Origin of the sequence: Duganella radicis, assembly GCF_009720825.1 — a bacterium.
Taxonomy (GTDB): Bacteria; Pseudomonadota; Gammaproteobacteria; order Burkholderiales; family Burkholderiaceae_D; genus Rugamonas; species Rugamonas radicis.
Genome location: NZ_WNKY01000019.1, coordinates 56,317 through 109,810, shown reverse-complemented (window position 1 = coordinate 109,810; position 53,494 = coordinate 56,317). Strand labels below are relative to the sequence as shown.

Genomic DNA, 53,494 nt, shown 5'->3' with positions numbered 1-53,494 from the left:
GGCGCCGGGGCCGGTGCTGGCGCCGGCGCGGCGGCGGCCGGCTTGGCCGGCGCGGAATCGGCCTTGCCGGCGATGGCGTCGTTGAGCAGCTGCTCCAGGTCGCCCGGCAGGGCTGGCAGGCTGCCTGGCTCGGCGCCGTCGTTCAGTTCGGCCAGCTGGTCGGCCACGAAGCCCGAGGCCTGCAAGGCCGCCTCGATCGACAGCGGCGTCACCGGCGCGGCGCCGGTGCGCAGGGCGTCGAACAGGTTTTCGGTCAGGTGGCAGGCCGCCACCAGCGCAGGCAGGCCCATGAAACCAGCGCCGCCCTTGATGGTGTGGAAGGAACGAAACACCGCATTCAGCGTCTCTTTATTGTCCGGGTCACGTTCGAGGCGCAGCAAGTGCTCTTCCACGTTGACCGCCAGATCCATCGCCTCAACGACGAAATCCTTCAGCATATCGTCCATTAGAACCCCAGATCGGCAAGCAGGTCGTCAACACTGTCCTGGCTCAGGGCCACGGTCGGCGCCGATGGGCCCGACATCAGGGACACTTCTTTCTGTGCGATTTTTTCCTTGACGCCAGGCGGCGCGTTGTCTTTCAGCAGCTGCGCCAGCTCCTGCTCCACGGTCTTGGTGATGTGCACCACTTTCTTGATCAGCTGACCGGTGATGTCCTGGAAGTCCTGCGCCATCATGATGTCCAGCAGGCGGGCTTTCTCGGCCTCGGTGGCGGCCGACACGGCCACGGCGAACTTCTGCGAGTCGCCGGCCAGTTGCTTGAACTGCTCCAGGCTCAGCTTGCCGGCGAACAGATCGGCCCAGCGGTTTTCCATGTCCTTCGATTGCTTGGACAGCACGTCCTGTTCCGGCATGCCCTCGTCCAGCGTGTTGAGCACCTTGTTGGCGGCCTGCTCGGTGAGCGAGGCGACGTATTCGAGGCGGTCCTGGGCGTCGCTGATCTGGGTGGCGGCCTCGGTCAGCGCCTTGTCGTAGCCCAGTTCGCGCAGCGAATCGTGCAGCAGGCGCACGATGCCGCCGAGGCGTTCAAACATCACATCCTTGGCGGCGTCGCCGTCCGCGCTCTCGGCGGCGGCGGGGGCGGCGGCGGGCGCGGGTTCGGCGGCGGCGACCACATCCGGCGGTCGGGCGGCGGCGACTTCTTCAAACAGACTTTCCAGATCATCTTCCGCGGCAGCGGCCGGCGCAGGTGCGGGTGCTGGAGCGGGCGCTGCGGATTTGCTCTGAGCAGACACTTCTTCAAATAATGCGTCGAAATCGTCAGCGGCGTTAGTCATAATCCCTGCTTCTCCATATTTGGTAAATTTGCTGCCCTAAACTAGCTGTATTTGGAGATACTAACATCGGATAGAACAACGGAGTAAGCCGCGTGACACAAAAGTAGTGCTTTAGTGCAAAAAAAAGCTGTTAGAAGCATAAAAGCCCACACCGTGCTGTACAGGATAAATCACTTTTCTTTGATAAAGATCAAGTCTTTCCATAGTATCAATAATGTAAATCGCGACTACAATGAAGCTGTGAGCTGATTCAGAAAGGAGGTCCATCATGTACCGCAAAATCCTGATCACCACCGACGGCTCGGCCGTCTCCAGCAAGACCGCCTGCGCCGGCGTGCAGTTCGCCGAGCAGCTGGGCGCCGAGGTGCTGGTGCTGTTCGTGGCGCCCGAGTACCAGTACCCGATCTACGTGGAGATCATCCCGCCCAGCTACCCGAGCGAGGACGAATACCGCGCCGCCATGCGGCGCGCCGGCCACGAGCACACCCAGGACGTGGCCGACTCCTGCGCCAAACGCGGCGTGCGCTGCGAAGCCCTGACCGCCTTCCACGAGAGCGCGGCCACCAAGATCGTCGACGTGGCGCAACAACAGGGCTGCGACCTGATCTTCATGGGCTCGCACGGGCGCAGCGGCTGGGGCCAGCTGCTGCTGGGCAGCGTCACCAACAAGGTGTTGCAGCACTCCAAAATCCCGGTGCTGGTGCACCGCCTGATCAAGGAACCCGGTAGCAAATAGCCCGGCTTTTGTAGTAAGATCATAAGGTTAATTCAATCGCAACAACATTTACCATTAATCACTTATCCTTATGATTCGTATTGTTATTGCGGATGATCACACCATCATGCGCGAAGGCCTCAAGCGCATCCTCGACGGCGCGCCGGACATTGACATCGTGGGCGAGGCCATCGATGGCTTCGAGGTGCTGGGCCACGTGCGCCAAGGCGGGTTCGACCTGCTGCTGCTGGACCTCTCCATGCCCGGCCGCAGCGGGGTCGACCTGATCCGCCAGATCAAGGCCGAGGCGCCCAAGCTGGCCATCCTGATCCTCACCATGCACGAGGAGGAGCAGTACGCGGTGCGCGCCATCCGCGCCGGCGCCCAGGGCTATCTGACCAAGGAAAGCGCCGGCACCCAGCTGGTGGGGGCGATCCGCAAGGTCGCCTCCGGCCGTCCCTATATTTCCACCGAGGTGGCCGAGCAGCTGGCGCTCAACATCATGATGCCGCACGAATCGCTGCTGCATAAACAGCTGTCGGACCGCGAGTTCGAGGTGTTCTCGCTGCTGGTGGCCGGCCGCTCCATCACCGAGATCGCCAACAGCCTGCACCTGAGCGTGAAAACCGTCAGCACCCACAAGACCCGCATCATGCAAAAGATGGGCATGAGCTCGCTGTCGGAGATGGTGCAGTACGCCGTGGCGCATCGCCTGCTGTCGCCGTTCAAGACCTGACAGGCAAGCTCGGGCGTAGGAGGACTCCTACATTTGTTGGTGTGACTCCTACGTCCACATTCAGCCGTTGCTGATATCTATCTCCCCCTGTGTTGGCATACTGAAACCATACCGCACAGCACCTAGACCACAGGAGAGATAACCATGCTGTCTACGCAAACGTCTGAAATTCGTCCGGCCACGACGACACTGCAAGCGTCGTCGATGGAAGCCGGCCGCCAGCGTCAGGGGCGGCTCTGGTCGAACCTCAAGGAGGTCTGCGATCTGCTGCATATTCCTGCGGCCAGTTCGTTCGCCAACGAGGAATTGCTGTTCCAGCACGTGCAATTCAAGACCGGCCAGCGCATCCACACCATCGGCCAGCCCTTCGACACCCTCTACATCGTCAATTCGGGCTTTTTGAAAACCGTGCTGATCGACGAATACGGCAACGAGCAAGTGCTGAGCTTCCCGATGAAGGGCGATATGCTGGGCGTGGACGGCATCCACACCCGCCACTACTCCTCGGAGGCGGTGGCGCTGTCGGATTGCGACCTGATCCTGCTGCCCTTCAAGAAGCTGACCGCGCTGGGGCGCGTGCACCTGGAACTGGAAAGCATGATGTACGGCGTGATGAGCCGCGAACTGGTGCGCGAGCAAGCCATGATCGGCATGCTGGGCGCGCTGAGCGCCGAGGCCCGCGTGGCGCGCTTTCTGGTGGCGCTGTCCGACCGCTTCGCGCAAATGGGCTATTCCAGCAAGCTGTTCAACCTGCGCATGACGCGCCATGAAATCGGCAGCTACCTGGGGCTGACGCTGGAAACCGTGAGCCGCACGCTGTCGGCCTTCAACGAGATCGGCATGATCAGCGTCGACCAGCGCACCATCGGCATCAAGGATGTGGAAGCCCTGAAAACCTTGCGCCGGCTGCCGCCTTCGCGGACGCGCGGCAGACCCGCCTCTCGCAGCAAGAGCGGCGCCACCGTACCGTCGGGCCAGTTGCTGGCGGCTTTGTAGCACTTGTAGCGTCTCAGTATTACCTCCCGTATTACCCAGCCTTGGGCCCGGTTTCCGACCGGGCCGTTTTTTTAATGAATTTATAACTGAAAAAGGCTTGCATTCCGTCCCGGCTTCCACAATAATGAATGCAAATACGAATCATTCTTATTTATGGAGAACCAGACGATGATTACGACCACCCCCGCCATGCCGCCAGCCATCGCCGCCCACCCCATCGCCACGCAGACCGCGCCAGCCGCCAAGCCGGTCAAGCGCATCAGCAGCGCCAGCCTGATGGACGGCGGCCGCGAGTTGGAAATCGAACACGGCGGCCGCGTATATCGCCTGCGCATCACACAACTCAATAAACTGATTCTCACCGCTTAACCGTGCGTTAAAGGCGCGCCGCCGCGCGCCTGCTCTCCCCTCCGAGTAGCCAGCCCTGCCGCCAGCCACACTCTCCATCCACACCAGGAGCGTCTGATGGCCATCGAACATAGCAACCCGATCTTCCTCGCCCCATCGCATGGCGGCCACAATCCCGAACTGATGTTGTCCGCCGTGCTGCATCTGATGTCGCACTACACGGCCGGCAGCGAAGCGGCCGGCGGCTGCGTCAAGCTGGCCTCGGTGATCGAGCGTCACCTGAAAGCGCTGGCCGGCCTGCCCGATCTGGGACCGGTGCTGAGCGCGACCTGCCAGCAGCTTTCCGAGCAGTGGGCCAGCGAGGTGGAACGCAATCTGCACGAGCAGGAAAAAACCAACTTCCTGTCCCGCATCATGGCGCGTGCGCGTACCGCGCCGTCGGTGGCATAAGGGGCTGAGCGACATGTGCGAGAAACACGACCCGCTGGCGGCCATCATCGCCGCCGCCATGCCGCAAGTGGCCGGTCCGGCAGGCGCGACGCGCGCGCCCGAGCAGACGGAGCGGCAGCAAGTCATCAAGCCCGTCATCAACAACGTCATGCACGTGCTGGCGAAAGAACCGGAAGCGCAGGCCTCGCGCCGCCGCCGGTTGTGGGAGCTGGGCCACGCCTGCCACTGTCCGCTGGTGGGGGTCGGCTTTCCGCTGGGCGTGCTGCGCAAACTGGTCGACAAAGCCACCAATGGCACCGTGGTGGCCGACGATTACGAGGTGCACGTCGGCGCCGTCACCGAATGCGCGACGCGCAACCGCCTGTCGGAAGCGCTGCAAAAAGAACTGGAGCGTCGCTACGCCGGCGTGCTGCTGCGCTTTCGCAACGCCAAGAGTACCGGGCAAGTGGCCGCACTGTGGCGCGCCGCCGTCAACAACGGCGACGTGGCCGGCGCCTTCTGGGCCGGGCTGACGCATCCACGCTGCACGCCGGAGCTGGAAGAACAAATGTGCCGCGACCTGCACATGGTGCAGCACCAGGCCGGCGCCTGCGTGCGCGCCGACATCCACAAATTCCACGCCACGCTGGAGGAAAACAAGCGCCTGCTGCACGACCTGAACAAGGCGCAGCAGCGCGCCAACGCCCTGATGGCCGAGAAAAGCGCCGAGTCCGAAAAACACGCCGCCCAGCTGATGCAACTGCGCGCGCAGGTGGTCGGCAAGGACAGCATGATCGACTCGCTGAAGATCGAGCTGGAACAGCTGCGCGAATCGATCCCGGGCCTGGAATCGCGCGCCAGGCTGGCCGAACGTCTGGGCCAGATGGAAGAGCGCGAACGCGCCATGCGCAACCAGATCAACGAACTGAAGCTGGAACTGGCGCGCGCCGCCGAACAGCCGGCGGCGCCCGTGCAGGAAACCGCGCGCCAGGTGGTGGAACACGTGATGAAAATGCCGCTGCGCCTGAACGAGCGCTCCGTGCTATGCGTGGGCGGGCGCAACGGCAACGTCGCCAGCTATCGCGAACTGATCGAACGTGAAGGGGCGCAATTCGCGCACCATGATGGCGGGCTGGAGGACAACGCCAACCGTCTCGAAGCAAGCCTGGCGGCGGCGGACCTGGTGATCTGCCAGACCGGCTGCATCAGCCACAGCGCGTACTGGCGGGTAAAAGACTACTGCAAGCGCAACGGCAAACGCTGCGTCTTCATCGACAACCCCAGCATCTCCAGCCTCGCCCGCGGCCTGGAACAAGCCAGCGCCGAATAACCCATAACCGGGGTCAGTTCTTGCATTACGACACGGGCTCAGCCCTGCCCCGACCAAGGCTGAGCTCGTGTCGTAATGCAAGAACTGACCCCGGGTTTAGTAGACGTCGCGGCGGTAGCGGCCGGTGGCGGCGAGGTCGTCGAGGACTTCGCGGCCCAAGACCGATGCCAGCGCCGCATCGACGCCGCCCGCCATCCCTTCCAGGCTGCCGCAGATGTAGATCGCCGCGCCTTGGGCTATCCACTCGCGCACGGCTGCCGCTTGCTCGGCCAGGCGATCTTGCACGTAGCGGCGCTCGGCCTGGTCGCGCGAGAAGACCATGTCCAGTTTTTCCAGCATGCCATCGCGCTGCCAGCCGTCCAGCTCGGCGCGGTAGTGGTAGTCGTGGGCCGCGTTGCGCTCGCCGAACAGCAGCCAGTTGCGGCCCTGCCCCGCCAGTGCCCGCGCTTTCAGATGGCCGCGCAAGCCGGCGATGCCGCTGCCGTTGCCGATCAAGATCAGCGGACGGTCGGCGTTCCCCTCCAGCCGGAAGCGCTTGTGCTGGCGCAGACGCAGCTGCACGCCGGCGCCCAGCGCGGCCTGCTGCGTCAGCCAGCCCGATGCCGCGCCATGGCTGCCATCGTCATGGGTATGCAGACGCACCAGCAGATGCACGCGCCCATCGGCCGGGATCGAGGCAATCGAATACTCGCGCGCACGCGATGGATCGGCCGGCGCGGCAATCTGCACCAGATCGCCCGACTGCCACTCCGGCAACACGCCGCCCACGGGCTCCAGCTCGAGGTGATAAATCGGTTCGCCCGCGCTGCCCACATTCAGCTGCACACGCTCGCTCAAGCGCCATTCCTCAAACGATGGCGCGCTCCAGTCCGGGGCGTCGCTGGTGCCGGCCAGATGGCTCAGTTGCTGGCGCCATTGCGCTATCGCCTGGTCCGAACTGCGATTCACTTCCACCCGCGCGAACAGGCTCTGCGCCCCTTGCGCTTGCAGCCACTGATCCAGCGCGCGGCCGAAGCCGCAGAACTGCGCATACGCGCTGTCGCCCAGCGCCAGCACCGCGTAATGCAGCCGCGGCAGCGGCAGCGATGTCGCCATCAGGCGGCCGGCAAACGCCGCCGCCGCATCCGGCGCATCGCCCTCGCCGTAAGTGCTGACTAAAAACAGGATGCGCTCGGCATCCTGCAAATCCCGCGCGCCCAGCTCGGACAATTCCGCCAGCCGCGCCGGAATGCCGGCCAGCTTCAAGGTGGCGACGGTCTGCCGCGCCAGTTCCTCGGCGTTGCCGGTCTGGCTGGCATACGCGACGATCCAGCCCGGCGACGCCGCCGCTTCCGCCTTGGCGCGCTCGGCCGCCAGACGCTTGCGGCGCACGCGCAGGTAAGGCGCCAGGCACACCAGCGCGTAAGCCGCGCCCATGCCTGCCACCAGCATCCATCGGGTGGGGTCGTCGGTCCAGATCATTCGTCGAGCATGTTGCGTAAGTGGGTACTCAGGTATTCGGTGAAGCTGCCGTCCGCCTCGCGCACGACGAAACGCGCGGCCAGCCCTTGCTGCTCGGCCAGTTGCAGGCCGTCGCGGCTGCCCAGCACGGTCAGCGCGGTCGACCAGGCATCGGCCGCCATGCACTGCGGGTGCACCACGGTCACCGAGGCCAGGTCGTTGGCGATCGGCATGCCGCTGCGCGGGTCGATGGTGTGCGAGTAGCGCTTGCCGTTCAGCTCAAAATAGCGGCGGTAGTCGCCCGAGGTGGCGACGGACAGGCCGTGCAAGGCCAGCACCAGCTCGTCCATCCCGGCGTCGGTGACCTGCTCCAGCATCACCCACCATGGCTGCCGGTCCGGCTTGAGTCCAGTGCCGCGCAGCTCGCCGCCCACTTCCACCAGATGATGCGCGAAACCCTGCGTCTTCAGGTAGTAGGACAGCCGGTCCACGCTGTAGCCCTTGGCCACCGCCGACAAATCCAGCTGCACGCCGCCCGGCTGCAAGGCGCGCCGGCCATGGCGCTCCAGCCGCAGCGGCCGCGCCGCCAACTGGGCGCGCGCCACCACGATTTCGTCCGGCGACGGCGCTATAAAATCCGGCTGGTCAAAACGCCCGTAAGGCCCGAAGCCCCACAGGTTGACCAGCGAGCCGGCACACGGATCGTAGGCGCCGCTGGAGGCGCGCGCCACCTCCATGGCGTAGGAAAGCACATCGAAGAAGGCCGGCGGCAGCACCTGCCAGCTATCCGGCGCCGCGCGGTTGAAGCGGCCCAGATCGGACTCGGCTTCCCAGTGGCTCATCTCGGCCACGATGGCATCGAGCTGCTGTTGCAGGCCGTTTTGCAGATGATCGCAAGCGGCATCCGGCGCGGCCACCAGCCGCACCGACCAGCTGGTGCCCATGCTGCGGCCAGCGTAGTCGCGGATCACGCCGCCCGCTGGCGCCGGGTCGTCCGAGATATCGTGAGGCAGGAGTACCCGGCGCATGCCAGCCTTATTCCGGCAGGATTTCCAGCACCGCCGCGTAGGTCGCGCGGCGTGGCGGCATCTGTGGCGGCTGGCCCGGCACCTGCGGCGCGGCGGCCGGCCAGCTGCTGCTGACCATGTAGGCGCCGGCGGCCGGCAGCACGAAAGTCAGCTCGCCGTTGGCGTCGGTGGTCTTGCGGATTTCGCCCAGCGTGCCGCGATACTTCACGCCGCCCGGAATCAGGCTCACGCCCTGGTTGGCGGCTGGCTTGCCGTCCAGCAGGAAGCGGAAGGTGGCTTTCTCGCCCGCGCGCAGTTCGGTCGGATGGGTGACCGGCACCAGTTCCAGGCCTTTGCCGGTGGTCTTCAGCACTTCCTTGCTGGCGTCGCCGTTGGTGACGAAGGTCTCCAGGCGGCTATCGGTGCGCGACAGCTTCACCTCGGTCGCATCGGCCGGCACATCCTTGGCCAGCGATTCCTCGGTGCCGCGGAAGCGCTTGACGTTGCCTTCCTTGTCCTTGTAGCTGCCGAACACGCTTTGCGACACCAGCGCGATCTTGTAGGTGCCGGTCTTCACCAGCTTCAGATCGAAGGTGTTGCGCAGCTTGCCGTTGCCGACGTTCTCCGGCGTCAGCCTGGCGCCGTCCGGGCCGGTGATGTCGATGCCGTCCAGCTTGAGCGGCTGGTGGTCGATATCGAACAGGCCTTCGGAAATGGCGGCGTCCACGGTCACCCAGGCGTTGCCGTCACGGCCGGCTTCCACTTGGCTCGACGATGGCAAGATCCATGGCTTGTGCGCGTGGGCACTGAGCGACACCAGCGACATGCCGGCCAGCGCCAGCGCGATCAACGATTTTTGCAGTTTCATGTCCCGGCCCCTGGCTTATGGTTTGACTTGTACAACAACGGCGCCCAGTTCTTCCTTGCCCTGGCCGGTGGCGTTGGCGGCCGACTTCGGCGGCCACGCCAGCGGCACCTTCACCACTTCGCGGCCGCCGGCTTCGCGCGCCGCTTCCACCAGCACGGTGTACTGGCCGGCCGGCAGCTTGTCCAGCGCGCCTTTCGGCGCGTTCAGGGTCAGCTCGCCCGGCGCTTTGGTTGCGCCCGACACGCCATCCATCGGCATGGTCAGCTCGCGGCCGCTCTTGCGCCACCATTGACGCATGTCCTTCAGCCACTTGGTGCCGGCATTGTCCTTTTTCTTGGTGTCGTACAGCACGGCGATGTTGGCCACCACTTTCTGGTCGGCGTTCTCCACCCATGCGGCGATATAAGGACGATGGTATTCAGCCACGTTCAGCTGCGGCACGTCGAGTTTGAGGGCCAGATCGGCGGCCATGGCCGAAGCGCTGGCCAGTGGCAGACTGAGCGCGATGGAGTAGCGTAATTTCATGGAGGTCCTGTCGTGAGATTAGTGAATAAACAGCAGTGCAATAACTACGGGAATCAGCACACCCAGGCCCACCATCGGCCAGGTGAAGGGCCGGTTGGCCGCGTGGAATTTCAGGATCAGCAGGCCGGTGATGCAGAACACCAGGCAGGCCACGGCAAAGATGTCGATGAACCAGTTCCACGCCGCGCCGGTGTTGCGGCCTTTGTGGACGTCGTTCAGCCAGGAGATCCAGCCGCGGTCGGTATTCTCGAATTCGGTGGCGCCGTCTTCCAGGCCGATGCGCACCCAGGCATCACCGCCGGCCTTGGGCATGGGCAGGTAGACTTCATCGGCCGACCATTCGGCCGCGCGCCCGCCCGGCTGGATCTTGAAGGTGTCGGCCAGCCACGCCTCGGCCTTGGCCGGCAGCGGTTCCTTGGCGCCGTCATGCCGCTCGGCGTAGGCGCGCAGTTCGGCCACCAGCGGCGCGGGCGCCTGCGCCTGCTGGCGCACGATGGTGGGCCTGGCCTCGATCTGCGAGGCGTGGTTCAGGGTGATGCCGGTAATCGCGAACAGGAACATTCCCACCAGACACATGGCCGAGCTGATCCAGTGCCACTGGTGCAATTGCTTCAGCCAGACGGCGCGGCTGGCATTGCGGGCGGAGCTGGCGCTTGGTACGCTCACGGAGTTTCCTTGGCTTAAAAACATAAATGATAATGATTATCATTTGATGAGTCAATCCAACTTGTGTATCTGTTATGTAAAGCAGGCGAAAAAAAACCGCAGGCACGCCGCCTGCGGTTTCAGGTTCAACCAACCCGGTCAGGACTTGGAGCGGCCCGAGCCGGAGCCCGAGCCGGAGCCCGAACCACGGCCGCCACGGCTTTCGCCTGCGTCGCTATCGTCCTCATCCTCTTCATCCTCGTTGGCGCTGCCTTTGTTGCCGGCGCTGCTGCGCGAGCTGCTGCCCGACGAGGCGCTCTGGCTGCTGCGCCCCGGATCGTTCTTGTGGCTCATGGCGCCGGCGCGGCGTGCCTCTTCCGAGGTGAACTCGTGCGCCGTGCCTTTCTCGTGCGCGGCACGGCCGCCTTCAGCGGCGATTTCGCGCTGCTGCTCCGGGTCCATGGAAGCGAAGCCGCGTTTGCTGGTGTCGCCGCTTTGCTTGCTGCCGGATTTGCCTTCCTGTTTGCTGCCCTTGTCATTGGTTGCCATGATGGTCTCCTGAAGTGTTGAAAGGAGCAGTCATGCTAGTTCACGGCCCATGCACACGATGTAGGACACGCCCAGCATACGATGTAGGAAGATTCCGCTGGCACTATCAGGGGACTTCCAGCACCGTCTCGCCGCTGGTGACGAACACGCGTTCGCCCGGCTCGGGCCGCACCGGATGGCCGCCGGTGAAGGCGCCGAACGAGGGCAGCACCAGCCGCTGCGGCGACATCAGGAAGCATGGCAGCAGCAAGGAGTCCCAGCCGGCGCGCAGGCGGTACACCGGATGCACGTGGCCCGCCAGCACACAGGCTGAGGTCAGCACGTCGGGATGATGGCAGAAGGCGAACGGCCCCAGCGAATAAGGCTCGTCCACCATGCCGATCCGCAGCCGCGCGGGCGGATCGCCGGCATGGGCGTCGTGGTTGCCGCGCACCAGCGTCAGGCGCAGCTCGGCATGCCGCTCGCGCCATGCCTGCATGGCGGCCAGCGTGGCCGGCGCGTGGGCCGCCTTCGCGTGCAGGAAGTCGCCAAGGAACAGGATATGGCACACGGCATGCTCCGCCAGCAAGCCATCCAGCGCCAGCAGGTTGGCGCTGGTGGTGCCGGCCGGGACCGGTACGCCCAGCGCGCGGAACGAGGCGGCCTTGCCGAAGTGGATATCGGCCACCACCAGCATCTGCTCGCGCGGCCAGTAGACGGCTTTCTGCGGCAGCAGCAGGAGTTCCTCGCCAGCGAGCGTCAGTTTCATGGTCCGGCCGCCTTTTCCAGTTCGCGCACCAGGCGGGCCACGCGGTCCGACAGTTTTTCGGTGCTGAGTTTTTCGCGGAAACGCTCCACCATCAACGCAAAGCCGAATGGCGTGGCGCGCTTGATCGCGTGGAAGGCCACGCGGCGCGCCTGCAATTCCAGCAGCGTGGCGCGCAGGCGGCCCAGTTCCAGCTCTTGTTCCAACACTTCGCGCTGTGCCTGCGTCAGCAGCAGGTTGCCAGCGTCGTGCTTGCTGAATACGGCAAAGAACAACGAGGAGGAAGCCTGTAACTGACGCGCACTTTTGCCCTGTCCCGGATAGCCCTGGAATACCAGCCCGGCGATGCGGGCGATTTCACGGAAGCGCCGCTGCGACATCTCGCTGGCGTTCAGGCTGGCCAGCACGTCTTCCAGCAGATGATCGGTGCTGAACAAGTCCACCTCGGCGCCGTGCGCCTTGTTCAACAGGCCGGTCCAGTCCAGCTCCTGCGCGCACAGTAGTTCCAGGCCGTAATCGTTGATGGCGATGGAAAACGTCACCGGCGTCATGCGTCCCACGCGGTAGGCCAGCAGCGCCGCCAGCCCGACGTGCACCGAGCGGCCGGCAAAGGGAAACATGAACAGATGCCGCCCTTCCCTGCTGTGCATGGTTTCAATGACGGTGACGTCATCGGTCGGCAGCGACGACCAGCGCTGCTGTATTTCCAGCAGCGGCTTGAGCGCCTGCATTTCCGGACCGTCGTAGCGGCCGCGCTCGGCCAGCCGCAACTGCGCCAGCGCCGCATGCGCCAGTTCCGACGACATCGGCATGCGCCCGCCCTGCCAGCGCGGCACCGCCCCGCGCGCACCGGTGGCGCGGCGCACGTAGGCCGTCATCTCGTGCAGCCGCACGAATTCCAGGATGCGGCCGGCAAACAGGAAATGATCGCCCTTGCGCAGCCGCGCGATGAACGATTCCTCCACGCTGCCCAGCCGCCCGCCGCTGACGTACTTCACTTGCAAGGACGAATCGGAGACGATGGTGCCGATGCCCATGCGGTGCCGCCGCCCCAGTGCCGCATCCGGCACGCGGTAGACGCCCGCCTCGTCCGGCAGCACGCGCCGGTACTCGGGATAGGCCACCAGCGTTTGCCCGCCGCGCGCGACGAAATCCAGCGCCCATTGCCATTCGTCGCCGCTGAGGTGGCGGTAGGACCAGGCGCCGCGCACCTCCGCCAGCATCTCGTCCGAGCGGAAGCCGCCGCCCAGCGCCATCGTCACCAGATGCTGCACCAGCACATCCAGCGGCTTGTCCGGCACCGGCCGCGCCTCGATGTCGCGCGCGGCCACGGCTTGAATGGCGCCGGCCGCTTCCAGCAACTCCAGGCTTTGCGTCGGCACCAGCGTCAGGCGCGACACGCGGCCCGGCGCGTGGCCGCTGCGGCCGGCCCGTTGCAGCAGCCGCGCGATGCCTTTGGCGCTGCCGATTTGCAGCACACGCTCGACCGGCAGGAAGTCGACGCCAAGATCGAGGCTGGAGGTGCACACCACCGCTTTCAGCTGGCCCAGCTTGAGGCCCTGCTCCACCCATTCGCGCACTTCCTTGTCCAGCGAACCGTGATGCAGCGCGATCAACCCGGCCCAATCCGGCCGCGCATCCAGCAGATGCTGATACCACAGCTCCGCCTGCGAGCGCGTGTTGGTGAACACCAGCGTGGTGTCGTGCCGGTCGATTTCCGCGATCACCGGCAACAGCATCTGCACGCCGAGGTGGCCGCCCCACGGGAACCGCGAAGGATGCTCGGGAATCAGCGTATCGATCATGATCTGCTTGGCGACGTGGCCTTCCACGATCACCCCACCCGGCGCCAGCACATCGCGCGCGCGTTCCAGATTGCCCAGCGTGGCCGACAAGCCCCACACCAGCAGCGCCGGATTCCAGCGCCGCAAGCGCGCCAGCGCCAGCTGGGTCTGCACGCCGCGCTTGTTGCCCATCAGCTCGTGCCATTCGTCGATGATGATCATGGCCAGATGCCGGAAGCGTTCGGCCGCATCGGGATGGCTGAGCAGCAGCGTCAGGCTCTCCGGTGTGGTGATGAGGGCGTCTGGCAGGCGCTTGTTCTGGCGCGCGCGCTGGGCCGAGCTGGTGTCGCCGGTGCGGGCTTCGACTTGCCAGTCGGGCGCGGCTTCCTGCAAGGCGCGCAGGGTGTCGGCGGCCAGCGCGCGCATCGGCGTGATCCACAGCACGCGCAGGCCGGTGGGCGCACGCCCGCCGGCGCCGCGCAGGGCTGCCACGCGCTGCAAGGCGGCGAACCACACGGCGTACGTCTTGCCCGCGCCGGTGGTGGCGTGCAACAGGCCCGAGCGGCCAGCGGCCGCCGCCTCCCACACGGCGCGCTGGAAGGGGAAGACGGTCCAGCCGCGCTCCGCAAACCAGTCGTTGGCTTTCATGGTGCGGCCAGCAGGTTTTTCAGCGAGGCCAGCGTATCCGCTTCCTCGATCGATTTGTCCTCGCGCCGGCGCAGGATGCGCGGAAAGCGCACCGCCACGCCGGACTTGTGGCGCGGCGAGCTGGCGATACCTTCGAAGCCGATCTCAAACACCATGCTGGGCGTGACGCTACGCACCGGGCCGAATTTTTCGATGGTAGTCTTGCGGATGGCCTGGTCGACCTGGGCGATTTCCGCATCGGTCAGCCCGGAATAGGCCTTGGCGAACGGCACCAGCTTGCGTTCCTCGTCCCACACGGCAAAGGTATAGTCGGTGTACAGTGAGGCGCGGCGGCCGTGGCCGGCCTGGGCGTAGATCAGCACCGCGTCCACGCTGTAGGGATCGATCTTCCACTTCCACCATGTGCCCACGCTTTTGGTGCGGCCGACGCCGTAGCGGGCATCGACGGCTTTCAGCATCATGCCTTCCACGCCGCGTTCGCGCGATTCGTTGCGGATCTGCGCCAGTTGTTCCCAGCTGTCGGCCTCGATCAGCGGCGACAGGCGCAGTTGCGGCGCGCCTTGCAGGCTGTTGATCAGTTGTTCCAGCAACATGCGGCGCTCCGCCTGCGGCAAGTCGCGCAGGTCGCGGCCGTCCAGTTCCAGCAGGTCGTAGGCCACCATCACGGCGGGGAATTCGCCCAGCAGGCGGGCCGAGACTTGTTTGCGGCCCATGCGTTTTTGCAGGTCGGCGAACGGCGCGGGCGCGGCGCCGCCGTGCCAGATCAGGATTTCGCCGTCCAGCACCACGCCGTCCGGCAGACGCAGCACGGCCAGTTCGGGGAAGCGTTCGGTGATCAGTTCCTCGCCGCGCGACCATAGCCAGTTTTTGCCTTCGCGCCGGACCAGTTGGGCGCGCATGCCGTCGTATTTCCATTCCGCTTGCCAATGGTCGAGATCGCCCAAGGTGGCGGGGTCGCGTTCCAGCTGGTGGGCCAGGAAGAAGGGATAGGGCTGGCCGCCGCGCTGGGCCTGCTCCTGCGGTATGTGGGCGGCGATCAGTTGCAGGAAGCCGGCGGCGGTCGGACTGATGCTGCCATCGGTCCAGCCCATCAGACGTTGGGCGATCAGCTTGCCGTCGAGGCCGGCGATGGCGCTCAGTGCGCGCGTCACCAGCAGGCGCGAGACGCCGACGCGGAAGCCACCGCCGATCAGTTTGGTGAGCAGGAAGCGTTCGCGGGTGTCGAGCTGGTCCCAGTAGGTGAACAAGGCGGCGCGCACGGCTTCCGGGGCGGCGCCGCGCAAGGGAGCGATGCCGAGTTCGATCCAGTCAGCCAGGCCGATTTCGCTGGGGTGCTGGGGCGGTGGCAGGATGTGGGCGATGGTTTCGGCCAGGTCGCCGACGGCGTTGTAGCATTCGTCGAACAGCCATTCATCGAGATTGGCGTATTCCATCGCGTACTGGCGCAGCAGCTTGGTCGGCACGGCCTGGCGCGGCTTGCCGCCGGCGAGGAAATAGACCGCCCAGGCGGCGTCTTGCGGCGCGGCAGTCGTGAAATAAGTCTGCAACGCCGCCAGCTTGCGCGTCGTGGAGGTAGTCTCATCCAGTTCGGCGTACAGGCGGGCGAAGTCACGCATGGCGATCCTCCTCGCCCTCGTCGGCGGGCGGCGCGGTGGTCGGCGGCGCGGTGCGTGCGGCGGGCGCCATGTGAGGGGCGGCGGGCGGCGTGGCGGGGGGCGGCATGTCGGCGGCTACAAGCGGCGGTGCGGCGTGGGCGGCTGGCGCGGCGGCGGCGCGCTCGGCCGGGGCGTCTTCCGCCTCGTCGTCGCCGTACTCGGTATCGAAGCCGCTGGCTTGCAGGCCTTGCTGTTGCAGCCAGCGCACCAGCACCGCTATCGATCCATGCGTGACGATCACGCGCTGCGCGCCGGTGGCGGCAATCGCGGACAACAAGCCCGGCCAATCCGCATGGTCGGACAGCACAAAGCCCCGATCCACGCCACGCCGCCGGCGCGCGCCCCGCAGCTGCATCCAGCCGCTGGCAAAACCGTCGCTGAAATCGCCAAAACGCTTGATCCACGGCGAACCCGCCGCAGACGGCGGCGCCAGCACGATCGCCCTGCCCGCCTCGCTTTTCGCCACCTCGCCCACCATCACGCTGGGCGGCAACCACACGCCCTCGTCCCGGTACACCTGATTCAGATTCTGCACCGCGCCATGACAAATAATCGGCCCGATCCCCGCATCCAGTCCGCTGAGTATGCGCTGCGCCTTGCCAAAGCTATAGCCCAGCAGCACGCTGCTGCGCCCCTGCGCCGCATTGGCCGCCCACCAGGCATTGATGTCATCGAAGATTTCCTGCTGCGGCTGCCAGCGGTAAATCGGCAAGCCAAAGGTCGACTCGGTGATGAAAGTATCGCAGCGCACCGGCTCGAACGGTGTGCAAGTGCGATCCGGCTCCACCTTGTAATCGCCCGACGCCACCCACACCTCGCCGCGATACTCCATCCGCACCTGCGCCGAGCCCAGCACGTGGCCAGCCGGATGCAGCGACACCGTGACACCGTTGTGCACCACCCGCTCGCCATACGCCAGCCCGGTGATATTGACCGGCCCCAGCCGCGACTTCAACACATTCACGCCAGCCGCAGCCGCCAGATAATGCTGATGGCCGCCCCGCGCGTGATCGCCATGGGCATGCGTGATAACAGCGCGCTCGACCGGCCGCCACGGGTCGATGTAAAACTGGCCGGGGACGCAATACAAGCCTTCCCGGCGGACGATCACCATATCTGCGGACATAAGCGGCTTTCAGTCGAGGATGCCCCATTATGCCGCCGCACAGTGCGATTGTCTGTCAGTCAACGCACCGAGCTACATGGCGTCGATCAGTTCCGCCATGAAGTCAACATTGTCATTTTCCTCATGATCGATGACCACCCGCTCCTCGCCGATCATCAGCAGGGCCTCGATATCGAACGTGCCAGGCGGCAGCGGGACCACCGCCTTAGGTTTTTTCTGACGCGTCTGGCTGGCGGTCTTTTTTCTGGTTGGCATAGTGTCTCCCCCTGGGTTTTCAAAACAGCGTAGCGCGTCCAGGGCACTTGCGCTATCAGATACTGCCTACAAATAGGGTAGGATATAGCCCTGTTTTTTTAACCGCATTCCGATCATGACTTTCACCCTCAGCGACACCACCTACGGCACCGACAGCGCCGATGCCAAAAACGCCATGTACAACGACCTGCGGCCGCAGCTGCAAGGTCTGGTCCATGGCGAAACCGACCTGATCGCCAACACCGCCAATTTCAGCTCGCTGGTGTTCAACAGCATGCCGGGCCTGAACTGGGCCGGCTTTTATTTCCTCAAGGGCGATGAACTCGTGCTGGGCCCGTTCCAGGGCAAGCCGGCCTGCATCCGCATCAAGAAAGGCCGCGGCGTCTGCGGCACCACCGTGGTGGAAGGCAAATCCATCGTCGTGCCGGACGTGCACGCCTTCCCCGGCCACATCGCCTGCGACGTCAATTCGCGTTCGGAGCTGGTGGTGCCGGTGCGCGGCCCGGATGGCGCCATCGTTGGCGTGTTTGACCTCGACAGCCCGCTGCCGAACCGCTTCGACCAGACCGACGCCGAGGGCATCGAATCGCTGGTCAAGGTGCTGGAAGCAACCCTGGCTTAATGCGATTGGGCGCGCGCCAGCAGCAGCTGGCGTTCGCGCTCGTTTTGCGTGAGTTCGGCGGCGCGCCCGAATTCGATGCGCGCCTCGTCGTGGCGGCCCAGCTTGGCGAGCAGATCGCCGCGCACGCTGGGCAGCAAATGGTAGTTCTTCAAGGCCGGCGCCGCCAGCAAGCCATCCACCACTTCCAGCCCCGCCTGCGGCCCGTAGGCCATCGACAACGCCACGGCGCGATTCAATTCCACAATCGGCGATGGCGACAACTGCGCCAGCGCGTCATACAGTGCGGCGATGCGCTGCCAGTCGGTGTCTTCGGCGCGACGCGCGCGCGCGTGGCAGGCAGCGATCGCGGCTTGCAATCCATACGGCCCGAGACCGCGCGTGCTGCCCGGCGGGGTGGACGGCGGCGCAGCGCTCGTCTGCGCGACGTGTGGCGCACCCGGTGCGGCCGCAGACACCGTGGCAGCGCGAGCGGCGGCGGCGGTGGCTGGCGCGGGCGCTAGCGCGGTTTGTTCGGCGCGCGCCAGCGCGGCCAGGCCGCGCCGTATCAGCAGCTGGTCCCAGCGCGTGCGGTCCTGTTCCAGCAGCAGGATGGGTTCGCCCTTCGGCCCGAGGCGGGCGCGGGCGCGCGAGGACTGGATTTCCATCAGCGCCACCAGCCCGTGCACTTCCGGCTCGTCCGGTTGCAGCCCGGCCAGGATGCGGCCCAGCCGCAGCGCCTCCTCGCACAACGCCGGACGCATCCAGTCCGCACCGGCGCTGGCGGAATAACCCTCGTTGTAAATCAGATAGATCACTTGCAGCACCGACGCCAGCCGCTCGCCCAGCTCGTGCGCGCGCGGCGCCTCGAACGGCACCCTGGCTTCGGCCAGCGTGCGCTTGGCGCGCACGATGCGCTGCGCCACCGTTTTCTCGGGGACCAGGAAAGCGCGGGCGATCTCATCCGTACTCAAGCCGCCCAGCATGCGCAGCGTCAGCGCCACGCGGCCATCGGTCGGCAGCACCGGATGGCAGGCCACAAACACCAGCCGCAGCAGATCGTCGCCAATATCGTTTTCCAGCGCATTGGCCACCTCCGCCTCCAGATCGGGCGCGGCGTCCTGCAACTGCTTGTCGATCTCGTAGCTGATGGCCGCTTCTTTCTCGGCATGCATCTGGCGATGGCGCAAGGCATCGAGCGCGCGGTTCTTGGCAACGGCGGTCAGCCAGGCGGCCGGTTGCTCGGGGACGCCGCTCTGTGGCCAGCGCTCCAGCGCCTGCACCAGCGCGTCCTGCGCCAACTCCTCGGCCTGCCCCACGTCGCGCAGCATGCGCGCCAGCACGGCGATGATCCTGGCGGATTCCATCCGCCACACCGCCTCGACGATTTTGTGGACGTCAGCCGCCACGGGCCGCTTTGCTGAACGCGTTGCGCAAGCCCGCCTCCAGCAGTTCCGCGCGCATGCGCGCCTCGGCCGCCACCATCTCCGGCGTGAACTCGGTGTGCGAGACGCGCTCGCACGCCTCGCGCACCTCCAGCGTCAGATCACCCGGCTGCGGATAAGGATAAGCCTTGGCCCAGGCGATGGCGTCTTCCAGCGTGGCCGCTTGCAGCATCCAGTAGCCGGCGATCAGCTCCTTGACCTCGGTGAACGGGCCGTCCACCACGCTGGTTTTCGAATTGGCGTAATGCACGCGCGCCGCGCTGGCCGTGCCCTTCAAGCCTTCGCCGGCCAGCAGCACGCCTTGCCGCACACCGCTTTCATTGGCGGCGTTCATGACATCGATCACTTCCGGCGGCGGCACCGCGTCCGATTCGGTGTCGGCGTCCGAGCGCAGGAAAATCACGTAGCGCGTGAGCTCCTCCTTGCGCTGCGGGATGGTGCCGGCCGCCGTGCCGCGCTCGTCGAAGCCGACGCAGTTGCCGGGGCAGCCGGCGTCGCGGATTTCATACACCGCGCCGCTGTCGAACAAGGGCCACCAGCGCACCTGCTCGATGATGTCCTCGCGCGATTCCGCCTCCAGCAGCACGAAGCCGGCGATCATCTCCTTGGGCGGGAACGGGCCGTGCTGCTCGCTCCATTCGCCGTCGCGGCGCAGCAGCCGCACCGCCTGCGCGCTGGGGCGCAGGAAGGTGCCCGGCTCCAGCGCCGGTGGTTGTATGCCTCGTTCCGTGCTCTGATTGGCGCGGCGCAGTACCATGAATTCCATTACATCGTGCTCCAGACTAGACCTAGCCGATAAGGTATCACAAGCGGGCGCGCAAGGACTCTTCCTGCGCCACCAGCTCCGGAGTGGCCGCCTCGCCGAAATCGCTCATTTCGAACACCTGGCGGATTTCGATCTCGGACGGGCCGTCGAAGGGATTGGGACAACGCTTCATCCACTCGATGGCCTCTTCCTTCGATTTCACCTGGATCAGCCAGAAACCGGCGATCAGCTCCTTGGTCTCGGAAAACGGGCCGTCGATCACCGTACGGCTGGCGCCGTCGTAGCGGATGCGCGCGCCCCTGGAACTCGGATGCAGGCCTTCGCCGGCCAGCAGCACGCCGGCGTTGACCAGTTCCTCGTTGAACTTGCCCATGGCCGTCAGCAATTCCGTGCTCGGCATCTTGCCCGCTTCCGAATCGGCGGTGGCTTTCACGATGATCATGAATCGCATGGGGTTCTCCTTATTGGCAATCGCCGGGCATTTGCTGTTTCATGGCGGCCATCATCTCTTCCGGCGTCATGTCCTTGATGTGGGTGGCGATCGACCAGTGATGGCCGAACGGATCGGTCACCTGGCCGTAGCGGTCGCCCCAGAACATATCGGCCGGCGGCATGCGCACGCTGGCGCCGGCGTCCACCGCCTGCTGGAAGGCCGCGTCCACGTCCGGCGAGTTCAGGTGCAGCGTGACCGGGCTGCCCTTGAGCGCCTTCGGCCCGAAACCGCCATATTGCGGGAAGTCGTCCGCCAGCATGATGGTGGAATCGCCGATCTTGATGGCGGCGTGCATCAGGCGGCCGTTTTCGCCCGGCATGCGCATGATTTCGACCGCGTTGAACGCCTTTTTGTAGAACTCGATGGCGTCGGCCGCGCCTTCGCATACCAGATGCGGGGTGACGGTGTGCAGGGTGTTATCCATGATGGTCTCCTTGGTGGTTGAACAGGTAACTTTATACCTACGACGAAGCGGCACCTCAGAAATCGACACGGTTTTTCAGATTTTTTTAAACAGGAGCGAAAAAGTCGTCAGACCGGCGTGGCTGGCCACCGAGATATTCCCTCCATGCAACTCCATGATGGCGCGAACGATGGACAGGCCGAGCCCGGCGCCGGCCGAACGGGCCTGGTCGGCCCGGTAATAGCGGTCGAAAATATGCGGCAGGTGGGCGCGCTCGATGCCGGGGCCGCTGTTGGCCACGGCGATCTCGACGCCCTCCTCCACCTGCCGGGCCGACAGCGCCACCGTGCCACCGGCCGGCGTATGCGCAAGCGCATTGGCCATCAGGTTGCTGACGGCGCGCTGTAACAGCACCGGGTCGATGCTGGCCCGCAGCGGCTCGGCTTGCACGCTCAGGCGCACGCCCGCGTCATCGGCCAGGAATTCGAAATAATCGTGGATGCGTTGCAGCTCGGCCGGCAGGTCCAGCGGCTCGCGTTGCAGCGCCAGCTGGGCGTTGTCGACCCGGGCCAGGAACAAGGTGTTGTCGATCATGCGCGACAACCGTTCGTATTCCTCCAGGTTGGACGCCAGCAGCGACTGGTATTCCTCCACCGGGCGGGCGCGCGACAGCGCCACCTGGGTCTCCATCATCAGGGTGTTGAGCGGGGTACGCATGTCGTGCGCCAGATCGGCGGCAAAGCCGGACAGCCGCTGCACACCATCCTCCAACCGGTTCAGCATGGCGTTGAAGGCCGAGCCCAGCTCACGCAGCTCGACCGGCGCATCCTGCACCGACAGCCGGCTGTTCATGCGGCTGGTGCTGATGTCATTGGCCTTGGCCACCACCGAACGCAATTGCCGCATGCTGCGGTGGACGATGGCATAGCCCAACAAGGTCGCCAGCAGCGCGCCGCAGCCCAGCGCCAGCAGCAGGTCGCCGGCGTAGACACGCAACACGCGCAGCCGGTCGGAGCGCTCGCGCGCCAGCGTGACCTGCACCGGATCGGCGCCGGCCTGGCCGGCGGCGCGCACCATGCGGCCGATGCCGCTGGCCGGCTGCCAGTCGTGGATGTCGTCCAGCGTCAGCGCACGCTGGGCCGGCACGCTGTCCACCTGCGGCAACGGCCGCGAGGTCACCGAGGTTTGCAGCAGCGGCTTGCCATCGGCGGCGTTCACCCGCAGCATGAAATCGTTATGGCCATACAACGTATCCTTCAACGCATGCGCTTCCTGGCGCACCGCGTCGGCCGACGGCATGCCGGCGATCAGGTGGCGCACCTGATCGGCCTTGACGATCAGCTCGACATCGTCGCGGCTGCTCATCTGCCGTTGCAACGCGTGATACAGGTAGGCGCCGACCGCCACGAAGCTGGCCACGCTCACCGCCGCCAGCAGCAGGGCCACGCGCAGCGTCAGCGACAGCGGACGGCTCACGCCCGCGCCTCAAGCAGATAGCCCATGCCGCGCACGGTCTGCACCAGTTTCACAGGATAGGGATCGTCCACCTTGGCGCGCAGGCGGCGGATCGCCACGTCCACCACATTGGTGTCGGAATCGAAGTTCATGTCCCACACCATGGAGGCGATCTGGGTGCGCGACAGCACCTCGCCCTGGCGCTTGGCCAGCAGGTGCAACAGCGCGAACTCCTTGGCGGTGAGGTCGATGCGGTTGGCACCGCGCGTGACGCGCCGGCGCAACACGTCGATCTCCAGGTCGGCCACGCGGAGGATGTCGGCCTCGCGCACCGGCCCGCGCCGCAGCAGGGTCTTGACGCGCGCCAGCAGCTCGGCGAAGGCGAACGGCTTGACCAGGTAATCGTCAGCGCCCAGCTCCAGTCCTTTCACGCGGTCGGCCACGTCGTCGCGCGCGGTGAGGAACAGCACCGGCGTTTCCTTGCGCTCGCGCAGACGCGCCAGCACGGTCCAGCCGTCCATCTGCGGCAGCATCACGTCCAGCACGATCAGGTCATAGTCGTGTTCCTGCGCCAGCGCCAGGCCATCGACGCCATTGCGCGCCAGGTCCGCCACATAGCCGGATTCGTTCAGGCCCTTGACCAGATAGTCGCCTGCTTTCGGTTCGTCTTCAACAATCAGTATTTTCATGGTGTGTTCATTGTCGGCCTTTCACCGTGCCGCCGGGATTACAAATCTGTCATTTGGGCGTCATCTTCCTGTCAGCGCCCGTTGCTTAGACTGGCCACATCTTCACTCCACAACGAAAGGAAGCACCATGTTCAAAGCACTGCGCATCACCATCATCGCCGCAACCCTGGCCGCCGGCGCCGCCCACGCATCGGTCAACCCCCATCCTGAATTCGGCACGGCCACACCGGCCGCCACCGCCGACCGCCACGTCACCATCAAGGCCGACACCAAGTGGGTCAACGTCAACAACGGCGACACCGTCACCTTCGACGTCGGCGGCAAATCCTTCACCTGGCATTTTGACACGCTGCACAGCGAAGAATCTTTCAGCCTGTCGAAAATCGCCCCGGAAGGCATTGATACCGGCATGATCACGGTGTACGTCGCCAGCAACCCGCTGTACCGGGGCTAATCCGGTGCGGGCCGCCATCGCAGCCTGCCTCGCTGTCCTGCCGCTGATCGCGGCAGGCGCGCACGCGCAGGAACACCACCATCACGGCGGCGCGGACTCCCCGCCCGCCACACCGCCCACCTTCGTCGCCAGCAGCGCCAAGCCATTCAGCGCCCTGATGGACGACGCCATGAACGTGATGGATGCCGGCATGCGCCAGGCGCCCATGAACGGCAATCCCGATCACGACTTCGTCACCATGATGATGCCGCATCACCAGGGCGCCGTCGATATGGCAAAAGCCGTGCTGCTTTCCACCCAGGACCCGGAAATCCGCAATCTGGCGCTTGGCATCATCGCCGAGCAGCAGATCGAGATCAAAGTCATGCAGGCCTGGCTGCAACACCACAAGGAAGCCAAACAATGAAATCCCTCGCCCTCGCCGCCGGCGCGCTGCTGTGCGCCCAGGCTTTCGCCGCCCCTTCGCCGCTGGACCGCGTCTACACGGCGGATCAGAACACCAACACCGTTTCGGTCTTCAGTCCGGCCACCAACACCCTGCTCGGCCAGATCAAGCTCGGTAACGCGCGGCCGGACGTGCTGTCGCCGCTGTATCGCGGCGAGACCAATGTCCATGGCCTGGGTTTCTCGCCCGACCACAAGACACTGATCGTCATTTCCAACGGCTCCAACTCGGTGACCTTTATCGACACCGCCACCAACAAGGTCAAAGGCAAGACCTACATCGGCCGATCGCCGCATGAAGGCTTCTTCACCGCCGACGGCAAGGAGGTCTGGGTGGTGGTGCGCGGCGAGGACTATATTTCCGTGATCGACCCGGTCACGTTCAAGGAAACGCGCCGCATCCAGACCGACCTCGGTCCCGGCATGGTGCAGTTCCACCCGAACGGCAAGCTGGCGTTTGCCGTCTCCAGCTTCACGCCGACGGTGGACATCATCGAGGTCGCCTCGCACACCATCATCAAGCGCATCGACGTGGTCAGTCCGTTCTCGCCCTTCCTGCAATTTACCCCGGACTACAGCGAAATCTGGATGACGCACAAGGATGTCGGCAAGGTCACGCGCATCAGCACCTCCACGCTGGAAGTCACCGGCGTGATCGACACCGGCTTCATCACCAATCACCTGGCGTTCGCCAGGGTGGGCGGCGAGGTGCGCGCCTACGTCACGGTCGGCGGCGAGAACGCGGTCAAGGTGTACAGCACCGGCAAGGAAGCGAAGCTGCTGGCCACCATCGCCACCGGCGCCCTGCCGCATGGCGCCTGGACTTCGGACGACAATACCCGCGTCTACGTCGGACTGGAAAACGGCGACGGCGTACAGGTGATCGACACCGCCACCAACAAGATCGTCGCCACCATGGGCGGCGGCCAGGCGCCGCAGGCACTGGTCTACCTGTCCAACGTGGCGCCGTCGGCTGACGACCGCTCCAACCTGGTGCCGCGCGTGAATCAGGATTCGCGCAACGTGCAGCTCAAGCCGCTCGGCAAGGAAGGAAAAGGCTTCGTGGTACTGCGCAGCCTGGGCGTGGTGGAGGCTATCGAGGCCTTCCTGTACAAACTGAAGCCGGATACGGTGTACGACGTGTACGCGGGCAGCCATGCGGCGCCGGTGGGCAGTTTCCGCACCAACGCGATGGGCATGGCCAATGGCACCATGATCGGCCCCGGGCAGGCGGCGGGCGCGATCACGGTGAAGGAAAGCGGCGGCGCCGCCGTGCTTACTTCGCAGCTTCCAGAATAAGATCGGCAATCTCGCGGGCGTGCGAGATCATCGAGAGGTGGCTGGATGGCAGCTCGATGGTCCTGGCGCCCATGCGCCTGGCGAGGAAGCGCTCCAGATCCGGCGAGGTGGTGCGGTCATTGGCCGACACCGCGTAGTATGTCGGCTTGAGCTTCCAGGCGGCCTGCGTGGTGCGGCCGCTGAACAGGGTTTGCGAAATGCGCCCCTGACCGGCATACAGCACCCGCGCGCGGGCCGGATCGAGATCGCCGGCGAAGTCGCGCACAAAGGCTTCTTCGCTCAGTTGCGCGAAGCCGTCCGGGCTCCTGACCAGCCCTTTGCTGGCTGGCGGCGCCGGGAAGGTCGCGGCCAGTGCGCCGTAGTCCTCGCCGGCATCCGGCGCGCGCGCCGCCACGTACACCAGCGCCTTCACTTTCGGATCGCCGCCCGTTTCGCTGATCACGGTGCCGGCCCACGAATGGCCCACCAGCACCGTCGGCCCGTCCTGCAAGGCCAGCACGCGGCGCGTGGCCTCGGCGTCATCCGCCAGCGAGGTCAATGGATTCTGCACCGACGTCACATGCTTCCCCTCCTTTTGGAGAAGTGCGATCACTTCATTCCAGCAGGAGCCGTCGGCATACGCTCCATGTACTAATACGATATTGTCGACCGAGGCCGAAGCGGCGCCGGAAAACAGGGCGGCAAAGGCGCCGGCAAGTAACAGCTTTTTCATGTTGATTTCCTTGTGGGTTGAGGGTGGACCCAGTATAGAAACCGCCCGCTGACCGCAACATGACGGCCAGATTACAAGCAGATGACAACGCCGGCAGATACACGCCGATACATGCCAGAAACAATTCTTAAGTCAGCCATCACTATTAAGAAGATAGAATTATTCACTAATGTAGCAATTCCTTTGCGCGGCGACGCCGCCGCCGCATACCGTCTTTCCCTGGGGGTAACCTTGTGTTAATTGATATCGTCCGCGTGGCGCTTCGGCGTCCCTATACATTTGTGGTCATGGCGCTGCTGCTGCTGATCGTCGGTCCGCTGGCGGCGCTGCGCACGCCGACCGACATCTTCCCGGACATCAAGATCCCGGTGATCGCGGTGGCCTGGCAGTACACCGGCCAACCGCCCGACCAGATGGCCGGCCGCGTCTCGACCCAGTTCCAGCGCGCCCTGACCACCACGGTGAATGACATCGAGCACATCGAGGCCAACACCTACACCGGCGTCAGCATCGTCAAGATCTTCTTCCAGCCCGGCGTGAACATCGCCGTCGCCAACGCGCAGGTGACCGCGATCTCGCAATCGCTGCTCAAGCAGATGCCGGCCGGTATCACGCCGCCGCTGATCCTGAACTACAACGCCGCCACCGTGCCTATCCTGCAAGTGGCGCTGTCCGGCAAGGGCTTGTCCGAACAACAGCTGTCCGACCTGGGCACCAACACCGTGCGCACGCCGCTGGTCAGCGTGCCGGGCGCGGCGATCCCGTTGCCATACGGCGGCAAGCAGCGCCAGGTGCAGATCGACGTCGACCCGGCCCTGCTGCAAGCACGCGGGCTGTCGGCGCAGGACATCGCCAACGCGCTGGCGGCGCAAAACGTACTGACCCCGGTCGGCACGCAGAAAATCGATACGCTGGAATACACCATCCAGCTGAACAGCGCGCCATCGGCCATCGCCGAACTGGCGCGCCTGCCGGTGAAGGTAGTCAACGGCGCCACCATCTACCTCGGCGACATCGCCAACATCCACGACGGCAATGCGCCGCAAACCAACGTGGTGCACGTGGACGGCAGCCGCTCGGTGCTGATGTCGGTGCTGAAAAACGGTTCGGCCTCCACCCTGGCCATCGTCGACGGCATCCGCGAAAAGATCAATACGCTGAAATCCGGCTGGCCCGAGGCGCTGACCGTTACGCCGATTAACGACCAGTCCGTGTTCGTGCGCGCCGCGATCAAGGGCGTGGCGTCGGAGGGCGTGATCGCCGCCGCGCTGACCAGCCTGATGATCCTGCTGTTCCTCGGCAGCTGGCGCTCGACCATCATCATTGCGGTGTCGATCCCGCTGTCCATCCTCGGCTCCATCATCGCCCTGTCGGCCATCGGCGAATCGCTCAATCTGATGACGCTGGGCGGCCTGGCGCTGGCGGTGGGGATTCTGGTGGACGACGCCACCGTCACCATCGAAAACATCAACTGGCACCTGGAACACGGCAAGCCGGTGGAAACCGCCATCCTCGACGGCGCGGCGCAGATCACCACGCCGGCCTTTGTCTCGCTGCTGTGCATCTGCATCGTGTTCGTGCCGATGTTCTTCCTCGACGGCGTGTCGCGCTTCCTGTTCGTGCCGATGGCCGAGGCGGTGATCTTCGCCATGATCTGCTCCTTCATCCTGTCGCGCACGCTGGTACCGACCATGGCCAACTACCTGCTGAAACCGCACGACAGCGGCGAAGGCCATGCGCATGCCCACGGCGGCAGCGGCGCGCCTGAGCCATCGCGCAATCCGCTGGTGCGCTTCCAGCGCGCCTTCGAAGCGCGCTTCGAAGGCCTGCGCGCCGCCTACGCCGGCGTGCTGGAAGCGGCGGTGGCCAACCGCCGGAAATTCATCATCGGCTTCCTGCTGGTGGTGGCGGCCTCGTTCTCGATGGTGCCTTTCCTGGGCAGTAACTTCTTCCCATCGGTGGACGCCGGCCAGGTGCTGATCCACGTGCGCGTGCCGGTCGGCACCCGCATCGAGGAAACCGCCGCCCGCTTCGCCCGCGTCGAGCAAGCCATCCGCCGCGTGATTCCTGCCAACGAGATTGTCACCATGACCGACAACATCGGCATGCCGGCCAGCTCCATCAACACCGTGTACAACAACACCGGCATGATGGGCACGCAGGACGGCGACTTCCAGATCGCCCTGAGCGAGGAGCACGCGCCGACCGCCGACTACGTGCGCAAGCTGCGCAAGGTGCTGCCGGAAGAATTCCCCGACACCACCTTCTCCTTCCCGCCGGCCGACATCGTCAGCCAGATCCTGAATTTCGGTTCGCCGGCGCCGATTGACGTGCAGATCCGTGGCGCCAAGATCAACGAGAACTACGCCTACGCCGACAAGCTGCTGAAACGCATCAAGGCGATTCCGGGCGTGGCCGACGCGCGCATCCAGCAGTCCAACAAGTCGCCGGTGTTCAACGTCGACGTCGACCGCACGCAGGCGCAGCAGCTGGGCCTGACCACGCGCGACATCACCAACAGCATGGTGGTCAACCTGGCCGGCTCCTCGCAGGTGGCGCCGACCTTCTGGCTGAATCCGGCCAACGGCGTCAGCTACCCGATCGTGATGCAGACCCCGCAACCGCAGCTCGATTCGCTGTCGGCGCTGGCCAATCTGCCGGTCGGCAATGGCTCCACCGCCGGCACCGCGACCTTGGGCGGCGTCGCCCGCTTCGAGCGCGGCACGCAGTCGGCCATCGTCAGCCAGTACGACATCGCGCCGATGGTGCAGATCTACGCCACCACCCAGGACCGCGACCTGGCCGCCGTGGCCAAGGACATCAACCAGGCCATCGAGGAAACCAAGGCCGAGCTGCCGAAAGGCTCCTCGGTGCAGATGCTGGGCCAGGTGAAAACCATGGACCGCGCGTTTGCCGGCCTGCTGTTCGGCCTGCTGGGCGCGGTAGTGCTGATCTACCTGCTGATCGTGGTGAACTTCCAGTCCTGGCTGGACCCGGCGGTGATCGTCTCGGCGCTGCCGGCGGCGCTGGCCGGCATCGTCTGGATGCTGTTCGCCACCAACACCACACTGTCCGTGCCGGCGCTGACCGGCGCCATCATGTGCATGGGCGTGGCCACCGCCAACTCGGTGCTGGTGATTTCCTTCGCCCGCGAACGCCTCGATGAGCTGGGCGACGCCACCAAAGCCGCGCTGGAAGCCGGCTCGGTGCGCTTCCGTCCGGTGCTGATGACCGCGCTGTCCATGATCATCGGCATGCTGCCGATGGCGCTGGGCCTGGGCGATGGCGGCGAGCAGAACGCGCCGCTGGGCCGCGCCGTGATCGGCGGCCTGATCTTCGCGACCACCGCCACCCTGCTGTTCGTGCCTGTCGTGTTCAGCCTGGTGCACCGCAAGCACGCGCCGAAAATCCAATCCAACGACCAACCAATTTCCGGAGTACCTGTCCATGTCTGATATTTCTCGCACGGGTCACAAGCCGCTGGCCCTGGGCCTGATCGTTCTCGCCGCCGCGCTGGTCGCGGCCGGCGTGATCAGCCGCCGTTCGCAAGCCGAACAAGTCAAGCAAGCCGGCACGCCGGTGGTGCCGCTGGTGAGCGTGCTGGCCGCCGGCCAGGTCACCGGCGCGCCGCTGGAACTGCCGGCGCGCATCGAGCCGTGGCAGCGCGCGCCGATTTACGCCCGCGTCAGCGGCTATCTGAAAAGCTGGAGCACCGATATCGGCGCGCAAGTGAAATCGGGCCAGACCCTGGCCGATATCGAAACGCCCGACCTCGACCAGCAACTGCTGCAAGCCAAGGCCGAACTGGCCACCGCGCGCAGCAACCTGACCTTGGCGGCCAGCACCGCCAAGCGCTGGCAGGGCCTGCTGGCGGCGGACGCCGTCTCGCGCCAGGAAGCCGATGAGAAAGCCGGCGACCTGGCGGCCAAGCAGTCGGCGGTCAACGCCATGCAGGCCAATGTCGACCGCGTGCAGGCCTTGCAGCGCTACACCCGCCTGGTGGCGCCGTTCGACGGCGTGGTCACCGCCCGCAATACCGATGTGGGCGCGCTGATCGGCATCGGCGGCGCGCCGGGCAGCGAGCTGTTCGTGGTGTCCGACCTCAGCCGCCTGCGCGTGTACGTCAACGTGCCGCAGCGCCAGGTGGCCGCCATCAAGGTGGGCGACAAGGCCGAGCTGAGCGTGCCCGAACGTCCGGGCCAGGTGTTCACCGCCACCGTGCAATCGCTGTCGCAAGCCATCAACGCCAGCTCCGGCGCCATGCTGGTGCAGCTGACCGTGCAGAACGACCGCCGCGAACTGCTGCCGGGCGGCTATGCCTCGATCCACTTCGACGCCCCGCTGGCGAGCGCCGCGCTGAGCATTCCGCCAAGCGCGCTGATCTTCAACAAGTCGGGCACGCAGGTGGCGACGCTGGGCAAGGACAACCGCGTGGTGGTCAAGCCGATCACCGTCGGCCGCGACCTGGGCAACCTGCTCGAAGTCGCTTCCGGCATCGACCGCAACGACCAGGTCATCGCCAATCCGCCGGACGGCGTGGCCACCGGCGACGTGGTGCGCGTGGCCGCCGCCACGACCAACGCAAAGGCCAAGCTGTGAAGAACCTCATCTACGCTACCACGATGGCGCTGGCGTTGGCCGCCTGCGCGCAGGCGCCGCTGCGGCAGCCGCCAGCCGTGCCAATGGCCGACAGTTTCCGCGACATCCCGGCCGGCTGGGCCGACGCCAACGCCAAGGCGCCACCGCTGGCGGCCGACTGGTGGACCATGTACCAGGATCAGGAGCTGGATCGGCTGGAACAGCAGTTGATCGCCAACAGTCCCGACCTGGCCAGCGCGCTGGCGCGCTACAAGCAGGCGCAGGCCGCCACCGGCGTGCTGCGGTCGGCGCAATCGCCCACGCTGGGCGCATCGCTGAACGGCCAGCGCGACCGCCAGTCCGACCTCAGGCCGCTGCGCGGCGCCACCTCGCCGGCCGAGTACAACAGCGGCACGCTGCAATTCGACCTCGGCTACGAAGTGGATTTGTGGGGCCGCATCAGCCAGCAAGTCAGCGCCGGCGAAGCGCAGGAACGCGCCGCCAGCGCCGATCTGGCGGCCGCCCGCCTGTCGCTGCAAATCCAGCTGGCCGACACCCTGCTGGCCCTGCGCGGCGCCGACGCCGACATCAAGCTGCTGCGCGAAACCGAAGCGGCCTACCAGCGCCAGGCCGATCTGATCACCCGCCGCCACGATGGCGGCGGCGCCTCCGGCCTCGATCTGGCGCGCGCCCAAACGCAAGTCGAATCGACCCGCTCGCTGCTACGCCAGCGTCAGGCGCAGCGCAATGTGCAGGAGCATGCGATTGCCGCGCTGGTCGGCGCCAACGCCGCCAGCTTCAGGCTGGACGCGGCCGACACCGGCAACGCCGGCTTCGCCACGCCGGCGGTGCCGGTGGGCGTGCCGTCGACGCTGCTGCAACGCCGCCCCGACATCGCCGCCGCCGCGCTGCGCGTGGCCGCCGCCAGCGATCAGGTCGGCGTGGCGCGCAGCGCCCTGTTCCCGTCGCTGACGCTGGGCCTGAGCACCGGCTTGCAAAGCAGCGACTTCGGCCGTTTTGCGCAAGCCTCGAATCTGTTCTGGGCGGTCGGCCCGACGCTGGCGGTCAACCTGCTGGACGGCGGCCGCCGCAAGGCGCAGATCGCCGGCGCCGAAGCGCAGCTGGACGAAGCCGGCGCGCGCTACCGCGCGGCGGTGCTGACCGCCTTCCAGCAGGTCGAGGATCAGCTTACCCTGCTCGACAACTACGACCAGGCGGCCAAGTTCGACCATCAGGCAGCGGAAGCCGCCGGCCGCGCGCTCGACCTGGCCAAGAAACGCTACGACCAGGGCGCCGCCAGCTATCTGGAAGTGGTGACCGCGCAAACCGCCTACCTGCAATCGCGCCGCAGCGAGCTGGACCTGACCACGCGCTACCGCCAGGCCGGCGTGCAGCTGGTGAAGGCGATCGGCGGCGGCTGGTCTGCGGTACAGGCAGGGCCGGCCACATAGCGCTACAATGGAAAGGTCCACGTTGATTAATGAAGGAGCATGTAATGGGTGACAAAGCAATCAAGATCGACATTGGCCTTTCCGACGAAAGCCGCGCCACAATCGCAGCAGGCCTGTCCGGCCTGCTGGCCGACAGCTACACGCTGTACCTGATGACCCACAACTTCCACTGGAACGTGAAGGGTCCGATGTTCAATTCCCTGCACCAGATGTTCATGACGCAGTACACCGAACAGTGGGCCGCGCTGGACCAGATCGCCGAGCGCATCCGCGCGCTGGGCTATCCGGCGCCAGGCACCTACGCCCAGTTCGTGAAGCTGGCGACCATCAAGGAAATCGAAGGCGTGCCAAACGCGCTGGACATGGTGCGCCATCTGGTGGCGGCACAGGAAGCCACCGCCCGCACCGCGCGCAAGCTGCTGCCGGTGGTCGATGAGGCCGACGACCAGCCCACCGCCGACCTGCTGACCCAGCGCCTGGACGTCCACGAAAAAACCGCGTGGATGCTGCGCAGCCTGCTGGAAGAATAAGCCTCACATCGGTGGCGCCGCCTCTCCGTGATGCGGCGCCGCGCCATCCAGCCGCGCCGGCACGTTCAGGCCGGCGCGCTCCGCCACTTCATTGATGGCGTCCACAATCTCCTCCTGCGCCAGGTGCGGCAACATATGGCCCATGTCGGGCAACAGCACCAGTTCACTGTCGGGCAAAGTCTTTTGCAGCCGCTCCGAATGGCTGTGCGGATCGATCACGCGGTCCTCCTCGCCCGCCATGATGGTGACTGGCAGGCGCAGCTCGCCGTAGCGCCCTTCCAGCGTGGCGGCGCCCGGTATCATCAGCGCCGCTTCCGACGCGGTGGCGCGCACCTGCGACGGCCGCAGCTGCATCCACGGCGGCTCGCGGCGGAAGCTTTGCGGCACCGCGCTTGGACTGAACATGCCCTTGGCCGTCAGCGGCCAGATCAGCCGGCCGATCAGCGGCGACACCGTATAGCGCATCAGATCGCCCAGCAGCGGGATGGCCGGCATGGCGGCGACCGGCACATCGAGCCGCGGACCGGGATAGTAGTAGCCCGACAGCAGCAACAGGCCCTGCACCCGCGCCGGCTGCTGCAAGGCCATGGCCAGCGCCACCAGCGTGCCCCAGGAATGCGCCAACAGCAGGTATTCGCCGGCGCCCAGCTGGCGCAAGGCTTGATGCAACAATTCCGCCTGCGCGTCCGGGGTCCAGCTGACGTCGCGCGGACGGTCGCTGTAGCCGAAACCGGGACGGTCGATGGCGATCACGCGGTAGCTTTGCGCCAGCCGCTCGATCAGGCCGCTGCAACGGAAATCCTCGGCCGTCACCATATTGCCGTGCAGGAGCACCAGCACCGGGCCGTCGCCCTGCTCGATGTAGTGCAGGCGCAAGCCGTCGACGTCGACAAAGCGGCCACGGGGAGGATGCTGGCGCTCGGTGCGCGCGGTTTGCACGCGCACCATGAGATAGGTTGCGGCCAGCGAGGCCGCCGTCAACAGGCCGGCATTGCGCCAGCGCTGGCCGCGGCTTGCGGCGGTTTTCTGGATATCAAGGTCTTGCATCGCGCCCTCCGGTCAAATCCATGTGACCCGGCGAGCGCGATGCGAGTTCCGTGGATCAGAACTCTTCCCACTCCTGGCTGCTGTCGGCCGGCACCCTGCGCGGCGCGGCCGGCTTGCTGGCCGCCGGCTTGGAAGCGGCGGACTTGGGCGCCAGCTTGAGCGCCGGTGCCGCGGCCGGCCTCGCGATGGCCGGCTTGGCCGCCGAGGCCACCGCTACCGGCCGGCGTGCCGCGCCGCTGCTGCCTTCCACCTGGAACACCGCCACCATCTCGGCCAGCTTGACGGCTTGCTCCTGCATCGCCTGCGAGGCGGCCGCCGCCTGCTCCACCAGCGCCGCGTTCTGCTGGGTGACGTTGTCCATCTCCGCCACCGCCGTGTTGATCTGCTCGATGCCGATTTCCTGCTCGCGCCCGGCCGAGCTGATTTCGCTGATGATGTCGGTCACGCGACGCACGCTGTTGACGATTTCCTCCATCGTGGCGCCGGCCTGGTTGACCAGCGCGCTGCCGCTGCCGACCTTCTCCACCGAATCGGTAATCAGCGCCTTGATGTCCTTGGCCGCCGCCGCCGAACGCTGCGCCAGATTGCGCACCTCGGTCGCCACCACCGCGAAGCCCCTGCCCTGCTCGCCGGCGCGGGCCGCCTCCACCGCCGCGTTCAGCGCCAGGATGTTGGTCTGGAAGGCGATGCCATCGATCACGCCGATGATGTCGGCGATCTTGTCGGACGATTGCGTGATCGAGCCCATGGTGCCGATCACGCGCGTCACCAGCTCGCCGCCCTTGACCGCGATATCGGACGCCGAGGCCGCCAGCGCATTGGCCTGGCGCGCATTGTCGGAATTCTGCTTGACGGTGGAGGTCAGCTGCTCCAGCGAGGACGCCGTCTCTTCCAGATTGGCGGCCTGCTGCTCGGTGCGGCGCGACAGATCCAGATTGCCGGCGGCGATCTCGCTGCTGGCGGTGGCGATGGCGTCGCTGCCCTCGCGCACGCTGCGCACGGTGCCGGCCAGGCGTTCCTGCATCTGCTGCAAGCCTTCCATCATCTCGCCCATCTCATCCTTGCGCCCCGGCTCGATGTGGTTGGACAGATTGCCGCCCGCCATGGCATGGAAATGCGAACGGGCCTGATCCAGCGGCTGCATCACGGCGCGCAGCAACAGCAGGCCGGAGATGCCGGCCACCAGGATGCCGGCCACGATGGTGACGATGGCCAGCGTCATATTGCGCTGGTAATCGGCCTGGCTGGCTTCGTACTGGTCGGCCGTGGATTTGAGCTGATAGCTGGACAGCTTTTCGGAGGCGTCGGTGTAAAGGCGGAACAGGCGCGTGATCTCGCTCAGCATCAGGCGGTCGATCTCGGCCTTGTCCTTGCTGTTGAGGGCCTTGATGGCCGCCTGCACGCCATCCTTGATCAGCGCCTGGCGTGTGGCATCGACCTGATCGGCCAGCGCCTTCTCGCCCTCGCCGAACGGCAAGGCCAGATAGCTCTTCCAGAATTTCTCATTGCCTTCCAGGAAACCTTGCGCGCGCTTCAAGATATCCTCCACATTGGCGGCGTCCGGGCTCAGGGCCACGCGGTCCAGCGACAGGCGGGCGCGGTCGATCTGGATCTGCGCCTCATAGATCGCCTTCATCGACACCATGGCGTTCGAGTACACGTCCTTGAGCACATTGTTGGAGGTATGCAGCGCCGCGATCCCGCGCGCGCCGATGAAGATGATGAGCAGGCCCAGCAGCGCCATGGTGGCGACCAGCCGGGTACGAATGGTCAGGTTGGCAAACATAGTGTCTCCTTTATTCTGGCTTATTCTGCTATCCCAGCTTAGACCAATCATTTCCACATAACAATGGCGCTACGTTAGCGCGTGGTAAAAAATCCCGGTAAAAATGGTTTTTGTGTAGAGACGCGACAGGCGCGATCGCCTATGCCAGCTGACAAGGGGTTTGTGCGCGAGTTCGGGCTGAGCAGCGTGGAGCGCGGCTGGCTCAATTCCGCCTTTTTCTGGTCGTACGGACTGGTGCAGATGCCGATGGCATGGCCGAAGGCATCGTGGTGCCGGCCACCTACCGCTACCTGGCGAATAATTTCGCAGAAAGCCAGAAAGGCACGGCGCTGGGCATCTTTTCAATCGGTGGCAAGATGGGGCCGGCGCTGGGCTGGAAAAGTCGGGCTTGTACACCTTCTTCAGCTTCGTTGGGATCGCGGTGGTGGCCGCACTGGCGGGTTACGTGGCGGACCGCCTGATCGCGCGCGGGCGCGATGCGGTGGCGGTGCGCAAGACCTTCATCGTGGCCGGCTTCATCGGCGCCACCACGGTGCTGCTGGGCGCCTATGCGGAATCGTTGCGGATGGCCCTGCTGTGGAACGTCGTGTCCCTGTCCTTGCTGGGACTGGTCACCGCCAACAACCTGGCGCTGTGCAAGCTGACCCTGATTCCGAAACAGGCGGTGGGCCTGAACACCGGCCTGCAACAAGTGGCGACCAGCCTGGCGGGCGGCGTTTCGGCCAGCCTGTCCGGCTGGCTGCTGCACACCAGCGGCAGCTATGAGCTACCGATGAAAGCCATCTTCATCTTCCTGCTGCTGGGCGCCACCAGCACCCTCATCCTGTTCCGCCGCCAATGGGCGCCGAAGGTGCTAAACGGGTAACTTATCGAGTGTCCGGTACAACCGCGAAAACACCCTGCGCAGCGTTTTATCCGAATGCGGTTGCGGCAAGAGCCCCGAAATATCAATATCAGGCCGTCCTTCCAAAAACCGCAAGGCCCGCCGCGTGTCGTCCGGGGAAAACGGATAAACCCGTCGATACCAAACAAGATTAAACAGCTCACGCCGTCCATCCTCACTATCGAGCATCGCAACGGACCAGAACTGGACTGTATATTCCAGCGCGGTCACCACAGCTCGCCACTGAGACTTCTTCATGCTTCATATCCCACTACGAGGAACAAGATTGAATTCATTGCCAGTATCAAGCAAATCCCCAGCAGCATTGAGCAGTAATCCTTCGTGGACATGAATTTCGTATGCCCTTCGCTCAACGGCATTCAAATACACAACTGGACCATATCCGGAATGCCATTCAGTCATATCGATACGCTCTTCCCCTACATAGATTTGGAGTAGTTCGGAGGTTATAAGTTCCATGGCGTACGTCCCCGATGAAAAAAACTCCCATCGCTGATAGCGACAGGATGTTCAGGGACGCGCAAAGGATGCTTGAGTTTGCGCAAAGGTGCGCGATACGGGCTCAGGCGCCGGGGTCGCGGACTTTGTCGATTTTGTCGAATTCGATGTTGTACATGCCGCCGCCCACCTGCTCCGCCTTGCGGATGTAGACGGTTTGCACCATGTCGCGCGTGGCGGCGTCCAGTTCCACCGGGCCGCGCACGCTGGTCCACGACAGCCCTTTCATGGCCGCGATCAATTTTTCGCCCCCGCCAGTCCGCGATCGGTGAACTGCTTGAGCACCGCCGCGCCCTCGCCCGACGGCACGAACACAAACAGCGCGTCCGGCCTGGCATCCTTCACCCGCGCCAAAAACGGCGCATAGTCCGGATTGCGCAACGGTACGCGCAGTGTCTCGACGATCTTGCCGCCGCCCTTGGTAAAGCCGGCCACAAAGGTCTTCTCCGCATCCATGCCGGGACCGTAGTCGCTGACCAGCGTGACCACGCTGCGGATCTTGTTCCTCGGCGCCCACTCGGCGATCGGCTGGGTGATCTGCGGCACGGTAAAGCCGCTGCGCACGATGAACGGCGATTTCTGCGGAATGATGGAGGTGGCCGCCGCCATCACAATCATCGGCACCCTGGCCTGCGTGGCCACCGGCGCGCTGGCCAGCGCCAGCGGCGTCAGGCCGAAGCCGGCCAGCACCTCGACCTTGTCGCGCGCCACCAGTTCCTGCGCCAGCCGCTTGGTCACGTCCGGCGACACGCCGCCATCGTCCTTGAGGATGACTTCCACCTTGCGACCAGCCACGGTACCGCCATGCTGCTGTTGATACAGCCTGACCGCCGCCTCTATCTGGCGGCCGGTGGAGGCGAACGGGCCGGACATCGGGATGATCAGCCCCACCTTGAGCGTCCCGCCCGCCGCCTGTGCCCGCCCCGGCAGCAGACCGCTGGCGGCGGCCGTCGCGCCCAGCAGCAGCTGGCGGCGCGCTTGGTTAATGGTGTCAGTCATGTTCCAGGTCTCCTGTATGGTTGTGATTTAAAAGCTTTTCAGTGATATACAAAACAGCAACACTGTGCTTCGATTGTGGAGAGCTGGCAAAAACGATGGTGCGAAAAGCCTCCTGATTGTGCTCCAATCTGCTTATTGACCGGCAAGCGAACACTGCACCACAGGCGACTGCGTTATACTGGGATCTCACCGCGTTGCATGTCCGGAGACAAAATGCGGCCTCTCTCGATCTTTTTTTACAGCTTCAAGTTCAAGATCACCACGCTGGTCATTGCACTGGTATTGTTTGCCGGGATAGGCGCGGGCGGCATTTCGCTGCTGATTGCCGAGTCCGAACTGCGGCAGGTGATTGCCCGCCAGGAGTTGGCGCTGTTGAATGGCGCGGCCGTGTTCATCGACAACGACCTGCAAAACAAGCGCCAGTTGCTGAAGTCGCTCACCGAGGAAATCAACGAGCGCGGCCTGTCGCTGGAACACGTGCAGAGCCAGCTGGAAGTGCACGAAACCCTGCGCGACGCCTTCTTCAACGTCAACGCCTTCGACATCGAAGGCAACCTGGTGGCCAGCCTGCGCGACCGCCGCGCCAAGCGCGTCAACATCACTGAACGCAAGTATTTTCAGGACACGCTGCGGCTACAGGAAGGCGTGATTTCCGCGCCGTTCAAAAGCTCGCTGTCCGGCCAGCCGGTGGTGGTGCTGACGCAGCCGCTGCGCGATGCCGAGGGCAAGCTGATCGGCATCCTGCTCGGCGCCATCGACCTGCTGCGGCCCTCCTTCTCGGCCCAGCTCGACAATCTGCGCGCGGGCGCCGACGGCTACCTGTTCATCGTCACCGACGACGGCATCATGGTGCACCATCCGGACAAGAGCCGCATCCTGGAAAAAGGCGACGACATGCCGGGCACGCTGCTGGAGGCGGCGCTGCGCAGCAGCGAAGGCTGGGAGGATGGCCTGCTCGACGACGGCGTGCCGGTACTGCTGGTGCACAAGCACTTGCGCGAGGCCGATTGGACCATCGGACTATCGTACCCGGTGCGCAGCGCCTTCTCGTCGATGCTGAGCGTTCGCATGCGCGCGCTGCTGGGCGCGACCATCCTGACCGGCTTTGCCGGCCTGTTCGGCTGGGTGATCACCAACAACCTGCTGCGGCCCCTGCGCCGCCTGCACCGGCACGTGGAAGACATCAGCGCCGGCCGCGCCGACATTTCGGTGTTCGACGTGGTGCGCAAGGATGAATTCGGCGATCTGAGCCGGGCGTTCCACGGCCTGTCGCAGCGGCGCGAGCAGGCCGAGCTGGAGCTGCACCGGCTGGCCACCACCGACGTCCTGACCGGCCTGAACAACCGCCGCATGTTCGACGCCTTCCTGCCGCAGGCGCTGGCGCGGGCGGCGCGCTCCGGGCAGCCGGTGGGACTGGCGATCCTCGACATCGACCACTTCAAGGCCATCAACGACACGCTGGGCCATCCGGCCGGCGACCAGGTGCTGATTGAATTCGCGCGCCGCCTGAGCGCCGCGGTGCGTACCACGGACACGGTGGCGCGGCTGGCCGGCGACGAATTCGTGATCGTGTTCGAGCAGCTGTCGTCGACCACCGAGATGGATGTACTGGGCAAGAAAATCATCGACGCCATGCTGCCGCCCTTCACGCTCGGCACGCAGCAGCGCGAGGTGCGCACCAGCGTCGGCATCGCCGTCACCAGCAATGAAGCCACCACGGCGGAAGACGTGATGCGCGCGGCCGACCAGGCCCTGTACGGTGTGAAGGCGGCCGGCCGCAATGGCTACGCCATCAACCCCGTCGGCGCCGAACGCGTGGTGCGCGTGCGCTGACGGGGCGCCTGGCCGCGGATTACAGCCCTTTGGCGGTGGCCGCTTTCAGGGTGGCGGCGATCCACGCCATGGCTTCCGGCACGTCGTAGTTGCCGGCGTGCGGCTGGTTCCAGGCCAGGCGATAGTTCAAGTCCTGCACCTTGGCATCGGCCGCCAGCGCGCGGCTCAGGTTGATCGACACGGTGAAGGCGGTGTCGCGGTCACGCGTACCGTGGCGCACGTACCAGTAAGGCGCGGTGGTGGCGCCGGTGCCGATGTAAGCCATCGGGTTGATCAACTTGACCTGCTTGAGCTGCGGGCTGGTCGACAGCGCCGAGAACTGGGTCCACGAGTAGCCGGTGTCGGCATAGCCGATGCCGTCGCCCGCCACGTCGTTATGATCCCAGCTGTATTCGGTGAAGTTGGAATACACCTGCTTGTCGGTGCCGAACATATTCGATTCGCCGCTGGACGCGGTGATGCTCAAGCCGGTCTGGTCGAATGCCGGCGTGTTTTTCAGCGTGGCTTGGGTGGCGACGAATTTCAGGTACTTCTCCATGTCCAGCGAGGTGACCTTCTTGGTCGCGTTGTCGATGGCGATCCAGTCGTTGACATAGGTCCTGGTGGTGGTTGGCGCACCGAATCCGCCAGCGGTGTAGCTGATGTTCTCGCCCAGATTCGGAATCGTGCCGCCCGACGCCAGGTAGATTTCCGCCGAACGGATCACTTCCGCCTTGATGGCCACCAGCATGGTGGTCGCGGTCAGCGCCATGCCATCGGCATTCTTCAATCCCAGGCCGGCCTGGTAGCCGACGAATTTCGCCATCAGCTCAGCGCTGCCGGTCGGATTCGGATAGCTGCCCACGGTCTGACGCGTGCCGAGGATGTTGTACACCCACTCGTACGCCAGATCGGCATTGCCCAGATCCGTGATCGGGCAGTAGGCATTAATCGCCAGCACATCATCCTTGATGATGCTGGAGCCATCGGCCGTCACGCCAGCCGCGCCGATGTCTTTCAGGTACGAGAGGTAATCCGTGCTGTTGCCCGACGCGCCCAGGGCACTGGACAAACCGCCGCCGCCACTGGTGCCGTTCACCACGATGTGATTGGCGTTGCCCGGCATGGCGCTGTCGTTCAGGCGCAGATAGCGCACCGCCGCCTTGGCGTCGACAATGGCGGCCGGCGCCTTGCCGGCGTAGCTGCCATCCGCCGCCACCAGGCCGCGACCGCGCGTGGCGACGTCGATGTACACATAGCCCGCCTTGAGCGCCGCGCCGACATTGCTTGCGCTGCTGTCGAAGGTGGCGCCGTCGGTCACGCTGGCCTTGATGTAGCTGGCGAACCAGCCGCCGTTATTCACGGCGAAATAGATCGCGGTGTCCTGATTGGAGGCCACGCTTTCCGGCACGAAGATGTTCATGCTCTGGTAGCCGCAGGCGGTGTTGGTAATGGTGGTGGCCGCGCCGGTCAGGCTGGTCTGGCTGGCCGCCATGGCGATTGGCTTGCCGACGTAGCAGACTTCCTTGTACCAGCGTACCGGCGTCTTGACGCCGTCAATGGTGACGTTGATGGTGGTGTATTTGGTTTTATCGAAAGCCAGCGCGCTATCGTAGGCGCCGGTGACAGGCGCGGTGACGGTGGGGGCGGTCGTGGTGGTGGTGGCGTTGGTATTGTCCGAGCCGCAGGCGGCCAGCGACAACAACAGGCATGAGCCTATCGCAGTGCGTTTCATAAGGTCTCCAGTAGTGAGCTGTGTTTTTGTCGTGACGCTGGCCAGCGTTGAACTGGAGTATATGCGCGCACCGCTGGCGCATCATTGCCTTTCGCTTCTTGCGGTTTGCTTTTTACTTATCGCGCGCATCGCTCTCAGAAGCGCGCCTTGACGCGTACACCCACCGTGCGCGGACGAATCATGTACAGATTGTCGCCCGGCTGAATCGCGATGGTGTTGGTGGTGACATCGCTGATCTTGGCGCCGTTGGTCAGGTTGGTGCCGAACACGCCAAACTCATACGGGCCGGTTTTGTAGATCGCGGTGGCGTTCAGCGTATTCGACGAAGGGATGCGCGAGTAGCTGCCCTGCGACGCGGCGAAGTTGGTGAACGACTCGCCACGGTGCGCATACTGCGCCGACAGCAGAATCTCTTCCGCGCCCGCCAGCGGAATACTGTAGTTGGCGACAGCGGTAGCGGCAAACTTCGGCGAATACGGCACGCGTGCATCTTCCGGAATATTCTGCGCGGCGATGCCGGTCACCACTTTCTCGGCGGCGTAGGCGTGGTTGAAGGTGGCGCTCACGCCAAACGAAGCCTGGCGCGACAGCTTGAAGAAGGTCTCCAGCTCCACACCTTCGCTACGGATCTTGCCGGCGTTTTGCGTGAAGTAATAGGTGCAAGGCAGCTTGTTGAAGACCTGTACGTCCTTCCACTTGATCAGGTAAGCGCTGGCGTTGAAGATCACGCGGCGATCGAACAGCGCGTTCTTGGAACCAGCTTCAAAATTCCACAGGCTGTCCGGCTCAAAGGTCGAAGGCGCGTTCTGGCCGCAGAAGTCGAACGGCACCGGCTGATTGTTGCCGCCATAGCGGAAACCCTTGCCCGCCGACGCGTACAACGTGTGATCCTGATCCAGGCGGTAGGCCGCCGCGAAGCGCGGGTTGGCGCCCTTCGAGGTCTCGCTACTATTGCTGGTCTCCGGAATGCTGCTCTGCGGCCTGGATGGCGTGGAGTTGATCAGGTTACCGAACAGGCCACTGAATTTCAGATCGAAGTCCTGGGTGCCGCGGAACAGCCGCAGGCCGGCGGTCAGGTCCAGCTTATCCCACACCGTGTAAGTGGCTTCGGCAAACAGCGCGGCTTCCTTGGAATCGATGTTCTGCGTGCCCGAGAAGTAATCGTCCGGCGTGAAGGCGTTGTCGTTCAGCTGCGAGTTATAGCCGGGGAAGTTCTTGGCGGCCGCGAAGCGCGCGTCGAAGCCGGGCGTCGGCTGGTCCTGGCGCAGATCGCGCTTGCCTTGCGTGTAGAAGGCGCCGGCGGTCCATTTCAGCGGACCGCCGGCCTTCGATTGCAGGCGGAACTCCTGCGCGAAGTTGGTGAGCTTGTTGCCGATCACGTAGGACGACGCGATCAACGGCAGCTGGCCGCCGAAGATGAAGGCCGTGGCCTTGTACTGGCCGGAGTTGATGTACAGCGTGTCGCGATGCAGATAGGAGGTGGACGACACCAATTGCGCCGCGCCGGCGTCGTAGTTCAGCGTCAGGTTATACAGTTGCAGATTGTCCTTGCTGGTCTGCTGGATCAGCGAGGTGGTGGTGTACGGCGCCAGCCCGGAATAAGCGTCGTTGATGCCGCCCTTGATATTGGAGGCGGTGATGCTGGCGTCGATCAGCAGATCGGGCGTGGCACGCAAGCGCGCGGCGACGCGGCCCTGATTGGTGGGGACGTCGTTATCAGTCTTGCCGTTGGCCTGATTCAGCACGTAGCCGGAATCGTTGCCGGTGTAGCCGGTCACGCGCAGCGCCAGCACATTATCGTTGACCGGCACGTTGACCGTGCCGCGCAGGTTGTAGTTGGTGCCGCCGAACTTGGAAGTTTGCGATCCCACCGCCTCCACCGAGCCGAAGAAATCATTGAACTCCGGCTTCTGGGTAATCTGGCGCACCGTGCCGGCCATGGCACCGGCGCCAAACAGCGTGCCTTGCGGGCCTTGCAGCACTTCGATGCGCTCCAGGTCCAGCACTTTCAGGTCGGGATTGCCGGATTTGAGGGTGACCGGCATTTCATCGATGTACACCGCCACCAGCGAGGCATCCTGCACCTCGGACGGCACGATGCCGCGCACCACCAGGCCGCGAATCGTGATGTTGTTGACGCCCGCGCCCTGCTCTTGCAGCGAGATGGCCGGCACCAGATTGGCGATGTCGTTCAGGTTGCCCTGGCCATATTTGGTCAGATTGTCCGGCTTGATGACCGTGATGGCGGCCGGTACCTGCTGCACGTCGACCGCGCCGGTGCGGGTGGCGGTGACCTCGACCTTTTCGATTTTATCGGAGGCCCTGTCCTGCGCATGCGCCACGGTGAATGCGCCGGCAACCGCCAGCGCCATCAAATGCTTGTTCATCCCGCTCCTTCAGTAATTTTATGGTCGAAGTATATACAACCATCTAAACACTGAAAACGAAGATAAACGCACTTCCTTATAAGGAATCCAGGAATGCATCCATGGCTTTGGTCGGCCGGCCGTCGTCGCCCCATGCGCTGAGTTCATAGTGACTCCAGCTGCGGGCGCCCTGCGGCTCCCAGTAAATCACGCCCAGGCCCTTGTGGTTGGGCACTTCGCGCACCTTGCGCTGCACGGCCAGCAACATGTCGTAGGTGTTCTGCGGCTGCTTGTCCTCGCCGCCGACTTCCACCACCATCACTTCCTTGCCGTAACGCGCGACCAGGTCCTTCAGATTGTCACCCAGATCATCGATGGACAGCGTGTAGTCCGGCCGTCCATCCAGCCAGTACGGATAATAGGACAGGCCGATCACATCATATTTTGCGCCGTTGGCGGTGGCGTTATCGAACCAGGTGCGGAACCATTGCTTGTCGTTGCCCCGATCCAGATGCAGCACGACCTTGGACGCCGGGCTGACGACTTTCACCGCGTCGTAACCCTGATTAATCAGCTGCGCCAGTTGCGGCCAGTTGTCGGTATGGCCTTCCGGGTAAATCATGCCGGTGCGGGTTTCATTGCCGACCTGTACCCACTCGGGCGTAACGCCGGCCTGCTTCAAAGCGCTCATCACATCGTAGGTATGGGCGTAGACATCCTTGAGCAGTTGCGGGAAATCGTGGCCCACCCAGGCGGCCGGCTTGCGCTGCTGCTGCGGGTCGGCCCAGCTGTCGCTGTAGTGGAAATTGATCATCACGCGCATGCCCATCTTCTGCGCGCGTACCGCCATGGCAACGGTTTCGTCCTTGCTGTTATGGCCGCTGGCGCGGTCATCGGACGGATTCAACCAAGTACGCAGGCGCACCGTGTTGATGCCATGATCCTTGAGGATTTGCAGGCCGTCCTGCTGCTTGCCCTGCTTGTCATAGAACTTGTAGCCGGTGGCTTCCATCTGCGGCAGCCAGCCGATATCCGCGCCTTTTGCAAACGTCTCCGCGCCGGCGGGCAAGGCGAGTGCCGCCATCAGCGCTATCAGTAATTTTTTCATGCCGCCATGCTAGCCGAAAGCCGGCGCGGGCAGGCATGAGGAAAATGCCGGGAACCATGTCTATTCGATATGCCCGCCGCCTGCTGCGATTTGCCGGTAAGATAGGCGCTCATGAATACTCCGGCACCTATCGATCAACTGCAACAACGCCTGGGCAAGCCTGCCAGCGGCTGGCGCGCGCGGCTTTACGCCATCATTTTCGAATCGGATACACCCAAGGGGCGGGCCTTCGACCTGGCGCTGATCGGCGCCATCCTGCTCAGCGTGCTGGTGATCGTGCTGACCAGCGTGCAGTCGATTGCATCCGAATATGGGGCATGGCTGCATGGGGCCGAGTGGTTCTTCACCGTGCTGTTCACCGTGGAATACATCGCCCGCTGCCTGTGCGTGCAGCGGCCCCTGGCCTACGCGCGCAGCTTCTTCGGCATCATCGACCTGATGTCCATCCTGCCGAGTTATGTATCGCTGTTTGTGCCGGCCGCGCACGTGGTGATGGGCGTGCGCATCCTGCGCCTGCTGCGCCTGTTCCGCATCCTCAAGCTGACGCTCTACATTCAGGAATACAGCATGCTGGGCGACGCCTTGCTGGCCAGCCGCCGCAAAATCTTCGTGTTCCTGTCGGTGGTGTTCCTGATCGTATTCCTGCTGGGTACCGTGATGTACGTGGTGGAAGGACCGGAACACGGCTACACCAGCATTCCGACGGCGGTGTACTGGGCCATCTCGACCATGACCACGGTCGGCTTTGGCGACCTGGTGCCGAAGACCGACATCGGCCGCACGATCGCTTCCTTCATGATGCTGCTGGGCTGGGGCATCCTGGCCGTCCCGACCGGCATCATCAGTTCCGAGATCACCCACCAGCGCGGCCAGCGCGTCCTGCCGCTGCGCGTTTGCCGCAGCTGCTTGAGCACCGGCCACGATCCCGACGCCCGCTTTTGCAAGGACTGTGGCGCGCAGCTTTAGGCTCGATCAATTTCAACCGCATCTGCCGTCAACCTGCCTTCCCCGCTAGCGAACCGGAGGCGCTTTGGCATACATCGGCCGCTGCCCTTGTAGCATCGGGGTGGGAGCCGGGGTCTGGCCATCGAGATGGTTCAGCAGCACGTTGTCATACCACGGCATGCTGAACCGCTTGCCGTCCGTGCCCGCGAGAAGGCCCGCCATACCTTGTCCATAGGAGGCGTCATCCGCTTGCAAGACCGCTTTGCCATCGATGAAGCCGGTCAGATGGGAGCCCTCGAAACGCAGCTTGAGGCTATGCCACTGTCCAGCGGCGACATCCGGAATCCGCGTGGTGGCCAGATCTTTTTCTCCGCCTTCGTCCGCATCGTTGGAGGCCTTGATCAGCGCTTGCTGCTCGGCGTCGCCTACCAGCGCCTTTTTGTTTTCTTTGCCGCGTATAACCGTCAGGCGCAGGCGACCGCCATCGTCCAGTTGCAGGAAATAACCTTTCGGAATAAAGCCATAGCCGGTGCCCACGTGGTTGATCCGTCCCATCACCGCGGCACTCTCGCCTTGGCCGAGGTAGACGTCGGCACTGACCTCATAATCGCGCCATTTGTCGTCGCCAATGATCGTATATGGCTGCCAGTCAGGCGACCAGGAGATGGAAGGCACGGGCACGGATTGGCGCAGGCAGCGGCCCTTGTTTTGCCCCGGGCAGTCCTTCAGCTCGAACGCGCCATTGATGTCGGCGAAGTAGCGCGGCAGATATCCCCACTGCTGTGGCTTGTCGTACTGCTCAAACGTCTCGTAATACGGGAATGGGAAGGCGTCTGGCTTGGCGCCGCCGCCGATGGTTCCCTTGGTCTGGCCGCGCGTGGTGGTCAACGAATAAACGGCGTTGGGCTCCAACCTGATCGTAACGGCGCCGTTGATTGGCTTCAGGTCCGCTTGCCGCACAAAGTACGCTTCCGACGTGGTACGCCACACGGCAAGCGCCCCCTTGGCGAGGCCGCCGCCGATGGCAAAGCTCAGCTGCTGTGGAGCGGTCGCACCTTTGGTCTCGATAATCACACTGTAATCCTTCGACGGCGCCATCAGTGTGACATAGGTACCGCCGCCCGCCAGTTTTCCACTGCCACCGTCAAGATAGGTCCAGCCCACCTCGCTGAACTGGCCATAGTGAGCATAGCCCCACAAGGCCGGATTGATTTCGGCATGCCCGCCCCACGGCCAATTGGCACGCACCGCAGCTTCTTTTTCGCCGTTGTACGGCTCCAGCGTGTACATGCCGGCAATACCATACCAGTTGACGATCTTGGTCACGCCACTGCTGACGAAGTTGTCGTTAAAGGCTTGCACGATGCTGATCAGGCCTTCATAGCCCGCCTTGTAGACGTGCTGCTCGGTATTCCAGATCGGCTTGCCCATCTCGGCCGCCAGCTTGCGCACATCGCCGGGCACAACCGATTCGGGCGCGTTGATGTGGGCGCCGATGATGTCGATGCCGTCGCGCAGCGCCGGGTCGTTCGTCATGTCACGCACGAAATTGAACTTCCATTCATCTGGCCAGTTGTCGAAGCCATGAATCCGGACCTTGCCGAAACCCGCCGCATTCAATGTCTTGCGCAGCGTGCCGGGGAAGACATAGTCCGTGCCTTTCTCGTTACGCACACCCAGTGCGTCAAACTCCAGACCGTGCTCCTTGCGCAGGCCGGTCAGCCACTTGGCGTAATAGTCGGCCGTATCCTGCGAGAAGAAGCGGTGTTCATCCTGCTGAGCCTTGCCGAGGTTGTCGCCGATCCAGCCCGGTGCGCTCCACGCCGCGCCATCGAGCGACAATCGCGGGTTGCGCTTCTTCGCTTCGCGCAAGACCCACCAGGTGTAGCCGCGCGAGTAGTCCAGGTCGTCGCGTGTGTGCATATGGCTCGGCATCGAACCTTGGGTCGCGTTGCCATCGCCGGGAATCTCGGCCATTAACGCGCTAACCGACGCGCCAAATTTGGGCTTATAGAGGAGATCGAGGATTTGGCCGCGCAGCGGTTCGGGATAATCCTTCAGCAGCACCGATGTGGCGCCGCCACCGTCGACAACGCCAATACCATCAAAACGCTTGCCGCCCGCCTTGCCGTCCAGGGTGACTGTCTGCGGGGTCGCGGCAGCCAACGCGGAATTGGATAACAGTGCAATACATGCGACGGCCAGGCCACGCAAAATCAGATCAGGCTTTGCCTTGTTTAAGCTTCTCATGCGTCTCCTTGTGTATCGGCCGTAGCGGCGGCATTAACTGAAATTTGCTGATTATTGCATTAGAATTTTCCGGAGATCACGCCTTGCCTTGGATAGCTCTTTGTTTAGCGGAGTTCTTTGCAACACATGAATTTATCCCAGACATCGATAACGTTTTGATTTTCCGCTCCACGACGGAAGAGAGTCAATGGCGGTTCAGAATTCGACCTGAGAGCGGCGACACCTCGATCGGCTGTTCGCAGGTGCTCCGAGACGACCTCATTTTGACGAGGTGCGGCTTTGGGATGCATGGAGGATCTGCTCTCGCTCCGCATGGCTGGCAGCCTGCCATTTTCCCTTGACGATTTCGACTCCGATTTCAGATTTCCTCATCGCTTGCTCCTACGCCTTGATGTCCGCGCAACAAGTCTTTAATGCTCATTTTTACCGCCCCAGTGTACTCCGGTCGGATCGGCGGTGCGTTTTAACCAGTAGCGCTGCCGTATTTCAGCGGCCAGCTAACGTTGCCTCACCGCGTCAAAGTAAAAACCATCCCAGTGGATCACGAGAACTTGAGGCTTCTTAAGAAAAATATGGGTGCAGCCAGCGTCAATGGAAGTCACTGGATCGGGCAGGCCCATTTTGGCGGAACTGGCATGTCCCTCCTCCCGGAACGACAAGATCAAGTCCTGGCTGGTTCGCTTATAGCCAGGCGCATCGCATTTTTCACCGTTGAAGACAAAGACGTTGGGTTCAATCACCACCGCCTTACCAATCAGCGCGCGCGCCTGTTTGTCCGACATGGCAGTAACGTCGGCCGCACCGAGGACTTTGGTGATACGCCAGCGTCCATAGATGTCAGAATTGTCCGCCGCGCTAGCAGCGTTGGTGCCTATCAGGAAAACCCATGCGATAAGCGCGATTCGGCATAATTGGCGAAGCAAATCAAGATGTTTCATGTCCGTTCTCCTCTACTACGCCGATCATTGCCCCGTCGCACGGAAAGGTGCACTTTCCTCCGCCCTGCGCGAAATCAGCCCACGAGCCACCACGCGCCGATTCCCTTTCTTTGTACGGACTGTCATATAGATCGTTCGCGACATTCCAGCCGCTGCGCCTCTGAAATCCCCTCTGTCCACTTTGGCGAGGACGCTTTCAGCCCCGCGCTGACCAGCGTTGAAGGTAAAACTTACCAGAGCATCGAATTGCGCCTGACTGAGTGCCTGATTCGTTACACGCTTGCGAACAACACGTTCGGCGTCCGCCACTTTTTCGGAAAAGGTTGTCTCAACTCGTTCTGGTGTGACCGGACGCGTCAGCTCTTCGGTAGTGCATGGTCCACGATGAGCGAGGGTTCCGATGCCCCATGTGCAGTTTCCACGGCCGGGGCCGCCATCGTCGTAATAACGATATTGGGCAGTTTCTCTTTGGCGCATACGCGTTCTCGCGCTGGGACTCATTTTCAGTTTTGAGTTATCTGCCTGAGCTTTCGATGCCTCGTCTTGCATAGCGGTCTCCGGGAAAATAGAATGTGCCGCGAGGGAAATATCCTCTGCGGAGGTGCCACTTTATGCCGGAAGCCAACTTGTAACGATGATTTCGCGCAATCGCTGGGGGTCCTCCAGGCCGATATCAGTTTTCTTCATTTCCGCATCCATTCTGAACCAGTCCAGCTCACTCTGATCAGGATGGCGACACGATTTCACCAGTAGCACGGCCGAAAGCGGTAAAATGACGGGTTAATTATTGCACCATATTTCCAGAACCAATGACCACCGTCCCGAACGAAATCAACGCCGCCGCCGTCAAGAACAGCCCCGCCGAAAAGCTCACGCCGATGATGCAGCAGTACCTCAGCATCAAGAATCAGCACCCGGACATGCTGGTCTTTTATCGCATGGGCGATTTCTATGAGTTGTTCTTCGAGGACGCGGAAAAGGCTTCGCGTTTGCTCGGCATTACGCTGACCGCGCGCGGGTCGTCGGGCGGGCAGCCGATCAAGATGGCGGGGGTGCCGTTCCACTCGCTGGAAGGTTATCTGGCCAAGCTGGTGAAGGTCGGCGAGTCCTGCGCCATCTGTGAACAGATCGGCGATCCCGCCACCAGCAAGGGGCCGGTCGAGCGCAAGGTGATGCGCGTGGTGACGCCCGGTACGCTGACCGACGCCGATCTGCTGCCGGAGAAATCGGAACGCCCGCTACTTGCGCTGTGCGTGATGAGCCAGCGCAAGGTGGCCACCGCCGGTCTGGCGTGGCTGTCGCTGGCCAGCGGCGCGCTGCGTTTGATGGAGTTCTCGGGCGATGCGCACACGGTCAACTCGCGCATCCAGCAGGAACTGGAGCGCATCTCGCCAGCCGAGATCCTGCGCGGCGATAACGGCGAGCTGTTTGAGGAATACACCGCCTGTCACGTGAACCATGTGCCGGAGTGGCACTTCGATGTGGTCAGCGGCCACAAGGCGCTGCTGGATCAATTGGCCGTGTCCACGCTGACCGGTTTTGGCGCCGATGGTTTGGGCGCCGCGTTCGGGGCGGCCGGCGCGCTGCTGCGTTACGCGCAGTCGACGCAAGGTCGCGGCCTGCAGCACGTGCGCACGCTGACCACCGAAACCGAAAATGAATTCATCGGCCTCGATGCCGCCACCCGCCGCAATCTGGAACTGACCGAGACCATACGCGGCCAGGAATCGCCGACGTTGTTCTCGCTGCTGGATCACTGCCGCACCGCCATGGGTTCGCGCCTGCTGCGTCACTGGCTGCATCACGCGCGCCGCGATCAGCGCGTGGCCCGCGCGCGTCACGAAGCCATCGCCGCGCTGGCGCAGGCCGATGCCACCGGCTCGCTGTCGCACACGCTGGCGCAGGTGCCGGACATTGAACGCATCACCACCCGCATCGCGCTGCTGTCGGCGCGCCCGCGCGATCTGGCCAGTCTGCGCGATGGCTTGACGCAGTTGCCTGCGCTGCGTCACGGCATGCAGCGCACGCTGACCGATGCGCATGGCCTGCTGGCTGGCATTCACGCCGATCTGGCGACGCCGGAAGGCTGCCTCGATCTGCTGCAACGCGCGGTGATGCCGGAGCCGTCGGTGATGGTGCGCGACGGCGGCGTGATCGCGCGCGGTTTCGATGCGGAGCTGGACGAGCTGCGTGGCCTGTCGGAAAACGCCGGCCAGTATCTGGTGGATCTGGAAACGCGCGAACGCGCCCGCACCGGCATCGCCAATCTGCGCGTGGAGTACAACAAGGTGCACGGCTTCTACATTGAAGTCACCAACGGGCAGGCCGACAAGGTGCCGGACGATTACCGCCGCCGTCAGACGTTAAAGAACTGCGAGCGCTACATCACGCCGGAACTGAAAGCCTTTGAAGACAAGGCGCTGTCGGCGCAGGACCGCGCCCTCGCGCGCGAGAAGATGCTGTACGATCAGTTGCTGGGCGATCTGGCGCCGTTCATCGGCACCTTGCAATCCATCGCTAAGGCGCTGGCGCAACTGGACACGCTGACCGCCCTCACCGACCACGCACTGCGCCACAACTGGTGCGCGCCGGAGCTCGTGGATACGCCATGCCTCAATATCAAGGAAGGCCGCCATCCCGTGGTGGAGAACCAGATCGAGCGCTTCATCGCCAACGATTGCCGCTTCGTCGACGAACGCCGCCTGTTGCTGATTACCGGTCCTAACATGGGCGGTAAGTCGACCTTCATGCGTCAGGTGGCCTTGATCACGCTGCTGGCTTACATGGGCAGCTACGTGCCGGCGCAGAGCGCGGTGATCGGTCCGATCGACCGCATCTTCACCCGCATCGGCGCCACCGACGATCTGGCCGGCGGCCGTTCGACCTTCATGGTGGAGATGACCGAAGCCGCCGCCATCCTGAACGGCGCCACCGAACACTCGCTGGTGCTGATGGACGAAATCGGCCGCGGCACCTCGACCTTCGACGGCCTGGCGCTGGCGTGGGCGATTGCGCGTCACCTGATCGAGACCAGCCGCAGTTTCTCGCTGTTCGCCACCCACTACTTCGAGTTGACGCAGCTGCCGGAGAGCCATCCCAGCGCCAGCAATGTGCACTTGTCGGCGGTGGAGCACAAGGACACCATCGTGTTCCTGCACGCGGTGCAGGAAGGCCCGGCGTCGCAGAGCTATGGTCTGCAAGTGGCGCAGCTGGCCGGCGTGCCGCAGCCGGTGATCAAGGCGGCGCGCAAGCATCTGGCGCGCCTGGAAGCGCAGGCGCTGGACGCCACGCCGCAGCTGGACTTGTTTGCCGCACCATCGGTCGATGCCAACGACGAAGAGGTCGAAGCGCCAGCGCCGGCCACCAGTCCGGCCATGCGCGAGCTGCTCGACGCGCTCGACGAGCTTGATCCGGATGCGCTGACGCCGCGCGAAGCGCTGGACCGCTTGTACCAGTTGAAGCGCCTGACCCAGTCGGCTCAGGCATGATGCGCACCGCGCGCCATCGCCGTTTGCCGCTGGCCGCCGCCAGGACGCTGGCAGCGGCCATGGCGTTGGCGCACGCCGCATCGGCGGTGTACGCGGCGCCGGCCAGCGGCGCGGCGCAAGCCGCGCGTGGCTTTCAGTTCGCCGTGATCGGCCACCCTTTGCAGCACGACCGCGACGAGGCCGCACTCAAGCGCGCCATCGGCGACGCGACGCAAGGCGATCCCGCCTTCGTGGTCGCCACCGGCATCAAGGCAGCCAGCGAGCCATGCAGCGACAAGCTGTATGCCCAGCGCCATGCGCTGCTCAACGAATCGCCGCAGCCGATGATCGTCTCGCTGGCCGGCAGCGACTGGACCGCATGCCTGAACTCCGCCGGCCGCTCCAACGCCATCGAGCGACTGAACCGCTTGCGCGAACTGTTTTACGTCGATGGCGAATCGCTGGGCGCGCGCCACATCGGCGTCACCCGCATGTCGTCCACCGCCAAGTTTCGCAGTTATGCGGAGAACGCGCACTGGGAGTATGGCAAGGTGCTGTTCGCCACCATCAATCTCCCCGCCAACAACAACCACTATCGCGCCGAGGCAGGCCGCAACAGCGAGTACGAAGACCGCCTGGTGGCCAACCGCGCATGGCTGCATCGCTTGTTCACGCTGGCCGCGCGGCAGAAGATGCATGGCATCGTGCTGTTCTCGGATGGCGACCCGCGCGTGACGGCGGAAGAAGGCTTTTCGCTGCTGTCCAGCTTCCAGACCAAACAGGATGGCTTTGCCGAAGTGCGCAAGCAAATCCGCGCGCTGGCCGAGAAGTACAAGGGGAAGGTGCTGCTGATTGACGCGCAGCGCGGTGCTGCGGGAGAGCCGGCCATTCAATGGCGCGACAATGTGGGACATCTGCATATGGCCGCCGATTGGGCCGAGGTACGCGTCACGCCCGGCGCCGCCGCCCTGTTCACCATCAAGAGCGGCAGCGCCGAAGCGCCGCAGTAAAAGCGCTTAGTGAATCGGGTGGATGGCGACGTGATCGCCCTCTTCGCCTTCATCATCTTCGTCATCGTGGTGATGGCCGTGGGCGCCGTGCACGTGGCCGTGGGCGATTTCTTCATCGGTGGCTTCGCGCACATCCACCACGTTCAGCGAGAAGCGCAGGGCCATGCCGGCCAGCGGGTGGTTGCCGTCCAGGACCACCTTGTCGTCGGCGATGTCAGTCACGGTGAAGATCATG

At 64.4% G+C, this 53,494-nt stretch carries 50 protein-coding genes and 1 pseudogene (1 of these 51 cut by a window edge); 19 read left to right on the top strand and 32 right to left on the bottom strand.

All coding sequences use genetic code 11. From position 1 onward, the window contains the following. Nucleotides 1–446, bottom strand: a 446-nt coding sequence (locus GM676_RS17975) for an Hpt domain-containing protein (RefSeq protein WP_211923252.1), incomplete at its 3' end; no start/stop codon positions are given. Beyond that, nucleotides 446–1,276 (bottom strand): protein phosphatase CheZ, encoded by an 831-nt coding sequence (locus GM676_RS17970; protein ID WP_155465157.1) that lies wholly within the window; start codon nucleotides 1,274–1,276, stop codon nucleotides 446–448. The genes GM676_RS17975 and GM676_RS17970, both read right to left, overlap by 1 nt. A gap of 268 nt (nucleotides 1,277–1,544) precedes the next feature. On the opposite strand from GM676_RS17970, the gene GM676_RS17965 reads away from it, so the two are divergent. The 6 genes from GM676_RS17965 to GM676_RS17940 all read left to right on the top strand — a co-directional run bounded on the left by GM676_RS17965 (nucleotide 1,545) and on the right by GM676_RS17940 (nucleotide 5,830). Continuing rightward, nucleotides 1,545–2,012, top strand: coding sequence for a universal stress protein (locus GM676_RS17965; RefSeq protein ID WP_155465155.1), 468 nt, complete (start codon nucleotides 1,545–1,547; stop codon nucleotides 2,010–2,012). 70 nt (nucleotides 2,013–2,082) lie between these two features. Further along, on the top strand, nucleotides 2,083–2,727 hold the full coding sequence (locus GM676_RS17960; protein WP_090176109.1) for a response regulator: 645 nt from the start codon (nucleotides 2,083–2,085) through the stop codon (nucleotides 2,725–2,727). 204 nt (nucleotides 2,728–2,931) lie between these two features. Next, on the top strand, nucleotides 2,932–3,723 hold the full coding sequence (locus GM676_RS17955) for a Crp/Fnr family transcriptional regulator (protein WP_155465168.1): 792 nt from the start codon (nucleotides 2,932–2,934) through the stop codon (nucleotides 3,721–3,723). Nucleotides 3,724–3,891: 168 nt separating this feature from the next. Further along, on the top strand, nucleotides 3,892–4,092 hold the full coding sequence (hemP, locus tag GM676_RS17950; protein WP_155465153.1) for a hemin uptake protein HemP: 201 nt from the start codon (nucleotides 3,892–3,894) through the stop codon (nucleotides 4,090–4,092). Nucleotides 4,093–4,188: 96 nt separating this feature from the next. After that, nucleotides 4,189–4,521: a hypothetical protein gene (locus tag GM676_RS17945; RefSeq protein WP_155465151.1), complete on the top strand. Its 333-nt coding sequence runs from the start codon at nucleotides 4,189–4,191 to the stop codon at nucleotides 4,519–4,521. A gap of 13 nt (nucleotides 4,522–4,534) precedes the next feature. Next, nucleotides 4,535–5,830, top strand: coding sequence for a DUF2325 domain-containing protein (locus tag GM676_RS17940; protein ID WP_155465149.1), 1,296 nt, complete (start codon nucleotides 4,535–4,537; stop codon nucleotides 5,828–5,830). A gap of 96 nt (nucleotides 5,831–5,926) precedes the next feature. Here GM676_RS17940 and GM676_RS17935 read toward each other — a convergent pair whose 3' ends face one another. The 11 genes from GM676_RS17935 to GM676_RS17885 all read right to left on the bottom strand — a co-directional run bounded on the left by GM676_RS17935 (nucleotide 5,927) and on the right by GM676_RS17885 (nucleotide 17,077). Further along, nucleotides 5,927–7,291, bottom strand: coding sequence for a sulfite reductase subunit alpha (locus tag GM676_RS17935; protein ID WP_155465147.1), 1,365 nt, complete (start codon nucleotides 7,289–7,291; stop codon nucleotides 5,927–5,929). Then, nucleotides 7,288–8,298: an FAD:protein FMN transferase gene (locus GM676_RS17930; RefSeq protein WP_155465145.1), complete on the bottom strand. Its 1,011-nt coding sequence runs from the start codon at nucleotides 8,296–8,298 to the stop codon at nucleotides 7,288–7,290. The genes GM676_RS17935 and GM676_RS17930 overlap by 4 nt, the downstream gene beginning before the upstream one ends. 7 nt (nucleotides 8,299–8,305) lie before the next feature. Continuing rightward, nucleotides 8,306–9,145: a DUF4198 domain-containing protein gene (locus tag GM676_RS17925; RefSeq protein WP_155465143.1), complete on the bottom strand. Its 840-nt coding sequence runs from the start codon at nucleotides 9,143–9,145 to the stop codon at nucleotides 8,306–8,308. Between the two features lie 15 nt (nucleotides 9,146–9,160). After that, nucleotides 9,161–9,670, bottom strand: coding sequence for a DUF2271 domain-containing protein (locus GM676_RS17920; RefSeq protein ID WP_155465141.1), 510 nt, complete (start codon nucleotides 9,668–9,670; stop codon nucleotides 9,161–9,163). Between the two features lie 18 nt (nucleotides 9,671–9,688). Further along, nucleotides 9,689–10,360 carry a PepSY-associated TM helix domain-containing protein gene (locus tag GM676_RS17915; protein WP_155465139.1) on the bottom strand — a complete coding sequence of 224 codons (672 nt, stop codon included), beginning with the start codon at nucleotides 10,358–10,360 and terminating at the stop codon, nucleotides 9,689–9,691. 114 nt (nucleotides 10,361–10,474) lie between these two features. After that, a complete protein-coding gene (locus GM676_RS17910; protein WP_155465137.1) occupies nucleotides 10,475–10,864 on the bottom strand; it encodes a KGG domain-containing protein in 390 nt (129 codons plus the stop codon). 106 nt (nucleotides 10,865–10,970) lie between these two features. Continuing rightward, nucleotides 10,971–11,612, bottom strand: coding sequence for a ligase-associated DNA damage response endonuclease PdeM (gene pdeM, locus GM676_RS17905; RefSeq protein ID WP_155465135.1), 642 nt, complete (start codon nucleotides 11,610–11,612; stop codon nucleotides 10,971–10,973). Further along, on the bottom strand, nucleotides 11,609–14,041 hold the full coding sequence (locus tag GM676_RS17900) for a ligase-associated DNA damage response DEXH box helicase (RefSeq protein ID WP_155465133.1): 2,433 nt from the start codon (nucleotides 14,039–14,041) through the stop codon (nucleotides 11,609–11,611). Before GM676_RS17900 ends, pdeM begins: the two co-directional genes overlap by 4 nt. Beyond that, on the bottom strand, nucleotides 14,038–15,657 hold the full coding sequence (locus GM676_RS17895) for an ATP-dependent DNA ligase (protein WP_155465131.1): 1,620 nt from the start codon (nucleotides 15,655–15,657) through the stop codon (nucleotides 14,038–14,040). The genes GM676_RS17900 and GM676_RS17895 overlap by 4 nt, the downstream gene beginning before the upstream one ends. Next, on the bottom strand, nucleotides 15,650–16,822 hold the full coding sequence (locus tag GM676_RS17890) for a ligase-associated DNA damage response exonuclease (RefSeq protein ID WP_155465129.1): 1,173 nt from the start codon (nucleotides 16,820–16,822) through the stop codon (nucleotides 15,650–15,652). The genes GM676_RS17895 and GM676_RS17890 overlap by 8 nt, the downstream gene beginning before the upstream one ends. Nucleotides 16,823–16,894: 72 nt before the next feature. Then, nucleotides 16,895–17,077 (bottom strand): hypothetical protein, encoded by a 183-nt coding sequence (locus GM676_RS17885; protein WP_155465127.1) that lies wholly within the window; start codon nucleotides 17,075–17,077, stop codon nucleotides 16,895–16,897. 115 nt (nucleotides 17,078–17,192) lie between these two features. Between GM676_RS17885 and msrC the strand changes: the two genes are divergently transcribed. Then, on the top strand, nucleotides 17,193–17,699 hold the full coding sequence (gene msrC, locus GM676_RS17880) for a free L-methionine (R)-S-oxide reductase MsrC (RefSeq protein ID WP_155465125.1): 507 nt from the start codon (nucleotides 17,193–17,195) through the stop codon (nucleotides 17,697–17,699). Here the strand turns inward: msrC and GM676_RS32305 are convergent. From GM676_RS32305 to GM676_RS17845, 6 genes are all read right to left on the bottom strand, one after another. Next, entirely contained in the window at nucleotides 17,696–19,042 is a 1,347-nt protein-coding gene (locus tag GM676_RS32305) for an RNA polymerase sigma factor (protein WP_229262751.1), read from the bottom strand. The genes msrC and GM676_RS32305 overlap by 4 nt on opposite strands. Before the next feature lie 31 nt (nucleotides 19,043–19,073). After that, a complete protein-coding gene (locus GM676_RS17865; protein WP_155465123.1) occupies nucleotides 19,074–19,886 on the bottom strand; it encodes a YciI family protein in 813 nt (270 codons plus the stop codon). 37 nt (nucleotides 19,887–19,923) lie between these two features. Further along, nucleotides 19,924–20,337: a YciI family protein gene (locus tag GM676_RS17860; protein WP_155465121.1), complete on the bottom strand. Its 414-nt coding sequence runs from the start codon at nucleotides 20,335–20,337 to the stop codon at nucleotides 19,924–19,926. A 10-nt stretch (nucleotides 20,338–20,347) separates the two neighbouring features. Beyond that, the gene (locus GM676_RS17855; RefSeq protein WP_155465119.1) at nucleotides 20,348–20,803 is read right to left on the bottom strand and encodes a VOC family protein; all 456 of its coding nucleotides are present in this window, start codon (nucleotides 20,801–20,803) and stop codon (nucleotides 20,348–20,350) included. A 75-nt stretch (nucleotides 20,804–20,878) separates the two neighbouring features. Further along, nucleotides 20,879–22,258, bottom strand: a complete 1,380-nt coding sequence (locus GM676_RS17850) for a heavy metal sensor histidine kinase (RefSeq protein WP_371866281.1) — start codon at nucleotides 22,256–22,258, stop codon at nucleotides 20,879–20,881. Then, a complete protein-coding gene (locus tag GM676_RS17845) occupies nucleotides 22,255–22,926 on the bottom strand; it encodes a heavy metal response regulator transcription factor (RefSeq protein WP_155465117.1) in 672 nt (223 codons plus the stop codon). The genes GM676_RS17850 and GM676_RS17845 overlap by 4 nt, the downstream gene beginning before the upstream one ends. A gap of 127 nt (nucleotides 22,927–23,053) precedes the next feature. On the opposite strand from GM676_RS17845, the gene GM676_RS17840 reads away from it, so the two are divergent. The 3 genes from GM676_RS17840 to GM676_RS17830 are packed head-to-tail and all read left to right on the top strand — an operon-like array spanning nucleotide 23,054 to nucleotide 25,123. After that, nucleotides 23,054–23,380, top strand: a complete 327-nt coding sequence (locus GM676_RS17840) for a CzcE family metal-binding protein (RefSeq protein WP_170304316.1) — start codon at nucleotides 23,054–23,056, stop codon at nucleotides 23,378–23,380. A gap of 4 nt (nucleotides 23,381–23,384) precedes the next feature. Beyond that, nucleotides 23,385–23,786: a DUF305 domain-containing protein gene (locus GM676_RS17835; protein WP_371866280.1), complete on the top strand. Its 402-nt coding sequence runs from the start codon at nucleotides 23,385–23,387 to the stop codon at nucleotides 23,784–23,786. Then, complete coding sequence (locus tag GM676_RS17830; protein WP_155465113.1) at nucleotides 23,783–25,123, top strand: YncE family protein; 1,341 nt, start codon at nucleotides 23,783–23,785, stop codon at nucleotides 25,121–25,123. The genes GM676_RS17835 and GM676_RS17830 overlap by 4 nt, the downstream gene beginning before the upstream one ends. Here the strand turns inward: GM676_RS17830 and GM676_RS17825 are convergent. After that, the gene (locus tag GM676_RS17825) at nucleotides 25,101–25,835 is read right to left on the bottom strand and encodes an alpha/beta fold hydrolase (protein ID WP_155465111.1); all 735 of its coding nucleotides are present in this window, start codon (nucleotides 25,833–25,835) and stop codon (nucleotides 25,101–25,103) included. The genes GM676_RS17830 and GM676_RS17825 overlap by 23 nt on opposite strands. Nucleotides 25,836–26,068: 233 nt before the next feature. Here GM676_RS17825 and GM676_RS17820 point away from each other — a divergent pair, with 233 nt between their 5' ends. Genes GM676_RS17820 through GM676_RS17805 form a run of 4 tightly spaced genes read left to right on the top strand, consistent with a single transcriptional unit; the run spans nucleotide 26,069 to nucleotide 32,394 of the window. Then, the gene (locus GM676_RS17820) at nucleotides 26,069–29,290 is read left to right on the top strand and encodes an efflux RND transporter permease subunit (protein ID WP_371866279.1); all 3,222 of its coding nucleotides are present in this window, start codon (nucleotides 26,069–26,071) and stop codon (nucleotides 29,288–29,290) included. Continuing rightward, nucleotides 29,283–30,434, top strand: a complete 1,152-nt coding sequence (locus tag GM676_RS17815) for an efflux RND transporter periplasmic adaptor subunit (protein WP_155465107.1) — start codon at nucleotides 29,283–29,285, stop codon at nucleotides 30,432–30,434. The genes GM676_RS17820 and GM676_RS17815 overlap by 8 nt, the downstream gene beginning before the upstream one ends. Next, the gene (locus tag GM676_RS17810; RefSeq protein ID WP_371866278.1) at nucleotides 30,431–31,864 is read left to right on the top strand and encodes an efflux transporter outer membrane subunit; all 1,434 of its coding nucleotides are present in this window, start codon (nucleotides 30,431–30,433) and stop codon (nucleotides 31,862–31,864) included. Before GM676_RS17815 ends, GM676_RS17810 begins: the two co-directional genes overlap by 4 nt. Before the next feature lie 44 nt (nucleotides 31,865–31,908). Then, entirely contained in the window at nucleotides 31,909–32,394 is a 486-nt protein-coding gene (locus GM676_RS17805; protein ID WP_155465105.1) for a Dps family protein, read from the top strand. Between the two features lie 3 nt (nucleotides 32,395–32,397). Here the strand turns inward: GM676_RS17805 and GM676_RS17800 are convergent, their stop codons facing one another. Both GM676_RS17800 and GM676_RS17795 read right to left on the bottom strand, forming a co-directional pair. Next, nucleotides 32,398–33,441, bottom strand: a complete 1,044-nt coding sequence (locus tag GM676_RS17800; protein ID WP_155465103.1) for an alpha/beta fold hydrolase — start codon at nucleotides 33,439–33,441, stop codon at nucleotides 32,398–32,400. 55 nt (nucleotides 33,442–33,496) lie between these two features. Further along, on the bottom strand, nucleotides 33,497–35,227 hold the full coding sequence (locus tag GM676_RS17795) for a methyl-accepting chemotaxis protein (protein WP_155465101.1): 1,731 nt from the start codon (nucleotides 35,225–35,227) through the stop codon (nucleotides 33,497–33,499). Between the two features lie 388 nt (nucleotides 35,228–35,615). Here GM676_RS17795 and GM676_RS17790 point away from each other — a divergent pair, with 388 nt between their 5' ends. Then, nucleotides 35,616–36,092, top strand: a complete 477-nt coding sequence (locus GM676_RS17790) for an MFS transporter (RefSeq protein ID WP_229262747.1) — start codon at nucleotides 35,616–35,618, stop codon at nucleotides 36,090–36,092. Here GM676_RS17790 and GM676_RS17785 read toward each other — a convergent pair. The 3 genes and pseudogenes from GM676_RS17785 to GM676_RS17775 all read right to left on the bottom strand — a co-directional run bounded on the left by GM676_RS17785 (nucleotide 36,081) and on the right by GM676_RS17775 (nucleotide 37,628). Then, nucleotides 36,081–36,368 carry a hypothetical protein gene (locus GM676_RS17785; protein ID WP_155465099.1) on the bottom strand — a complete coding sequence of 96 codons (288 nt, stop codon included), beginning with the start codon at nucleotides 36,366–36,368 and terminating at the stop codon, nucleotides 36,081–36,083. The genes GM676_RS17790 and GM676_RS17785 overlap by 12 nt on opposite strands. 3 nt (nucleotides 36,369–36,371) lie before the next feature. Beyond that, the gene (locus GM676_RS17780) at nucleotides 36,372–36,590 is read right to left on the bottom strand and encodes a hypothetical protein (RefSeq protein WP_155465097.1); all 219 of its coding nucleotides are present in this window, start codon (nucleotides 36,588–36,590) and stop codon (nucleotides 36,372–36,374) included. Between the two features lie 103 nt (nucleotides 36,591–36,693). After that, nucleotides 36,694–37,628: pseudogene (locus GM676_RS17775) on the bottom strand (ABC transporter substrate-binding protein). A 213-nt stretch (nucleotides 37,629–37,841) separates the two neighbouring features. On the opposite strand from GM676_RS17775, the gene GM676_RS17770 reads away from it, so the two are divergent. Next, on the top strand, nucleotides 37,842–39,461 hold the full coding sequence (locus GM676_RS17770) for a diguanylate cyclase (protein WP_155465095.1): 1,620 nt from the start codon (nucleotides 37,842–37,844) through the stop codon (nucleotides 39,459–39,461). A gap of 19 nt (nucleotides 39,462–39,480) precedes the next feature. Here the strand turns inward: GM676_RS17770 and GM676_RS17765 are convergent, their stop codons facing one another. From GM676_RS17765 to GM676_RS17755, 3 genes are all read right to left on the bottom strand, one after another. Beyond that, nucleotides 39,481–41,175 carry a subtype B tannase gene (locus GM676_RS17765; protein ID WP_155465093.1) on the bottom strand — a complete coding sequence of 565 codons (1,695 nt, stop codon included), beginning with the start codon at nucleotides 41,173–41,175 and terminating at the stop codon, nucleotides 39,481–39,483. A 134-nt stretch (nucleotides 41,176–41,309) separates the two neighbouring features. Beyond that, nucleotides 41,310–43,562: a TonB-dependent receptor gene (locus tag GM676_RS17760; RefSeq protein WP_155465091.1), complete on the bottom strand. Its 2,253-nt coding sequence runs from the start codon at nucleotides 43,560–43,562 to the stop codon at nucleotides 41,310–41,312. Nucleotides 43,563–43,638: 76 nt separating this feature from the next. Beyond that, the gene (locus tag GM676_RS17755; protein WP_155465089.1) at nucleotides 43,639–44,649 is read right to left on the bottom strand and encodes a glycoside hydrolase family 53 protein; all 1,011 of its coding nucleotides are present in this window, start codon (nucleotides 44,647–44,649) and stop codon (nucleotides 43,639–43,641) included. 111 nt (nucleotides 44,650–44,760) lie between these two features. Here GM676_RS17755 and GM676_RS17750 point away from each other — a divergent pair, with 111 nt between their 5' ends. Beyond that, nucleotides 44,761–45,615: an ion transporter gene (locus tag GM676_RS17750; protein WP_155465087.1), complete on the top strand. Its 855-nt coding sequence runs from the start codon at nucleotides 44,761–44,763 to the stop codon at nucleotides 45,613–45,615. A gap of 45 nt (nucleotides 45,616–45,660) precedes the next feature. Here GM676_RS17750 and GM676_RS17745 read toward each other — a convergent pair whose 3' ends face one another. The 3 genes from GM676_RS17745 to GM676_RS17735 form a co-directional block, all read right to left on the bottom strand. Next, the gene (locus tag GM676_RS17745; protein WP_155465085.1) at nucleotides 45,661–47,844 is read right to left on the bottom strand and encodes a 3-keto-alpha-glucoside-1,2-lyase-like domain-containing protein; all 2,184 of its coding nucleotides are present in this window, start codon (nucleotides 47,842–47,844) and stop codon (nucleotides 45,661–45,663) included. A gap of 497 nt (nucleotides 47,845–48,341) precedes the next feature. Beyond that, a complete protein-coding gene (locus GM676_RS17740) occupies nucleotides 48,342–48,782 on the bottom strand; it encodes a hypothetical protein (protein WP_155465083.1) in 441 nt (146 codons plus the stop codon). 24 nt (nucleotides 48,783–48,806) lie between these two features. Continuing rightward, on the bottom strand, nucleotides 48,807–49,331 hold the full coding sequence (locus GM676_RS17735) for a lysozyme (protein WP_155465081.1): 525 nt from the start codon (nucleotides 49,329–49,331) through the stop codon (nucleotides 48,807–48,809). 260 nt (nucleotides 49,332–49,591) lie between these two features. Between GM676_RS17735 and mutS the strand changes: the two genes are divergently transcribed. Next, nucleotides 49,592–52,270, top strand: coding sequence for a DNA mismatch repair protein MutS (mutS, locus tag GM676_RS17730; RefSeq protein WP_155465080.1), 2,679 nt, complete (start codon nucleotides 49,592–49,594; stop codon nucleotides 52,268–52,270). Beyond that, nucleotides 52,267–53,259 carry a hypothetical protein gene (locus GM676_RS17725; protein WP_155465079.1) on the top strand — a complete coding sequence of 331 codons (993 nt, stop codon included), beginning with the start codon at nucleotides 52,267–52,269 and terminating at the stop codon, nucleotides 53,257–53,259. Before mutS ends, GM676_RS17725 begins: the two co-directional genes overlap by 4 nt. 6 nt (nucleotides 53,260–53,265) lie before the next feature. On the opposite strand, the gene GM676_RS17720 is transcribed toward GM676_RS17725, so the two are convergent. Beyond that, on the bottom strand, nucleotides 53,266–53,494 hold the 3' end of the coding sequence (locus GM676_RS17720) for an FKBP-type peptidyl-prolyl cis-trans isomerase (protein ID WP_155465078.1). It continues 317 nt past the right edge of the window; the window shows 229 of its 546 coding nt (coding positions 318–546); the start codon falls outside the window, past its right edge; the stop codon is at nucleotides 53,266–53,268.

What these genes read in the sequence shown, in the direction of transcription:
- GM676_RS17885 (WP_155465127.1), bottom strand. Translation starts at nt 17,077, where the DNA reads ATGCCAACCAGAAAAAAGACCGCCAGCCAGACGCGTCAGAAAAAACCT.
- GM676_RS17825 (WP_155465111.1), bottom strand. Translation starts at nt 25,835, where the DNA reads ATGAAAAAGCTGTTACTTGCCGGCGCCTTTGCCGCCCTGTTTTCCGGC.
- hemP (WP_155465153.1), top strand. Translation starts at nt 3,892, where the DNA reads ATGATTACGACCACCCCCGCCATGCCGCCAGCCATCGCCGCCCACCCC.
- GM676_RS17725 (WP_155465079.1), top strand. Translation starts at nt 52,267, where the DNA reads ATGATGCGCACCGCGCGCCATCGCCGTTTGCCGCTGGCCGCCGCCAGG.
- GM676_RS17795 (WP_155465101.1), bottom strand. Translation starts at nt 35,227, where the DNA reads ATGTTTGCCAACCTGACCATTCGTACCCGGCTGGTCGCCACCATGGCG.
- GM676_RS17735 (WP_155465081.1), bottom strand. Translation starts at nt 49,331, where the DNA reads ATGCAAGACGAGGCATCGAAAGCTCAGGCAGATAACTCAAAACTGAAA.
- GM676_RS17935 (WP_155465147.1), bottom strand. Translation starts at nt 7,291, where the DNA reads ATGATCTGGACCGACGACCCCACCCGATGGATGCTGGTGGCAGGCATG.
- GM676_RS17925 (WP_155465143.1), bottom strand. Translation starts at nt 9,145, where the DNA reads ATGAAACTGCAAAAATCGTTGATCGCGCTGGCGCTGGCCGGCATGTCG.
- GM676_RS17915 (WP_155465139.1), bottom strand. Translation starts at nt 10,360, where the DNA reads ATGTTTTTAAGCCAAGGAAACTCCGTGAGCGTACCAAGCGCCAGCTCC.
- GM676_RS17865 (WP_155465123.1), bottom strand. Translation starts at nt 19,886, where the DNA reads ATGGAATTCATGGTACTGCGCCGCGCCAATCAGAGCACGGAACGAGGC.
- GM676_RS17965 (WP_155465155.1), top strand. Translation starts at nt 1,545, where the DNA reads ATGTACCGCAAAATCCTGATCACCACCGACGGCTCGGCCGTCTCCAGC.
- mutS (WP_155465080.1), top strand. Translation starts at nt 49,592, where the DNA reads ATGACCACCGTCCCGAACGAAATCAACGCCGCCGCCGTCAAGAACAGC.
- GM676_RS17955 (WP_155465168.1), top strand. Translation starts at nt 2,932, where the DNA reads ATGGAAGCCGGCCGCCAGCGTCAGGGGCGGCTCTGGTCGAACCTCAAG.
- GM676_RS17740 (WP_155465083.1), bottom strand. Translation starts at nt 48,782, where the DNA reads ATGAAACATCTTGATTTGCTTCGCCAATTATGCCGAATCGCGCTTATC.
- GM676_RS17780 (WP_155465097.1), bottom strand. Translation starts at nt 36,590, where the DNA reads ATGGAACTTATAACCTCCGAACTACTCCAAATCTATGTAGGGGAAGAG.
- GM676_RS17890 (WP_155465129.1), bottom strand. Translation starts at nt 16,822, where the DNA reads ATGTCCGCAGATATGGTGATCGTCCGCCGGGAAGGCTTGTATTGCGTC.
- GM676_RS17920 (WP_155465141.1), bottom strand. Translation starts at nt 9,670, where the DNA reads ATGAAATTACGCTACTCCATCGCGCTCAGTCTGCCACTGGCCAGCGCT.
- GM676_RS17930 (WP_155465145.1), bottom strand. Translation starts at nt 8,298, where the DNA reads ATGCGCCGGGTACTCCTGCCTCACGATATCTCGGACGACCCGGCGCCA.
- GM676_RS17815 (WP_155465107.1), top strand. Translation starts at nt 29,283, where the DNA reads ATGTCTGATATTTCTCGCACGGGTCACAAGCCGCTGGCCCTGGGCCTG.
- GM676_RS17945 (WP_155465151.1), top strand. Translation starts at nt 4,189, where the DNA reads ATGGCCATCGAACATAGCAACCCGATCTTCCTCGCCCCATCGCATGGC.
- GM676_RS17750 (WP_155465087.1), top strand. Translation starts at nt 44,761, where the DNA reads ATGAATACTCCGGCACCTATCGATCAACTGCAACAACGCCTGGGCAAG.
- GM676_RS17910 (WP_155465137.1), bottom strand. Translation starts at nt 10,864, where the DNA reads ATGGCAACCAATGACAAGGGCAGCAAACAGGAAGGCAAATCCGGCAGC.
- GM676_RS32305 (WP_229262751.1), bottom strand. Translation starts at nt 19,042, where the DNA reads ATGGAATCCGCCAGGATCATCGCCGTGCTGGCGCGCATGCTGCGCGAC.
- msrC (WP_155465125.1), top strand. Translation starts at nt 17,193, where the DNA reads ATGACTTTCACCCTCAGCGACACCACCTACGGCACCGACAGCGCCGAT.
- GM676_RS17845 (WP_155465117.1), bottom strand. Translation starts at nt 22,926, where the DNA reads ATGAAAATACTGATTGTTGAAGACGAACCGAAAGCAGGCGACTATCTG.
- GM676_RS17960 (WP_090176109.1), top strand. Translation starts at nt 2,083, where the DNA reads ATGATTCGTATTGTTATTGCGGATGATCACACCATCATGCGCGAAGGC.
- GM676_RS17830 (WP_155465113.1), top strand. Translation starts at nt 23,783, where the DNA reads ATGAAATCCCTCGCCCTCGCCGCCGGCGCGCTGCTGTGCGCCCAGGCT.
- GM676_RS17895 (WP_155465131.1), bottom strand. Translation starts at nt 15,657, where the DNA reads ATGCGTGACTTCGCCCGCCTGTACGCCGAACTGGATGAGACTACCTCC.
- GM676_RS17940 (WP_155465149.1), top strand. Translation starts at nt 4,535, where the DNA reads ATGTGCGAGAAACACGACCCGCTGGCGGCCATCATCGCCGCCGCCATG.
- GM676_RS17785 (WP_155465099.1), bottom strand. Translation starts at nt 36,368, where the DNA reads ATGAAGAAGTCTCAGTGGCGAGCTGTGGTGACCGCGCTGGAATATACA.
- GM676_RS17855 (WP_155465119.1), bottom strand. Translation starts at nt 20,803, where the DNA reads ATGGATAACACCCTGCACACCGTCACCCCGCATCTGGTATGCGAAGGC.
- GM676_RS17970 (WP_155465157.1), bottom strand. Translation starts at nt 1,276, where the DNA reads ATGACTAACGCCGCTGACGATTTCGACGCATTATTTGAAGAAGTGTCT.
- GM676_RS17770 (WP_155465095.1), top strand. Translation starts at nt 37,842, where the DNA reads ATGCGGCCTCTCTCGATCTTTTTTTACAGCTTCAAGTTCAAGATCACC.
- GM676_RS17765 (WP_155465093.1), bottom strand. Translation starts at nt 41,175, where the DNA reads ATGAAACGCACTGCGATAGGCTCATGCCTGTTGTTGTCGCTGGCCGCC.
- GM676_RS17840 (WP_170304316.1), top strand. Translation starts at nt 23,054, where the DNA reads ATGTTCAAAGCACTGCGCATCACCATCATCGCCGCAACCCTGGCCGCC.
- GM676_RS17900 (WP_155465133.1), bottom strand. Translation starts at nt 14,041, where the DNA reads ATGAAAGCCAACGACTGGTTTGCGGAGCGCGGCTGGACCGTCTTCCCC.
- GM676_RS17805 (WP_155465105.1), top strand. Translation starts at nt 31,909, where the DNA reads ATGGGTGACAAAGCAATCAAGATCGACATTGGCCTTTCCGACGAAAGC.
- GM676_RS17745 (WP_155465085.1), bottom strand. Translation starts at nt 47,844, where the DNA reads ATGAGAAGCTTAAACAAGGCAAAGCCTGATCTGATTTTGCGTGGCCTG.
- pdeM (WP_155465135.1), bottom strand. Translation starts at nt 11,612, where the DNA reads ATGAAACTGACGCTCGCTGGCGAGGAACTCCTGCTGCTGCCGCAGAAA.
- GM676_RS17860 (WP_155465121.1), bottom strand. Translation starts at nt 20,337, where the DNA reads ATGCGATTCATGATCATCGTGAAAGCCACCGCCGATTCGGAAGCGGGC.
- GM676_RS17760 (WP_155465091.1), bottom strand. Translation starts at nt 43,562, where the DNA reads ATGAACAAGCATTTGATGGCGCTGGCGGTTGCCGGCGCATTCACCGTG.
- GM676_RS17755 (WP_155465089.1), bottom strand. Translation starts at nt 44,649, where the DNA reads ATGAAAAAATTACTGATAGCGCTGATGGCGGCACTCGCCTTGCCCGCC.
- GM676_RS17800 (WP_155465103.1), bottom strand. Translation starts at nt 33,441, where the DNA reads ATGCAAGACCTTGATATCCAGAAAACCGCCGCAAGCCGCGGCCAGCGC.